The 57,671-nt window shown below is 44.1% G+C and carries 45 protein-coding genes and 1 pseudogene (2 of these 46 cut by a window edge); 24 read left to right on the top strand and 22 right to left on the bottom strand.

Annotated features, from left to right (window positions below; all coding sequences use genetic code 11):
- The 5 genes from RTJ53_RS09185 to RTJ53_RS09165 form a co-directional block, all read right to left on the bottom strand.
- Positions 1-646, bottom strand: the 5' portion of a protein-coding gene (locus RTJ53_RS09185) for a TatD family hydrolase (protein ID WP_312276697.1). The gene continues 269 nt to the left of window position 1, outside the view; only the first 646 of its 915 coding nucleotides appear in the window; it begins with the start codon at positions 644-646; its stop codon lies beyond the left edge, outside the window.
- A 1-nt stretch (position 647) separates the two neighbouring features.
- Positions 648-1,478, bottom strand: coding sequence for an RsiV family protein (locus RTJ53_RS09180; RefSeq protein WP_312276696.1), 831 nt, complete (start codon positions 1,476-1,478; stop codon positions 648-650).
- Positions 1,479-1,541: 63 nt separating this feature from the next.
- Positions 1,542-1,718, bottom strand: a complete 177-nt coding sequence (locus tag RTJ53_RS09175) for a hypothetical protein (protein WP_312276695.1) — start codon at positions 1,716-1,718, stop codon at positions 1,542-1,544.
- A 184-nt stretch (positions 1,719-1,902) separates the two neighbouring features.
- Positions 1,903-2,154, bottom strand: a complete 252-nt coding sequence (locus RTJ53_RS09170; RefSeq protein ID WP_312276694.1) for a hypothetical protein — start codon at positions 2,152-2,154, stop codon at positions 1,903-1,905.
- 241 nt (positions 2,155-2,395) lie between these two features.
- On the bottom strand, positions 2,396-3,976 hold the full coding sequence (locus tag RTJ53_RS09165) for a peptide chain release factor 3 (RefSeq protein ID WP_007115798.1): 1,581 nt from the start codon (positions 3,974-3,976) through the stop codon (positions 2,396-2,398).
- Between the two features lie 221 nt (positions 3,977-4,197).
- On the opposite strand from RTJ53_RS09165, the gene RTJ53_RS09160 reads away from it, so the two are divergent.
- From RTJ53_RS09160 to RTJ53_RS09150, 3 genes are all read left to right on the top strand, one after another.
- On the top strand, positions 4,198-5,346 hold the full coding sequence (locus RTJ53_RS09160) for an AI-2E family transporter (RefSeq protein WP_312276693.1): 1,149 nt from the start codon (positions 4,198-4,200) through the stop codon (positions 5,344-5,346).
- 350 nt (positions 5,347-5,696) lie between these two features.
- Entirely contained in the window at positions 5,697-6,185 is a 489-nt protein-coding gene (locus RTJ53_RS09155) for an FKBP-type peptidyl-prolyl cis-trans isomerase (RefSeq protein ID WP_309594248.1), read from the top strand.
- A gap of 308 nt (positions 6,186-6,493) precedes the next feature.
- Positions 6,494-6,703, top strand: a complete 210-nt coding sequence (locus RTJ53_RS09150; protein WP_036593367.1) for a CsbD family protein — start codon at positions 6,494-6,496, stop codon at positions 6,701-6,703.
- A gap of 328 nt (positions 6,704-7,031) precedes the next feature.
- Here RTJ53_RS09150 and RTJ53_RS09145 read toward each other — a convergent pair whose 3' ends face one another.
- Positions 7,032-9,215, bottom strand: a complete 2,184-nt coding sequence (locus RTJ53_RS09145) for a carboxy terminal-processing peptidase (RefSeq protein ID WP_312276692.1) — start codon at positions 9,213-9,215, stop codon at positions 7,032-7,034.
- Between the two features lie 151 nt (positions 9,216-9,366).
- Positions 9,367-11,139 carry a proline--tRNA ligase gene (locus RTJ53_RS09140; protein WP_312276691.1) on the bottom strand — a complete coding sequence of 591 codons (1,773 nt, stop codon included), beginning with the start codon at positions 11,137-11,139 and terminating at the stop codon, positions 9,367-9,369.
- Between the two features lie 313 nt (positions 11,140-11,452).
- Here RTJ53_RS09140 and RTJ53_RS09135 point away from each other — a divergent pair, with 313 nt between their 5' ends.
- From RTJ53_RS09135 to RTJ53_RS09110, 6 genes are all read left to right on the top strand, one after another.
- A complete protein-coding gene (locus tag RTJ53_RS09135; RefSeq protein WP_312276690.1) occupies positions 11,453-12,157 on the top strand; it encodes a DUF4230 domain-containing protein in 705 nt (234 codons plus the stop codon).
- A 341-nt stretch (positions 12,158-12,498) separates the two neighbouring features.
- Positions 12,499-14,133 (top strand): hypothetical protein, encoded by a 1,635-nt coding sequence (locus RTJ53_RS09130; RefSeq protein ID WP_312276689.1) that lies wholly within the window; start codon positions 12,499-12,501, stop codon positions 14,131-14,133.
- Between the two features lie 150 nt (positions 14,134-14,283).
- Positions 14,284-14,814 carry a GTP-binding protein gene (locus tag RTJ53_RS09125; RefSeq protein ID WP_312276688.1) on the top strand — a complete coding sequence of 177 codons (531 nt, stop codon included), beginning with the start codon at positions 14,284-14,286 and terminating at the stop codon, positions 14,812-14,814.
- A gap of 71 nt (positions 14,815-14,885) precedes the next feature.
- Positions 14,886-15,317: a roadblock/LC7 domain-containing protein gene (locus RTJ53_RS09120; protein ID WP_224053299.1), complete on the top strand. Its 432-nt coding sequence runs from the start codon at positions 14,886-14,888 to the stop codon at positions 15,315-15,317.
- A gap of 426 nt (positions 15,318-15,743) precedes the next feature.
- Positions 15,744-18,152: a sensor histidine kinase gene (locus RTJ53_RS09115; RefSeq protein ID WP_312276687.1), complete on the top strand. Its 2,409-nt coding sequence runs from the start codon at positions 15,744-15,746 to the stop codon at positions 18,150-18,152.
- Positions 18,153-18,246: 94 nt separating this feature from the next.
- A complete protein-coding gene (locus tag RTJ53_RS09110) occupies positions 18,247-19,176 on the top strand; it encodes a response regulator (RefSeq protein ID WP_312276686.1) in 930 nt (309 codons plus the stop codon).
- Between the two features lie 135 nt (positions 19,177-19,311).
- Here RTJ53_RS09110 and glyA read toward each other — a convergent pair whose 3' ends face one another.
- The 3 genes from glyA to RTJ53_RS09095 all read right to left on the bottom strand — a co-directional run bounded on the left by glyA (position 19,312) and on the right by RTJ53_RS09095 (position 22,743).
- Positions 19,312-20,571, bottom strand: coding sequence for a serine hydroxymethyltransferase (gene glyA, locus RTJ53_RS09105; RefSeq protein ID WP_312276685.1), 1,260 nt, complete (start codon positions 20,569-20,571; stop codon positions 19,312-19,314).
- Positions 20,572-20,929: 358 nt separating this feature from the next.
- Positions 20,930-21,505, bottom strand: coding sequence for a chorismate--pyruvate lyase family protein (locus tag RTJ53_RS09100; protein WP_312276684.1), 576 nt, complete (start codon positions 21,503-21,505; stop codon positions 20,930-20,932).
- Complete coding sequence (locus RTJ53_RS09095; protein ID WP_312276683.1) at positions 21,505-22,743, bottom strand: GNAT family N-acetyltransferase; 1,239 nt, start codon at positions 22,741-22,743, stop codon at positions 21,505-21,507. Before RTJ53_RS09095 ends, RTJ53_RS09100 begins: the two co-directional genes overlap by 1 nt.
- A 246-nt stretch (positions 22,744-22,989) precedes the next feature.
- Here RTJ53_RS09095 and RTJ53_RS09090 point away from each other — a divergent pair, with 246 nt between their 5' ends.
- The 3 genes from RTJ53_RS09090 to RTJ53_RS09080 all read left to right on the top strand — a co-directional run bounded on the left by RTJ53_RS09090 (position 22,990) and on the right by RTJ53_RS09080 (position 25,130).
- Positions 22,990-23,697: a pseudouridine synthase gene (locus RTJ53_RS09090; protein ID WP_312276682.1), complete on the top strand. Its 708-nt coding sequence runs from the start codon at positions 22,990-22,992 to the stop codon at positions 23,695-23,697.
- A 52-nt stretch (positions 23,698-23,749) separates the two neighbouring features.
- On the top strand, positions 23,750-24,457 hold the full coding sequence (locus RTJ53_RS09085; RefSeq protein ID WP_312276681.1) for a DUF1345 domain-containing protein: 708 nt from the start codon (positions 23,750-23,752) through the stop codon (positions 24,455-24,457).
- A gap of 172 nt (positions 24,458-24,629) precedes the next feature.
- Complete coding sequence (locus tag RTJ53_RS09080) at positions 24,630-25,130, top strand: YfbM family protein (RefSeq protein ID WP_312276680.1); 501 nt, start codon at positions 24,630-24,632, stop codon at positions 25,128-25,130.
- Between the two features lie 135 nt (positions 25,131-25,265).
- On the opposite strand, the gene RTJ53_RS09075 is transcribed toward RTJ53_RS09080, so the two are convergent.
- Positions 25,266-25,916, bottom strand: a complete 651-nt coding sequence (locus tag RTJ53_RS09075) for an OmpA family protein (RefSeq protein ID WP_312276679.1) — start codon at positions 25,914-25,916, stop codon at positions 25,266-25,268.
- Between the two features lie 540 nt (positions 25,917-26,456).
- Here RTJ53_RS09075 and RTJ53_RS09070 point away from each other — a divergent pair.
- The 5 genes from RTJ53_RS09070 to minE all read left to right on the top strand — a co-directional run bounded on the left by RTJ53_RS09070 (position 26,457) and on the right by minE (position 31,137).
- Positions 26,457-27,425, top strand: a complete 969-nt coding sequence (locus RTJ53_RS09070) for an acyltransferase (protein ID WP_312276678.1) — start codon at positions 26,457-26,459, stop codon at positions 27,423-27,425.
- 120 nt (positions 27,426-27,545) lie between these two features.
- Positions 27,546-28,607: a hypothetical protein gene (locus tag RTJ53_RS09065; protein ID WP_312276677.1), complete on the top strand. Its 1,062-nt coding sequence runs from the start codon at positions 27,546-27,548 to the stop codon at positions 28,605-28,607.
- A gap of 178 nt (positions 28,608-28,785) precedes the next feature.
- Positions 28,786-29,790 carry a septum site-determining protein MinC gene (gene minC, locus RTJ53_RS09060; protein ID WP_312276676.1) on the top strand — a complete coding sequence of 335 codons (1,005 nt, stop codon included), beginning with the start codon at positions 28,786-28,788 and terminating at the stop codon, positions 29,788-29,790.
- A 255-nt stretch (positions 29,791-30,045) separates the two neighbouring features.
- Positions 30,046-30,858 carry a septum site-determining protein MinD gene (gene minD, locus RTJ53_RS09055; RefSeq protein WP_062332529.1) on the top strand — a complete coding sequence of 271 codons (813 nt, stop codon included), beginning with the start codon at positions 30,046-30,048 and terminating at the stop codon, positions 30,856-30,858.
- A gap of 3 nt (positions 30,859-30,861) precedes the next feature.
- Positions 30,862-31,137, top strand: coding sequence for a cell division topological specificity factor MinE (gene minE / locus RTJ53_RS09050; protein WP_007115412.1), 276 nt, complete (start codon positions 30,862-30,864; stop codon positions 31,135-31,137).
- A 104-nt stretch (positions 31,138-31,241) separates the two neighbouring features.
- Here minE and RTJ53_RS09045 read toward each other — a convergent pair whose 3' ends face one another.
- The 9 genes and pseudogenes from RTJ53_RS09045 to pilG form a co-directional block, all read right to left on the bottom strand.
- The gene (locus RTJ53_RS09045) at positions 31,242-31,799 is read right to left on the bottom strand and encodes a cytochrome b (RefSeq protein WP_159768570.1); all 558 of its coding nucleotides are present in this window, start codon (positions 31,797-31,799) and stop codon (positions 31,242-31,244) included.
- Between the two features lie 104 nt (positions 31,800-31,903).
- On the bottom strand, positions 31,904-32,467 hold the full coding sequence (locus RTJ53_RS09040) for a hypothetical protein (protein ID WP_312276675.1): 564 nt from the start codon (positions 32,465-32,467) through the stop codon (positions 31,904-31,906).
- A gap of 57 nt (positions 32,468-32,524) precedes the next feature.
- On the bottom strand, positions 32,525-33,478 hold the full coding sequence (locus RTJ53_RS09035; RefSeq protein ID WP_312276674.1) for a chemotaxis protein CheB: 954 nt from the start codon (positions 33,476-33,478) through the stop codon (positions 32,525-32,527).
- 28 nt (positions 33,479-33,506) lie between these two features.
- Positions 33,507-40,175, bottom strand: a complete 6,669-nt coding sequence (locus RTJ53_RS09030) for an Hpt domain-containing protein (RefSeq protein ID WP_312276673.1) — start codon at positions 40,173-40,175, stop codon at positions 33,507-33,509.
- Positions 40,176-40,347: 172 nt separating this feature from the next.
- Positions 40,348-41,211, bottom strand: a complete 864-nt coding sequence (locus RTJ53_RS09025) for a CheR family methyltransferase (RefSeq protein WP_312276672.1) — start codon at positions 41,209-41,211, stop codon at positions 40,348-40,350.
- Between the two features lie 251 nt (positions 41,212-41,462).
- A pseudogene (locus RTJ53_RS09020) lies at positions 41,463-42,494 on the bottom strand (methyl-accepting chemotaxis protein); the annotation flags it as partial.
- Between the two features lie 422 nt (positions 42,495-42,916).
- Positions 42,917-43,453 (bottom strand): chemotaxis protein CheW, encoded by a 537-nt coding sequence (locus RTJ53_RS09015; protein ID WP_312276671.1) that lies wholly within the window; start codon positions 43,451-43,453, stop codon positions 42,917-42,919.
- A gap of 5 nt (positions 43,454-43,458) precedes the next feature.
- Positions 43,459-43,821 (bottom strand): response regulator, encoded by a 363-nt coding sequence (locus tag RTJ53_RS09010; RefSeq protein ID WP_036592735.1) that lies wholly within the window; start codon positions 43,819-43,821, stop codon positions 43,459-43,461.
- A gap of 234 nt (positions 43,822-44,055) precedes the next feature.
- Positions 44,056-44,442, bottom strand: coding sequence for a twitching motility response regulator PilG (gene pilG, locus RTJ53_RS09005; protein WP_312276670.1), 387 nt, complete (start codon positions 44,440-44,442; stop codon positions 44,056-44,058).
- Positions 44,443-44,932: 490 nt separating this feature from the next.
- Between pilG and RTJ53_RS09000 the strand changes: the two genes are divergently transcribed.
- From RTJ53_RS09000 to RTJ53_RS08970, 7 genes are all read left to right on the top strand, one after another.
- Positions 44,933-46,183: an efflux RND transporter periplasmic adaptor subunit gene (locus RTJ53_RS09000; protein WP_312276669.1), complete on the top strand. Its 1,251-nt coding sequence runs from the start codon at positions 44,933-44,935 to the stop codon at positions 46,181-46,183.
- A 79-nt stretch (positions 46,184-46,262) separates the two neighbouring features.
- Positions 46,263-49,445, top strand: coding sequence for an efflux RND transporter permease subunit (locus RTJ53_RS08995; protein WP_312276668.1), 3,183 nt, complete (start codon positions 46,263-46,265; stop codon positions 49,443-49,445).
- 303 nt (positions 49,446-49,748) lie between these two features.
- Entirely contained in the window at positions 49,749-50,486 is a 738-nt protein-coding gene (locus tag RTJ53_RS08990; protein ID WP_007115400.1) for a response regulator transcription factor, read from the top strand.
- Positions 50,487-50,655: 169 nt separating this feature from the next.
- Complete coding sequence (locus tag RTJ53_RS08985; protein ID WP_312276667.1) at positions 50,656-52,260, top strand: sensor histidine kinase; 1,605 nt, start codon at positions 50,656-50,658, stop codon at positions 52,258-52,260.
- 168 nt (positions 52,261-52,428) lie between these two features.
- Positions 52,429-53,166: a methionine ABC transporter ATP-binding protein gene (locus RTJ53_RS08980; protein WP_309577253.1), complete on the top strand. Its 738-nt coding sequence runs from the start codon at positions 52,429-52,431 to the stop codon at positions 53,164-53,166.
- 67 nt (positions 53,167-53,233) lie between these two features.
- Positions 53,234-53,923 carry a methionine ABC transporter permease gene (locus RTJ53_RS08975; RefSeq protein WP_007115396.1) on the top strand — a complete coding sequence of 230 codons (690 nt, stop codon included), beginning with the start codon at positions 53,234-53,236 and terminating at the stop codon, positions 53,921-53,923.
- A 162-nt stretch (positions 53,924-54,085) separates the two neighbouring features.
- Positions 54,086-55,063, top strand: coding sequence for a MetQ/NlpA family ABC transporter substrate-binding protein (locus RTJ53_RS08970; protein WP_312276666.1), 978 nt, complete (start codon positions 54,086-54,088; stop codon positions 55,061-55,063).
- A gap of 147 nt (positions 55,064-55,210) precedes the next feature.
- Here the strand turns inward: RTJ53_RS08970 and RTJ53_RS08965 are convergent, their stop codons facing one another.
- Both RTJ53_RS08965 and pheT read right to left on the bottom strand, forming a co-directional pair.
- A complete protein-coding gene (locus RTJ53_RS08965; RefSeq protein ID WP_007117206.1) occupies positions 55,211-55,528 on the bottom strand; it encodes an integration host factor subunit alpha in 318 nt (105 codons plus the stop codon).
- Between the two features lie 123 nt (positions 55,529-55,651).
- Positions 55,652-57,671, bottom strand: the 3' portion of a protein-coding gene (pheT, locus tag RTJ53_RS08960) for a phenylalanine--tRNA ligase subunit beta (protein ID WP_312276665.1). 395 nt of this gene lie beyond the right edge of the window; the window shows 2,020 of its 2,415 coding nt (coding positions 396-2,415); the start codon falls outside the window, past its right edge; the stop codon is at positions 55,652-55,654.

The following is a 57,671-nucleotide window of genomic DNA, read 5'->3' as shown; positions in this document are numbered from 1 at the left end:
GGGTATGGCGCAGTTTTTTGGCATTCGGATTGGTCACTTGCCCGGTGATGCCGATTTTAAAGCCCAGATTGACCAGCGCTTTGGCTTCTTGGATACCGCCACTAAAGCTATGGGCAATCCCGCCCTGGGTGAATTTTTGTGCTTTTAACATCTTAATCACATCGCCATGCGCGCGGCGAATATGTAGCAGCGCAGGCAGTTGGTATTGTTTTGCCAATTCAAGTTGCTGACCAAAAAAATCTTGCTGCCTTGCGTAATTCTCCGCAGTTTTCATCGGCGCAGTAAAGGTATCAAGCCCGATTTCCCCAATCGCAATGGGTGAATATTGCTGAATAAACTGCTCTAGCCGCTGCAAATCGCTGTCTTTATGCTCAGTAATATAAAAAGGATGCAATCCAAAGGCTAAATGCGCCAAAGGTGTGGCTTTGCCTTGCTGCCCATAGCCTTGCATTTGCTGTTGGCACGCCACCATTTGTGCAAAATACTTTGCTAAAAAGCCTATCAAAACCAGATGATGAACCCCGTTATCCCATGCCAATTGTGATTGGATTTCGCGGTCATGATCGAAGCTATCCACATCAAAATGGGTATGCGTATCAATTAATGGCAAATCAAACAAGCAAGCCGCATCATTTATCATAGTCATATCATTTCAAATACTGTGGTTTGACAATGCCGTTTAGCTCGCTGTAAGGCACGGTCAATTGCGGTGCACCCAGCGCATAAAAACCAATCTCATACGGCTGGTACAAAAACGTCATGCCCTGACCATTAAAACTATAATTGTCGGTCAAACTAAATGGCCAAGTGTTAAAATGCGCGTTAGGATTAATCTCATGGGTTTTGAGATATTGAATGAATTGGGCTTTGACCAAGGCTTCAAGTTTTGTTTTTTGCTGTGGTAACAGCACATCGACAAGCGACAATTGTTTTTTTTGGCGCATATCAAAGACATAATAGTTGGTCGTACTGATACCATGGGCGCCGCCCGTGAATTGATAAAATTCCGTCGCAAACAACTCCAAATCATTTTTATGACCCAAATAAATCGGCTTTGCCATTATCTGCACGGGCGCTATACTGCTGTCAAAATCTTTACCGCGTGCTGCCACCATGGTTTTATTTTCTGCAATTAATCGGCTAATCCCCGTATTAAGAAGCTGCGTGTATTGGCTATCACTGGGCGTCGCACTACGGGTAAAATCTTGCCATTTTTTTGCTTGTGTTTTATCTTGGTTATCATCAGCCATTGCGATGGCTGCGGTGACATCTTTATTGATAATGGCATCGAGCCAATCTTGTCCTGTCTGTACAAAATAATAGTCAATCTCTGGGCAAATTTGTCCACAGCTATCAAAGAGTTTTTCATTGACTTTAGGATAATGCTTTGCCATATACAAATCTTGGGCATGAGCTTGTGCTGCCATGAGCGTCATCAGGGCTGTCAGGCAAATTCCACTGAGACTTTGAGGTTTCATGAATGTCATCTATTTATCCTTTATTTGTTATCTGCCTATAATATAAAAATTTTAGCCATTGTTTTAGTTATGGTTATCCTGCTCAGTATTTTTATTGATAGGCTGCTTAAGTGTATTTTTAGCGGATAGATTTTTAGGCGACTTGGTAACTACTTTATCAGCCCGTGGACTACTACGTCTAGGTATCAACAATAAAGCTGTGGCAGCAACCCCTAGTTTAATCACCCTCGATATGCTCATACCTTTCCTTTCCTTTCCTTTCCTTTCCCTGCCTTAGTTTTTAAACCTTAGCCTTTAACAGTATTGCCATAAAAAAACCCATCAGTCGATACCCGTTTAATGGTGGACTAATGGGCTGTTTTCAAATGCCGTTATGGATATAGCTGTTATATAATAACGTAATTTGATAAGTGTTCGATAATTATTAGAATTTTTTACCCAACACTTTAGCAGCTAGCTCTTTCCCCATGGTAAATGCGGTAGTCTTGGCAGATTTCGTGCCATTTGAATTTGCCGCAGCATTGTCAGCAGGCTCATTGTCAATCGGTGCCGTATTATTTGCTTTGTTTTCAATGGTTGGCTGGGTTTTGTTACGACCTTTTAACATATAGTAAGCGGCACCAAGTACGCCAAGTTTAATAAGATTTGATTTGGTTACACCATTTGGGAATTGCATAGTATCCTCACTTTTGTTGTAGTTGTTAAAATTTTAAATTATTTAAATTAGTAGTTATCGCTAATGGGTTAATTGTAGCCAAAATTTAAGCTTTTTACTAAAGTAATTAGGTTACCAATATTTATTGTTTGCCCTCATTGGGTTATCGTTTGGTAAATTGGGTAAAATCCTTTTAAGGTTAAAAAAAGCTGACAGGGTTTGTCAGCTTATTTGCGGTTATGGTGATGACTGTATCAATTTATCAGTGCTCACGGGTGGCGCTAAAGGTAATTTCTGGATAACGTTCTTCCATCAATTTAAGATTAACCCGGCTTGGGGCAAGATAGGTCAAATAACCACCACCATCGACAGATAACTGGTCGTGGGCTTTTTTCTTAAACTTCTCAAACGCCACTTTGTCATCACAATGCACCCAGCGCACTGTCGCAATCGACACAGGCTCAAAGGTACATTGCACTTTATATTCTTCAAGCAGGCGATGCGCGACCACTTCAAATTGTAGCACCCCTACCGCGCCCAAAATCAAATCATTGTTGATTTGCGGCATAAATACTTGGGTTGCGCCTTCTTCTGATAGCTGCTGTAGACCTTTTTGCAGTTGTTTTGACTTAAGTGGGTCTTTAAGTACCACACGGCGAAACAATTCTGGCGCAAAGTGGGGAATGCCTGTGAAGTTTAAAGTTTCGCCTTCGGTAAAGCTATCGCCAATTTGGATAGTGCCGTGATTATGTAAGCCGATGATATCGCCCGAATACGCTTCTTCCAGCGCTTCGCGGTCACCTGCCAAAAACGTCAAGGCATCTGAGATACGTACTTCTTTGCCCAAGCGCACATGTTTCATTTTCATGCCTTTTTCGTACTTGCCTGAACACACCCGCATAAAGGCAATACGGTCACGGTGTTTTGGGTCCATGTTGGCTTGGATTTTAAAGACAAAGCCGGAGAATTTTTCTTCATCGGCTTTGACGGTGCGTTCAACGGTGTCATGGTCTTTAGGCGCTGGGGCGTATTGGGTCAGCACATCAAGCACCATGTTAATCCCAAAGTTACCCAACGCCGTACCAAACAGCACAGGCGTTTGTTTACCCGTCAAAAATTCATCGACATCCCAATCTTCATGTGCCATTTTTGCAAGCTCTAGGCTTTCTTCAAATTCACGGAAGGCAATTTCACCGATTCTCTCGCGGACATCTGGATAGTCATAGCCGTCACGGCTCTCAATCTCGACAATCTCAGTACCATGACCTTTTTGATAAAAGTAGGTTTTATCCTCGCTGATGTTGTACACCCCCACAAAATGCTGACCCGTACCAATCGGCCACGTCATCGGCACACATTGGATTTTTAGGACGTTTTCAATTTCATCAAGCAGTGATAGCGGGTCACGGATTTCGCGGTCAAGCTTGTTGACAAACGAGATAATCGGCGTGTCACGCATCCGACATACTTCCATCAGCTTGATAGTTCGTTCTTCCACACCTTTTGCCCCATCAATTACCATCAGTGCGCTGTCCACCGCGGTTAAGGTACGATAGGTATCTTCTGAAAAGTCGGCGTGACCTGGGGTGTCTAGCAGATTGACCATGTTGTCGGCATAGGGAAACTGCATTACCGAGGTGGTAATTGAGATACCACGCTCCTGCTCCATGCTCATCCAGTCAGATGTTGCGTGTTTGTCGGTTTTGCGTGATTTGACTTCACCTGCGCGCTGAATTGCTTGCCCCCACAGCAGTAATTTTTCGGTCATGGTGGTTTTACCGGCATCGGGGTGCGAGATAATAGCAAAAGTGCGGCGTTTGGCGATTTCAGAATGTAGTGACATAGTGTTTGACTTAAAAGTAGCGAGGCTTGGTAACCGATAAAAGAAAGAATAAAAAAGATGGCATATTGTAGCCGATTTTACGTTTGATTGCGATTTTCACCGGTGATTATTGCGCATCGCGCGGGTGATTTTGACATAATTTTGTCATAAATCTAATACTTTAATCACTAAAATTGTGTTAGTTTTATCTCATCTTTTTTTATCTTGTTAAGATGTTATTTATGACCGCTGAACCACTTGGCAACAATCCTGAACCCCCACTCAATAATAAAAACAACGCTTCGACCAGTGCTCATTTGGGCGATCCTTTTTTGACCAACGATCGACTACAGTGGTCAGATATGAAAAGTTTTTTGTTAGCGATTAGCAGTGTGATTGTTGTCTGGCTGCCTGTGCTATTGCTCCACCTGACTTTAGTGCTTTTTGCCACCTTAATTACTTATGCACTGATTCGCGGCATTGCCGGCTGGATTCATCGGCATGTCATTGCCTATATGCATAGCGCCTCGCGTCAGCAGCGTATGGGTAAAGTCGCAGAATGGTTTGCTATTGCCATTTTGGCGACTTTGATTTCACTTACTGTGTATGTATTTGGCGATTGGATTGCTGATAAAGCCAGTGTTGATGTCTTCAATAAGCTTATCCGACAGATATTGGACATATTTGACCAGCTTCATACCCTACTACCCGCAAGTATTTCTCAGCATCTACCTATTTCAGTTAGTTCATTTCAAGCTATGCTCATGAGTACTATCAAAAGTCATGCGCCACAACTACAGTTAGTGGGTATTCATACGTTGCGCGGGCTTGGTTATGTGCTAGCGGGTGTGGTGATTGGTTGTATTGTCGCGTTGCAAGTACCTGTGAATAGCGCAGCGCATAAAACCCCATTTACCCAGCATTTGCGCCAAAAATTTGATGAACTTATCATGGGGTTTAATGATGTGTTTTTTGCGCAAGTCAAAATCTCTAGTATCAATACCATCTTAACTTCGGTGTTTTTGCTAGGCATATTACCTATACTTGGCCATCCGCTACCGATGGCTTGGACCGTTGTGCTTATCACCTTTTGCGCAGGGCTGTTCCCTGTCGTTGGTAATTTGGTCTCAAACATTGTCATCGTCTTGCTTAGCCTGACTCACGGGCTTGGCATCAGCATTTTATCGCTGGTGTGGTTGGTGAGCATTCATAAACTTGAATACTTTTTAAATGCGCAAATCATTGGTCACAAAATCCGAGCGTCTGCTTGGGAGTTGTTGTTATTTATTTTGGTTCTTGAAGCCACGTTTGGGTTGGCGGGACTCATCAGTGCGCCAGTGATTTATGCCCAAATCAAACGCATTTTGGCAGATAGAGGCTGGGTTATATAAAACTTCCCTTAGTGTTAGATAGCCCATTCACAAATATTTTGCCCAATAAATTGAATTTTTAAATCTTATCGCCATTAATAACAGAACACGGCTTTATTGTTACACTGTTCTGTGGTTGAATAATTAAAAATGTGTTTTAAAGTCTATCAACTGCCAAAATTTTAATGATTGATGTTACAATTTACATTAATATTTTTTGGCGTATTTTGAGGTTTAACCAAAAATTGAAAGATTTTCACGGATATTGTAGTGAAAAATCCTAGCAATTTTTAATTTCTAAAAATTTTTAATTTATTGTTCCAAAAAAGCGATTTGCCAATCCATTTATTGATTCATAAGGAATTTTAGCGATGTCTACTATCAATAATAACAACGTTGTACATTTTCATTACACCTTAAAAGACGACGAAGGTAACGTCATTGACCAATCACCAGAAGGTCAACCTTTAGCGTATTTACATGGCTACCAAAACATTATTCCAGGTCTTGAGTCACAATTAGCGGGCAAATCAGTGGGTGATAAATTTACTGCAAGCATTGAACCTGCAGATGCTTATGGCGAATTTGATGATGCAGCAGTACAAGAAGTCCCGCGCGAAAACTTCCAGGGTGTCGAAGATATCCAACCAGGTATGCAGTTTCAATCGCAAACTGAAGACGGTCATGTGATGTTAGTCACTGTGAAAGACGTACAAGATGACAAAGTGATTGTTGATGCTAACCATCCCTTAGCAGGCAAAAAACTTCATTTTGATGTAGAAGTAGCAAACATTCGTGACGCATCAGATGAAGAGTTACAACACGGTCACGTACACGGTGCAGGCGGTCATCACCACTAAGTTATCATTAAAGCTTAGAAAGATTAAATTGAAGGCTATGATTATAGCCTTCTTTTTTTGTGTAAAATTTTACCCTATGAAATAATTTTACGGGGTGTAAGAAACGCTTGATGTTATTTACAAAATCATTGATTTAGTTACGTTTTTTGATGCTTTGCTACAGTTTATACTACACACTGTGCGCTAGATTTTGGCATAATAGTTTTATACCCAACAAACAATCCAAGCAATAATAAAGACGCATGATTGGGTATATATTTTTAGTTATTTATATAACATTAAACTAATTACAAAAAAGGATACTACTCATGAACGAGAATACAATTAAAGGTCAATGGGAACAAGTTAAAGGCGCTGTAAAAGAAACTTGGGGTGACTTAACTGATGATGAAATTACCCAATTGGAAGGTAATCGCCAAAAACTATCAGGTAAAATCCAAGAGCGTTATGGTCGCGCCGAAGATGTGGTAGAAAAAGAAATCGATGACTGGTCAACCCGTCACAACTATCGTTTCTAGAATAGATTAACCCCTCCTCCAAAGTAAAAAAGCCATATCAGATGATATGGCTTTTTTACCTGCTATCCTAGCATCACTGACCTCATCCTTAAGGTCCTTACTAACTGGTAGTGAATTTCTTGACTCATCCTAAGTCTCACTCCACGTGTTTATCAAGCATCATTCCTTAATACTACGATAAACCATTCCTTTATTGGCAATTCTGTCCCTATCTCAATCCTTGAGAACCATCCCTGTGCCGTTGAATGTATTATTACAAAATTTACCATTCGGTAACAGTCGTACAAACGTCAATGTATGTAAGCTTTTGCTTACACGCATTTTGCCATTAGGGGCGCTGGTTGTTTGCTGTCTGTGCATCAAGCATCACATTAGCCGCTTCAATCACAAATGCTTCACTTTCAGGAAGCTTTGGACGTTCGGCTTGTTTTAGACGGCTACGGACTTCTAACTCTGCATCTTGCGCAGCTTGGTAAGCTGTCCACGTGCTATAGGGGCTTTCCCCATTGGCTTGGCGTCTTGCATTTTCTGCCGCCAACATTTTTGCCTCAATATTTTTGCGGAAAGTACGGCGGTCATTGATGTCTAATTTGACAGGCTTCTTATCATCTTCCTCATTACGGATTCTGTTGAGTTGGCTGAGATAAGCAAACTGGGCATTGGCTGCTTGACGCTGCTGTGACAAGGCATTGAGCGATTGCAAGGTCTCACGGGAATAGTTGCCCGCAGGTTGGTACGGCGCGGCACGAATCGTATCCCACGCCAGTGGGTTTTTCATGCTACGTTCACCAAATTCCATGCCTTCATAAATATTGACTAAGCGCACATCGGGTACAACGCCTTTATTTTGGGTACTGCCGCCAGTGATACGGTAGAACTTGCGCTGGGTTAAGGTTGCTGACCCTAAGGCAAGGTTATCAAGCTGAATTTGTGCTGAGCCTTTACCTGTGGTCGTGCTACCGACAATCAGACCGCGACCATAATCTTGAATCGCTGCCGCAAAAATCTCGCTGGCTGACGCCGAGCCTTGGTTAATGAGTACGCTCATCGGGCCTGTATATAGCTGCTTACCTTTGTCTTCGTCTTCATACACTTGGATATTGCCGCGGTTATCACGAATTTGTACCAGCGGACCTGACTTGACGAACAAGCCAATCATTTTGGCGACTTCATCAAGTGAGCCACCGGGGTCATCACGCAGGTCTACCACTAAGCCATCGATATTTTGCTGGTTTAAGGCTTTTAACGCGTTTTCCGTGTCAATACTGACACTACGATAATCTTCTCCCGCACGGCGGGCTTTATAGTTGAGATAAAAGCTTGGGATTTCTAGCACACCGATTTTTTTGGCTTGTCCGTTTTTATCTTTGACACTAATCACCCGATGAGTGACGCCCGATTCTTCTTGCTGAATCACGTCACGTATGAGAGTGACATTACGCGCGCTACTGTCTGGGGTGTTAGGCGCTTTGACGCGCACAGTGACGGATGAACCTTTTTTACCGCGAATGAGGTTCACCACTTCACGTGTCGAATAACCCACGGTATCGACCATGCCTTTATCTTCAGTGGATACGCCGATGATTAAGTCATTGGGTTTGATTTGACCCGAACGAGCGGCAGGCCCGCCATCAACTAGGCTGATGATACGGGTGTAGTCAGGATTCTTGCGATCGGGCTGAATCGAGACGCCGATACCGACCAATTCAAGCGTCGATTGGATTTGCATCTCATTGGCTTGCACGGGGGCAAAATAATTACTGTGCGGGTCATAGGCTGCCATCGCTACATTTAACAGGGTTTCAACGATTTGGTCGCTATCGATACGCTGTAGCTGGGCATATTGGCGCTTTAAACGCTGGTCTAGCACTTGGCTTGGTGACCGCGTTTCGTTTTTGACTAAATCACTGGCGTTGTATTTATCGGCATTTTCTTGCAAAAATTTGTCTTTGTTTTTGTCTTCATCTTGGTTGATGGTCATACCAATCAGCTGGTAGGTCAGCTGTTTGCGCCAAAAATCGCGTTGCTCGGCAACGGTTTTAAAACGTGGCAATTTTTCACGGTTCATAATGACCGTTTCATTGCTCTGTAAGTTCACAGGGGATTTTAACAAGCTATCGGCAAAGCTGTAATACGCTTTTGAGCGCTCAATAAAACGCTGATAGATTTCAAAACCCGCTTTTAAATCACCGCGTTTGAGATAATCGGCAAAACTATTGCCATATTTTTGGGTAAATTCATCAATATCCGACTGCAAAAACACGCTATGATTGGGGTCAAGCGCATCAAAATAGTCGCCTAAAATTTGCCTGCCCGTTGCCGCATCCATTCTTTTATCTAGATAATGGCTACGATCCAACAACGCTGCGACTTGCCGAGTCACCTGCCGCTGCTCGTTATTGATCTGTCCGACGCTCGTCGATGCTGCAATGGCGGTTTGGTAACTTTGTCCCAGTATCGCCCCACCCATCAACAGGGCAAATACACTGGCGGTAAGTTGTTTGTATTGCATGACTTTCCTTACTCTATTTAATGAAGCGATAAACAGAAAAAACTGACAGCCCATCTTAGCACTGTCAGTTTTTCCACACCATACAAAACGTGTAAATGTTCGACTCAAATCATCTATCAAACTTCACCGTTTGTAGCAGCAAGTTGTTGTGTTAGCCAATCAATTGATTGTCTTTAAACAGTTGGTTTAATTGTGCGGCAGTGAGCAATTGTTTTTCACCGTCTTGGCGATTGACATATTCGTATTTCACCTCGCCTGTTTCACTGATATTTTTCTCTGAGATAACGATACGATGGGGAATGCCAACGAGCTCTAAATCGGCGAATTTTACCCCCGCACGCTCGTCTCGGTCATCAAGTAGCACATCAACACCTTGGGCTTTTAGCTCAGTGTAAAGCGCTTCGGCAAGCTGCATTGCTTTGTCCCCTTTCGCTGGGTCTAGAGCATCTTTCATTTTGCCTTTAATCATCGGTACAATCGCCACAGTGAATGGCGCAAGGCTCTCACCTGTGCTACTGGTTTTCCAAATGATACCATTGTCATCGTGATTTTGTTCAATTGCCGCAGCGACGATACGAGTCACGCCGATACCATAACAGCCCATCATAGTAATGACAGGTTTGCCCTGCTCGCCCATCACCGCACAGTTTAACGCTTTGGCGTATTTGTCACCCAATTGGAAGATATGACCAACTTCGATACCGCGGCGGATTTGTAAAGTACCTTGTCCATCTGGGCTTGGGTCGCCTTCTACCACGTTGCGAATATCGGCAATTTCGGTGATGGTCGCATCACGCTCCCAGTTGACGCCCGTGGTATGAAAATCTGGCTTGTTGGCACCGCTAACAAAATCTGATAACACCGCAGCAGCACGATCTACAATCACTGGCATATTCAAATCAAACACCCCGATAAACCCTTTGTGCAGCCCCGCTGCTTGCATCGCTTCTTCACTCGCCATGGTGAGTGGGGCTTTGACTTGCGCCAATTTTTCGGCTTTGATTTCATTTAGGGTGTGATCGCCCCGTAACACTAACGCGACTAAGGTGGCTTTACCTTCTTCGGTAGGTGCGCCTTCGACGATTAAAGTTTTGACCGTCTGTGACAATGGCAAGCCTAAATGCTGAGCCACTTGCTCACAGGTTGGCATATTGGGCGTACTGACATCGGCTTTGTCCTGCTTTGCGGCGGCGCGTTCGCCCACAGTGACTGCCTCAGCAAGCTCAATATTGGCCGCATAAGCTGAGCTGTCTGAAAACACAATATCGTCTTCACCACTGCCAGCTAGGACTTGAAACTCATGCGACGCAAATCCACCAATCGAGCCGGTATCGGCTTGCACCGCACGAAAATCTAACCCAAGACGGGTAAAGATATTATGATAAGCGCGGTACATATCATCATAGGTGCGCTGTAATGAGGGCTGGTCGATATGAAATGAATAAGCATCTTTCATGATAAATTCACGTGAACGCATCACCCCAAAGCGTGGGCGAATTTCGTCACGAAATTTGGTTTGTACTTGGTAGTAGCTCACAGGGAGCTGTTTATAGCTTTTTAGCAAGTTACGCGCAATATCGGTTATCACTTCTTCATGCGTTGGGCCTAACACAAAGTCACGTTGGTGACGGTCTTTAAATCGCAGCAGCTCAGGACCATAGTCTTCCCAACGACCTGATTCTTGCCAAAGCTCGGCCGATTGCACCACAGGCATTAGCAGCTCTTGGCAGTTGATGGCATCCATCTCTTCACGGATAATTTTTTTGACTTTTTGTAAGGTTTTTAGACCCATCGGTAGCCACGTGTAGAGACCCGACGCAGACTTACGAATCATCCCTGCCCGCAGCATTAATTGGCTGGAGATGATATCGGCATCACTTGGGGTTTCTTTTAACGTTGCAAAAGTAAATTGACTGGCTCGCATGGCACACCTTGTTTGTACGGCTTGAAATAAGAAAAACGAGAATGGATAGACTATTTGGTAAACCGATTATCTTATTTTATGCCACTGGGTGGTGCAATAGTTTTTTTAATTTTTGCCAAATCGATGCCGTATTTTTGGACTTAGCTTTTTTGCGCTTAGCGTTTTTGGTTTTAGCATTTTTATAAATTAGGACAATAATTATGACAATTTGGTCCTACCCATTGGCTATTTAAACTACCTACATTGAAATTATGGCAAGTCATAACCATACAAAATAGTATCCACTATTAAATAAACGATTAGGAATGGATACATGACCCAACTCCCCACTTCGTCTTCCACGCCATCACCTGAGGCAAAACCGACTACAAACTTGCCAGAACCGCCCGCATCGGGCAACAAAAAGCCGGTTTCTTTTTGGGTGAGTTTATTTTTACTGGCGGTGATTGCGGTGGCGGGTTGGCTATTTTTGCAATGGCAACAAGCAAATACGCCTAAAAAAGTTGAGGTATTAACCCGCGAAGGGGTGGTCACTAAGATTCAAAGCCTCAATCGACTACAAACCGTGGCCTATAATGTCGATACCGTTATCACCAGCCAAAAACAAGGCAATTGGTACGCCCTGTGGCAAGATCAACAAAAGGGGCTGTTTGTCGCTCATGGACGGGTGACCGCGGGCATTGACTTAAATCAACTAAAACCCACTGATGTACAAGTGACTCCAGATGGTAGCCATGTTAGTATCACCTTGCCCGCTGCGCAGATTTTGGATAGTTATTTAGATAACATTGAAGTGTATGATATTCAAACAGGGGTATTTGGCATGGTGCAAGCCGACCCGCAAATATTTAACCAAGCCCAAGTGGCTGGCAAAGACCAAGTGCTGACATCCGCTTGCCGCTCTGGCATTCTACAAACTGCCAATGATAATGCCCAAAAGCAAGTGCAATCGCTATTTGCACTGGCAAATGTACAAGTCACTGTGAAAGTTACCGTCCCTGCTAAAAATTGTCGTTAAACCGATTGTTTGCCTATCAATAAAACCAATCCAAGGATAAAAGCGTTTTTTTGTTTTATGTTATTTTTGTGCGCTGTCAGAATTGGTATGAAAGGCATAAATAATGGATATGTAACCTACCTTAATCATTAGAATGTTGCTAAAATCTCAACTTTATAACCCGCTAGATAGTCCGCTAGTTTTAGACGACATTTATTTGCTACTCTCATCAAAAATTGTAATAATAATAGCCACTTAACGTATCCATTTCACCAAGGGTTACGTTAATTGATTGCAAGGATGCTTGATGGCGTTTTAGTTGTGTAAAAGATCAATTCGCTAGCTGTTGGAGAGTTTACTGAATGAATGTCACGTCTGCCTCAGATCGTCTAAAGAAAGTGATGCGGATTGCTTTGGTTGGCATCAAGCCTAGCGACCAAGTGATGCTAAAAGGCTATCTACGCATCTTGCTTAGACTCGAAGCAGACCTTGAATGGGTATCAGCGAACAATCAGCAAATTGATTTATTTATGGTCAATCATGATTTTCGTCATGCTGAAAGCGTTCAAAAGTTAATTAGTAGCAAACCCAATACAGCCACTATTTATACCGCTCGTAGTGAAACGGAAAACGGCTATTTATCGCAGGATTTATTGGTGTTGCCGCTCAAAGATTTAGCGCCATTGAGCGAGTGGTTGTTTTCACAATTGCCGTTTTTATCTGGCGTACCTGTTAGCAATAAGGCATCTACTGCCGCTAAGCTCACCGCTGATGCCGTTGACGCTTATCAATCAGCGACTGACACTATAGCCAACCAGCGCGTAGCTTCAAATCCGCCTGCTCAAGTTGCCAATCCATCATCTGGTGTTGCACAGTCTGCGCAAGCTTCAGCTGTTACAACTAGTCATACTCACAATGCGCCTAATCAACTTGCCGAATCTAGCCAGTCGATGGCGTCATCAACCACCACTAACGGCACTGTCAATGATGAGTATTTAATCGGATTTGCCAAAATTTTTAGTCAGATTGCCCAGCGCCATAATGAAGTGCTGAGTATCAAAAGCCCTGCTGGCACCTTATTTACCTATATCAATCCAAAACAGCAACGGGTTTGGGAGGTGTCTGAGTACATCTCGTGCAATCAGCCTTGGATTATCTCACTTGCTGATGATGTGGCTGCCAATCAGCTAGATGTCAAAACTGCTAAAAACTTGGTGCAATGGCTATGGGACTTGGCTAGCACACATGGTCAAAGATTTGAAGGATTGCTAGATTCGCACATCAACTACCATATAGACAGGTGGGTAAAACCCATCCATGATGCCGACCAACATGACCATCTTAAAATCCAATGTGTACTAGAAGCCCGTTCGTTAACGATTGATGAATTGGTAGCACGCAGTCAATGTTCGCTACCCCAAGTCAAAAAAACACTGATTGGCTTATTTGTCGCAGGTGCATTGCCTGCTTCGGTCTATCAGCAAACTATCGCTCAGCTCAATAGTAAAACGATTAGCCAGCCAGTGACTTCATCCATGTCGCCAGCAGAAATATCACTGCCAAAAATGTCACCCGCTCAAATGACAGTAGCTGAAATGACACTCGCTGAAAGCACCCAGAATGAGCCGCAGCCAATTACGCCCAGTGCGCAACCTGCTTTTGTTGAACAACCTGCTGCATCTGCTACGGTACCGTCCACGGCGCCTGTGGATCAATCTGAGTCAGCCCAAACACAACATCAGCCACCCGCGCCTACCAAACCTCAATCAAAACTTGATGAAATCCTTAGCCGCCGTGCTATGGCAGAATCATCAGCCAATACCTTGCCCAGTACTTCAACTACCTACAATAGCACTTGGAATAATAGTACCACAGAGCCTGAACCTATCTCAGCGAGTGCTACATCGTCACAAGGTTCAACCCCGCCCACACAAGAAACTGGCAACAACAGCATGATGGGTTTTTTAGGGCGTCTACGTCGACGCTTGGGATTGTAAATATTTCATTGAGATGATTGATAACTTGATTATACTATCAGGGATTTATTAATTTTTTTTAGTTAACAGCGTGGTTTCGTGTATGATACTAACGCAACTTTTTTCTTAATATTGTATTTATATTAATGCAATGAGTGTAAGGCTTTCTACATGCAACGTCTCAAAATCGTTTTTAGCGGACCTATGGGTGCGGGAAAAACCCAAGCCATCGCAAGCTTATCGGACATCCCTGTGGTGTCGACTGAGGTAAAAAATACCGACCTTCATGTCAATACCAAGGCATTGACTACGGTGGGTATGGACTACGGTGAATTGGTGCTAGAAGGTGGCATCAATATCGGTCTATATGGCACACCTGGGCAGGAACGCTTTAACTTTATTTGGCCGATTTTGTCGCAAGGGGCAATGGGGGTTATTATTTTGATTGACCATGCCGCCCAAGACCCTGTGGCAGATTTGGCAAATTATTTACAGACGTTTACTAAAATTTACACGGGTCGCATCGTCGTGGGTATCAGTCAAGTTGATAAAATGCCTGAGCGCGACTTTGGCATTTATCATGACTGGTTGACTGCCAATAACAAGAATCTACCTATTTTTCCAGTCGATATGCGAAAAAGAGAAGATGTGCTGTTACTGGTTGATACCATTATTGCATCACTTGAATTGACAGCGCAGTGATTGAGCGCAGCGACTGACAAACTCGACAGCAATTTTAAAACCGTTACTCTAGTAAATATTTGGATACCAATATGAATGACCAATTGTTTCAAATGGAAAGCCGCATTAAGCCCAGTGAGCAATTTATTACCCTATCTAATGAAGTATTGCACGAACTCATTCATACCACGAGTGGCATTGAAGGGGTGTTGTTGTCATCAACCGATGGCTTTGAAGTCAATTCAATTTTTCAAAAAACCTATGATGGCGGCAAATTATCCGCGGTTGGCAGCTCAATCTTGGCATTGGTACAGGCATTGACCGCCGAAGCGCAGCTTACTGGCTGTCGCTCAGTCATCCTAGATGCCGAAAACGGTAAAATTATGATTAGCGCGGTGCCTAGTCAGTTCCAGCCGATGATTGTAATTGTGGTGACCAAACAACAAGTCTTGCTCGGTCAAATCATGCACGGTATGAATAAAGCGATTAACCGTTTGATAGAGCTCGATAAAGAGTTTCATTAATATACAGTTAATTTATATCATACCTACTGTAAAGCCCTCAATAGCATTGACGGCTTTTTTCATATCCCTCATATCCAACCTGTCAAACAATCAATTCTTGATATTTTCTACAGTTCATCCGAATTTTTATACAACTTAAGTTCAATAACTTAAAAATATGCTAGTCAAAATTTGCTATAGATTGCCTCATTACCTTCCATCGATATAATTCATCATTTTGTCATATAACGTCACTAAACTACCGCCACCGACGATGGTTCAATCGATTTTCTCAACAGGATGACGCAATTTGGGAAATTGAGATAAACCATCGTTTTTATTTTGCGTTAACGGCGGCTTTAAGAGTTTATAAGCTCTTTTACTTGCGGCTAAGCGATGCAACGGGTCATTTAATTAGCCAATCAATTTGCCAACAGATAAGTGACAATGATGAATTTTTCCAACCTTACCACACGCTTGTTATGCGTATTATTGCTGGTTTTTTTGGTGTTTTTGGCGATGGTGTATTGGATTATTGACCAGCAAGCCAAGCCTGAAGTCGCCAAACTGACCTCTCAGACTATCATTGAAACTGGCAATGAGGCGGTGAATGGCATTTTGTCGCGTGTGAGTCAAATTGATGGCATGGCAGTGACAGCGAGCCGTATGACTGGCAGTTTGCCCAAGAATGCCGATATCATCAACACCAGTGTTGGTAATTTAATGGCAAATATGGATAAAGGCATTGTCGGCGGCGGTGTGTGGTATGACCCTTTGATGTACAAACCTAACGTCGATGAAGCCGCGTTTGTTTGGCAACGGGATATGCAAGGTGTCATGCAGTCTGCCAGCCACTATCAAGCCATCAATCCTGGCTATCAAGCACCAAGCAAACTTACCGCAAATCGGTTGGATAGCCAGATAACACAACCACAGCTTGCTATGCCCTATTACCGTGATTGGTGGTATGTGCCTGCTGTGTATGCCAATCACGACCACTGTGTGTGGAGCCGTGCTTATATTCACCCGGCGACCAAACAGCCCGTCATGACCTGTGCCAAGGCGATTTTTAATGCGCAAAACAATGGCTTTGAAGGGGTGGTGAGTTTTGATGTACTGCTCGGGCGTATGCAGTCGATGGTCAAAGAATGGCAGCGCAAAACAGGCGGTTATGTGTTTTTGGTCGACATGAACAACAATTTTTTGACCTTCCCCAATGAAGCACAAGTCAAACAAGTGACTGGTACTAACCCGCAAGGCGAAATGATGGATGTCAGTAGTTTTGCCAAGCAGAACCCTGATTTTGCCCCCATTGCCAAAAGCTTAGACAACATCAATGACAACATCATCAAACAAGCACAAAAACTAGACGGCGGTAAATTTGATTTTACGTCCAATACGCTAGTGAGTAGTACCAATCTACAAAAAATCTCCGCCTCAGAAGCACGCATCATTTCAGCCATGCTAATGACCCAAAGCGGACAAAACGAAAATCTCAACGCCACCCATTTTGTCGAACAAGTCAGCTTAGACAACGATTTATTGCTCAAAACCCCTTCAACCGCGTTTATTTTTGCCATGCCAATGACCAATTGGAAAATGGTCATCGTCAAACCCAATCAAGAGCTGATGTTATTTGCCAATCAGCTAGGTAAACAGTTGCAATGGTATATGCTATTGGGTTTCTTACCGGTACTGCTATTAAGTGGTTATATTTTCCACCGTATTTTGGCGGTACCACTGCACCAAGTCGCTCGTAACGTCCGTGAAATCGGTCAGTTGATTGCACAAAAAAAATATCTATCACTGCGTGAGCACAAACTGCCACCGGCAAACATTCAAGAAATTGGCGTGATTACTGACTCGATGAACCAGCTGGTTGATCGGGTGGTCGAAAACGAAGGCGCCTTGGCACAAGTCAATGAACGCTTAGAACAGCAAGTGGCAGAGCGTACCGAAAACTTGCACCAAGCATTAAAAGATTTAAAAGCCTCTCAAGTGCAGTTAGTACAATCAGAGAAAATGGCAACCATCGGTCAAATGGTCGCAGGTGTTGCCCATGAAGTGAACACGCCATTGGGCTATGTGGGTAGTAACTTAGAGTTGATTGATGAAAATATCGTACGTTATGACGAATTGATTGACCATACCCAGCAGCTCAAACAGCTGATGCAAGCGTCGCCGGCTGATACGGCAACTATCAATCAAACGATTGAACAAACCATTGCTTGCAGTGATGAATTGGTCGCCGATGCGGTGAGTGATGATTTGCATGGATTGGTGGATGACGCCAAATTTGGGGTTAGCCAAATCTCAGAATTGGTCGTCAATTTACGTGATTTTTCTCGCATCGACCAAGCCAAAATCAAAGCCGTCGATATCAACGACTGTATCAAAAACTCTCTAGTCATTGCCCGTAACAATATCAAGCATTTAGAGGTGATAACTGAGTTAAATGCTATCGAACCGGTTAGTTGTAACCCATCCCAAATTAACCAAGTGCTGCTAAACCTATTTAATAACGCGGCACAAGCGATGGGGCAAACTCAGCATCCTACATTAAACATTACTAGCACAGAAGACGGCGCCAATATGTATATCAGCGTGGCGGACAACGGTACTGGGATGAGCGCTGAGACCCAAGCCAAGATTTTTGAACCATTCTTTACCACCAAAGCGGCAGGCGAAGGTACGGGACTGGGTCTTGCTATTTCGACCCAAATCATGGAGCAGCATAACGGCGATATTCATGTGCAATCACAACTTGGCGAAGGCACGACATTTACCATTAGATTGCCCAAAACAGCCATTAGCAACCATCAATCACCCAAGCTTTTAATCGCAGAAGAAAGTTAATGCTAATGTTAGATAACCGATGGCTGACAGGCAATCTGCTCAGCCATACAAGAGCCACACTTGATTGTAGTCAACATACCTAAGTGACATGACCATGATAACGACCGTAACCAAACCCAAAATCGCCTTTATCGATGATGAAGACCGCATTCTACGCAGCCTAAAAATGCATTTTCGCGCTACCCATGATGTGTTTACTACCACTGAGCCCGATGAGCTACTAAGCTATGTACAAAATAACGAGGTCCAAGTGGTGATTAGCGACCAACGCATGCCAAAAAAACTGGGTGTCGAAGTACTAAAAGATATCAAAGACGTATCACCCCATACTATCCGCATCTTATTGACCGGCTATGCAGACTTAACTGCGGTAATTGATTCCATCAACGAAGGGGAGATTTTTCGCTATATCACCAAACCCTGGCAGACGGATGAGCTTAAAAATATCGTCAACCAAGCTACCCAAATCGCCATGCAAACCAAAGATGTATTCAAAGAAAATCTGCAGGTCGCTCAGCCAACCATCGCCAAACGCAAAGTGTTGGTTATCGATGACAGTGAGATGGTATATTTACAGATGCAGCAAAAATTCACCCAGTTTGAAACTCACTGGGCAAATTCATTAGAAAAAGCGATTGAATTACTTGAAAATGACCGTTTTGGCGTGGCAATCACCGATGTGTCCTTGGGTGGCGAGAACATTTCACCCGTAATCTATGCATTAAAACAAAGTTTCCCTGATTTAGCGGTATTGGTACTCACCTCACTCAACGATAGCCACACCTTAATTGACTTGATTAATAAAGGGCAAGTGTATCGCTACCTGCCGCGTCCCAGTAATTTGTCGTTACTCGAAATCAGTATTCAGCGCGCTTATGATTATCACCAAACGTTAGTCAATCAACCAAAATTACAAGCGCGACACGTTGTTGATGCAGTAACCGAAGTTGAAACACGCAGTTTTGGTAATAAAGTTAAAAAATTCTTATCACGCTTTGGTATTCGCACACCGCGATTTGCCTAGCTTAAAATCTAGTGTCTAATATATGAGGGTCAAAGCGTCGCATTTGAGCCGTCTAATTCAATGAATGTTAGCCATAAAAAACCGCCCAAAGTCACGACTTAGGCGGTTTTTTGAGCGGTTTTTAATAGCCGATGATTAAGCTGTTTGCTCGTACACTGGGTGTTTGGCGCAAATTGCTTGGACTTTTTCACGCACTTCGCCGATAACTTTTTCATCACCGCGGCTGTCGAGCACATCACAAATCCAGCCAGCCAATTCTTTTACTTCCGCTTCACCAAATCCACGGGTAGTGACTGCGGGCGTACCAATACGCACCCCTGACGTTACAAACGGTGATTTAGGGTCATTTGGTACCGCGTTTTTGTTGACGGTGATATGCGCATCGCCCAACCATTTATCCGCTTCTTTACCGGTGATTTCTTGTTTGATTAAGCTGATCAGCATTAAGTGATTTTCTGTGCCGCCCGAGACGATGTCATAACCACGTGACATGATGACGTCTGCCATGGCTTTGGCATTTTTAACCACTTGTTGTTGGTAAGTTTTGAAATCTTCGCTTAACGCTTCTTTAAAACACACAGCTTTACCTGCAATCGCGTGCATCAATGGACCGCCTTGGTTGCCAGGGAACACCGCAGAGTTGAGTTTTTTCTCAATCTCTGGGTTGGCTTTTGCCAAGATTAAGCCTGAACGCGGACCGCGTAGGGTTTTGTGGGTAGTGGTAGTAGTAACGTCAGCGATTTGCACAGGGCTTGGATAAACACCTGCGGCAACCAATCCGGCTACGTGTGCCATATCGACCATCAAGTATGCGCCAACGCTGTCTGCGATGTCACGGAATTTTTGCCAATCAACCACTTGGCTATAAGCAGAAAAACCCGCGATAATCATTTTGGGTTGGTGCTCTTTGGCTAGGCGTTCTACTTCATCATAGTCGATGATGCCCGTTTCTTTGTTTAAGCCATATTGTACGGCTTTATAGTTGATACCAGAAAAGTTTACATGCGCGCCATGCGTCAAGTGACCGCCATCAGCAAGGCTCATGCCAAGTACCGTGTCACCTGCTTTTAATAAGGCTAAAAATACCGCGCTGTTGGCTTGGCTACCCGCGTGTGGCTGTACGTTGGCATAGTCTGCGCCAAACAATTCTTTGGCACGGTCAATCGCTAATTGCTCAACCACGTCAACATATTCACAGCCACCGTAATAACGTTTGCCTGGATAACCTTCCGCGTATTTATTGGTCAATTGGCTACCTTGCGCTTCCATTACCGCTGGTGAACAGTAGTTTTCTGAAGCAATCAGTTCAATATGGTCTTCTTGACGTTTGGCTTCATTGTCCATCGCTTGGGCAAGTTCAGCGTCAAACTGGTGAATAGTCACATTTTTAAACATGGCAATTTCCTTTTAAGTGAGTCAAAAAATGGGCGGATAAAACCGAAAATATGGCTTAGTTTAGCATGGTTTGATTGTTTGGGTTAGCATAATCCACAGGTTTGGCTGAATTTGTCTCATTATTCACTTACTATTTTTGACGTTATTTATCAAGCGTTGGGCTAGCCAAAGGCGCTCAAAAAATCACTCGATACTGCGATTAACACGATATTAAAAAACTACCCTAAAAAAAGACAGCCATTGCGACTGTCGATTTTTGCTTGGCTGTATTTATTCGACTATGCTTTTTAGCGATGTTTATTTGGTTATGTTTTTTGGTTGGGTAAAGTTAGCGCACAGCAACCAGTGGTTTTTGTACTTATCCTTCCCGTTTGTCAGTGCTGACATGAATCATACCGTTTTCTTCTTCCCTCATAAGGCTATTTTCAAATGCCGGTAAAAAAGTCTCACTAATCAAAAAATGCCTGCCCTGCCACTGGTAAAGGGTGGTGCGTCGCCAACCTTGGGCTGTCACATCAATCCAGCGGTTTGTCATCGTGGCGCCATGCCGACGAAACAGTATATAGCCAATCGGTGTTGTGCCCAGATTTGCCAGTTTCCGCGCATTACCAATGAGGCTAGCAAACGGAAATACTGACCGCGCCACCACCCACGCATCTTGATTAGGCTTGCCAAATAATAAGGCTTCGCGCACCCATGCCGATTGGCTCACCCCAAGCGGTAACTGCAGTTGGCGCTTTTCGCTCAGGGACAAGGTTTGCCGCCCTTCAAACGTCGGCTGTACGATGAGTTTATGCTGAGATAAGGCTTCAAATTTGGCGGTGAGCGACCCTGTTGACGTCAGCCAAGGGATGAGTTTCGGCGGTATCTGCTGTTTGTGTGCCGCGCTCAAATGCGCGCCATCCAGGTTTAGGTTTAGACCAACATTTATCATTATTTTTTCAAAAACTCATTATCGGGTATTGTGCCTTGCGCGGCAACGTCACCAAAAAATTGGCTTTTATAGGTGTCATTAAAAGGTAGCGCGGTCATCGCATCGGCTTGGTAAGCCAATATAGCGTGCTGTTCGTCTTGGCAAAACTGGGCAATCGCAGGGGCAAACACCTTGTCGTAGACACGGTGTAGCGAATGGGTTAACACCGGATAAAAGCCGCGAATCAACTTGTGCTCCCCTTGGGTACCAGGATCAAAGTAGCGCAAGCCTTGCTTGATAGCAAACTCAATGCCTTGGTAATAACACAGCTCAAAATGTAAGCAATCATATTCTTCTAGGCAGCCCCAATAGCGACCATATAACGTGCTGATAGCGGCATCGTCATCGAAAAAAAACAAACTACAAGCCACGATATCACCGTGCGCGTTATGCGCTTGAGCGAGCATCAGCTTGTCTGCCATAGTCTGCCCAAGCTGCTTAAAAAATGCTAAATTCAAATACGGCTGCCGCCCTCTGACCAGATAGGTCATGGCATAGCATTGATAAAAAACTGCCCAATCCGCCTCGGTGATATCGTCACCGAGCTTAACTTGACAACTTAGATTTTGTTTAAGCACCTTTTGGCGTTCCACTTTAATTGATTTGCGTTTTTTGGCAGTTAATGTTGCCAAAAACTCATCAAAATTGGCGAATTTTTTATCCTGTAGATTGCGATTTTGCCATAAAAACTGACAGCTTAGCCGCTCACAAAGATTGGGCATAGCTTGCAACGCTTGGACATCTTTTGGGGAGAAAAACAGTCCGTGCCAAGTGGATGCTTGATAGCGACTTGCCAATTCATCCATCGCTTGTAGTAAGGTCTGATACAGTGGCGCGGTTAATGACTTGCCTTGTGTCACCCAAATCCGCTCGCCCGTGACGGGGGTAAAGGGCACGCTTGTCACCAATCTTGGATAATAATTTCTACCATAGCGCTCAAAGGCTTCTGCCCAGCTAAAATCAAACACATATTCGCCTTGGTGATGCTTTTTGATAAACACAGGCATCACGGCAATCAGTTGAGCACTGTCATCGACAATCTGCACATACTGCACCCACCAATCGCTGCGCCCGCCAATCAGCTTTGCATCTATGAGCGCTTGCCAAAAATCAAAGTGCATAAAGGGCGTATCAGGCGTCTGCCACTGCGTCTGTGAGCGCCAATCAAACTCGCTAGTAAATTGATAGTGATAGGACATAGGTCAGTATTATTGTAGTTTTATGAACGGATTATTATACCTTGTTTTTACCCAAAAATACGGGCTTATCCTTTTGCACAATTTGGCACAATTTTGCAAAATATGTATGGCGTTGGGCGGAGTGGTTTATAACGGTGACTTTGTTGCAATAACCAAATTGCAATAGCCAAAATTAGCGTTTACACTGAGTCACTTATCTGCTAGATGCGCTTTAAGCTTTTTTTCACTCACTTGTCATCCTCTACCATGCCGACACTGATTTTATTTAACAAACCTTATGGCGTACTTAGCCAATTTCGCAGCGACGATAATAACAACTTTGCGACGCTCAGCGATTATTTTAGCGATAAAAGCCTACGCGTGGCGGGGCGATTAGATGCCACTTCCGAAGGATTGCTACTGTTAACCGCTGATGGACAAGTCAATAAAGCCTTGACCCATCCACCCAAAGCCAATGCAGGCAAACAACAAGGTAAAACCTACTGGATACAGGTGGAAGGTGATGCAAGCGATGCCCAGTTACAACAACTACAAACAGGGGTGCCACTCAAAGACGGTATCACCTTACCTGCCGAAGTCGTACGGCTAAGCGAAGCACAAATTGCTGAGCATATTTGGCAAGCGCCTGACAAGATTGCCAAACGCAAAGTCACCACGTGGCTCGCCATCACTATTTTTGAAGGTAAAAATCGTCAAGTACGTCGCATGGCTGCCCATGTGGGACTGCCCTGTTTGCGGCTGATTCGCATGGCATCGAGTGGCTTTAGCTTGGGAAATTTAGAGGTTGGCGCATCCACACAAATACCGCTATCACCTGCCGATTTAAAGCGACTGGGTGTCCAACCTTTATCCGCGGCAACGACAACGCCACAATTGCGCAAAAAACCTCGCGTTTTAATGCCTAAATCGCCACAATCAAAGCACCTAACAAGCCGACGACGCAGGCAGCCATGATTAGACAGCCGGGAGTAGACAGCTATAAGGAAACCGCTATGAGAAAACAGCCATGATTGGTTACATCTATCGTTTTTTTAAAAGCCGCCCTCGTCTACTGTTAGGGTTTGCCACGATGGTGGTGGTGTATTTTGGGTTATCGGCACTGGTTGGTTTATTGCCCAAAGATTGGACGTTTGCGGTAGTCTACGATAAATTGAAGTTTGTGACGCAATTTTTGCTGGCTTGGAATATCGGACTTTGGGTATATTTACTGGCTATTTTTCGGATGATGTATAAAGCCGATCAAAATGCAATTTTGGATAAAGCCCATGCTGAAGACGAAGGCACGGTGTTAATGCTGATTTTGGTTTTTGTCACAGCCATTGTCAGTATGCTGGCGATTGTCGTAGAGTTGGGCGCAAGCAAGGACGCCAAAGGCGCTTTGATGCTGTTTAATATCGCGCTCACCGCCATGACGATTTTGACGGCTTGGCTGTTTATTCATACCATGTTTGCTATTCATTACACCCATGAGTATTTCTTGCTTAAAGAAGAAAAAAACACAGAAATGCTAGATTTTCCTAATGATGACGACCCCGCTTACTGGGATTTTTTATATTTTTCCTACATCATTGGCACATCAGGTCAAACAGCGGATGTCACCTTCAACACCCAGCAAAGTCGGATCATCGGTACCATTCATTGTGTGTTATCATTTTTCTTTAATACCGCAATTTTAGCCTCGTTAATCAATATGTCAGCGGGTCTAATCGGTTAAAGTTAAATAAGTCAGCTAAATAAGTCGGTTCAATTCAAGTGAATACATCGTCAAAATCGCTTGCTGTATGAGGTATACTATATTCGCTTGTCGTCCTCGTCTTAACATAAAGTGATAGGACTGTCATATCCCACTACTTTAATATCCCGCTACTTTATAACTAGGAAATTGTATGATCGCACAATATTTGATGGTCGATAACGCCCTGCTCGATCAATTGCAAAATGCCACTGATACAGCGCGAACCGCGTTACTTGAAAGCATGAGTGAGCAGCCTCAAGCGCAATTGGTAGATTTGGGCAAACTGTGGGACATTATCCATTTTGTGTTAACCAAACATAGCGCCACCCAACCTGTACCTGATGAGCCTGTTAGTGAGTTTGTGGTGGGTGTAGAAACTTTTAGTGACAGTGAAGAGGCCGATTTCATTGCTTTTACCCCGTGGGCACATATTGTCGAAATCGTTGATGCCTTAGAAAAAATTAACTTTAAAAAACGCTTAGAAAAAGTCTCGATGAAGTCACTACGTGAGCAAGCTATTTTTCCACCCAATATTTGGCAAGACAAAAAGGAAAACTTGGATAAAGAATTGCTGGCTTCATATAATGAGTTATTGGCGTTTTATAATGAAGCCTTAGACCATGGCAATAATATTGTGGTGAGTATTTTATAACGTCGATATGGTCCTTTTTTCATTTTTTGAACCAAAAAGCCCCTTAAACAAAAAGCACCTTATAAAAGGTGCTTTTTTTTATCAATGCACGGATGAAAACATCATCTAGCTTGACTTGATTAGTTAACCGACTGATTAGTTAACTGACTGGGGTGCAAGGATAGTCATCTCTACACGGCGGTTTGGTTCATAGCTTGAGCCAAATTGTGTTGTTTCACCGCGACCAATAGCGCTGATACGGTTACCAGAGATACCACGATTGACTAAGTAATTAGCAACTGCTGATGCACGGCGCTGTGATAATTGTTGGTTTCTATTTGCATCACCTTCCACTGAGGCGTAACCATTTACTTGAATATTAGTTTGGTTATAGTCACGTAATGTGGTAGCAACTTTGTCTAATGTCGTATAGAAGTTAGGTAAAATGGTAGAATCACCGACACGGAAAGTTACCGCTTCAGGGATAGACAAGTTAATGTTATTAGTCACTGGGTCACGTGTTACCGTTACGCCAGAACCTGCGGTTTGCGCACGAAGTTTAGCTTCTTGTTGCTGCATGTAGTAACCCACGCCTGCACCTAGTACACCACCGATTGCCGCATCACGACCGGTTCTTTCACCACCTGTTGCTTTTGAAACACCCGCGCCTGCGGCTGCCCCTAATAAACCACCAATAAGCGCTTTATTGTTCGTAATGCCGGTTGTTGTCGTACCAGTTGGCGTTGTCGCACAACCTGTTAAGATAACACCTGATGCTAAAGTAGCTGCTAGTAATTTAGTACGCATGAGTAATCTCCTTTGAATTCCTCTAGTTATAATGGCTTAGTTATAATTGCCACGCACCAACTTGTTGTTTTTATCTCATTTGCCAGATAAACCTGACAACACTCAGTTGCTTTGTGATTGAGCCCATTATGCAATAAACTTTTTCTTTATATGTAATAATTTGTCTTAAGGATGTTGTAGGATAGCATAATTTGTTACAAAATATTTTCAAGTATTCATTATCTATATTATTTATTTTTATATATTAACTATCTTATTATTTTGTTGAAAATCGTGCTAGATAATCAACCTATCACTGATAGCGCAGTCAATAACTTATTAATTTTAAAAAAAATTTTTTGAAAATTAACTTTACTGGGATGTATAGCTTAGCACCAATAAGCTCGCAAGATTTGTGCTTGCCAGTGTGGAAAAATTTATTAGTGAACATTTTTGACGTTTGCTAAACTAACACTTATTTTTACAATTAACGAAGCCAAGTATTCTTTCTTATGTCTCATTCAAATAAGCTTTTTTGACTAAGCTTTGTGGGAGCCAAATATGACAAATAACAATAAACCATCATTGCTCAAAAACACGTTAAATAAACTGCGTAAAACATCATTACCTTTGGCGCAAAACGCTAGCTTAGCGATGGCGGCAGGCACCATTACCGGCAACTCAGTGCTGTTTAGTCTACCGCTTTGGGCGATGGGCGCAGTAAAAACATTAACGGGTCATACATTGGCAGATAAATCCGTGTTAAAAATAGCCAATCACTGGATCAATACCAACAATCGTTTGATTGAAAATATCCTGCCGGATATTGATTTTCGCGTCAACCTGCCTGATGACTTGTCGGTCAATGGCAAATATATTTTGCTGAGCAATCACCAATCGTGGGTCGATACCACTGTCATTCAATATATCAGTGAAAACCGACTACCATTAACGCGGTTTTTTGCCAAATACGAGCTATTGTATATCCCAATTGTCGGGCAAGCCTTTTATTTTTTAGACTTTCCTATGATGAAACGCTACTCAAAAACAGCAATTGCTAAAAATCCAGCGCTAGAAGACCGCGATATCATCGAAGCCAAACGCGCTTGTCAAAACTTACTCGACAAGCCTTTTACCTTACTTAACTTTATCGAAGGCACGCGGTTTACCCAAAAAAAACGTGACTTGCAACAATCGCCGTATCAACATTTGCTAAAACCCAAAGCGGGCGGCATTGCACTTGCATTGGGTGCGTTGGGTGACGATTTAGACGCGGTGCTTGATATGACGATTGTATATCCTGACGGTATTCCTACCTATCAGGATTTGTGGCAAGGTAATATCAAACGCATCGGAGTGGATATTCAAAAAATTGCATTGCCAGATGACTTGCTACAGCGGCTCATGGATGGCAAATACCAACAGGATGAACAAACCAAAATAGATATGTACCGTTGGCTTGATGACTTGTGGCAGCAAAAGGACCAACGTATCCAAGCCATGCTCGATGATTTTACCCGTCATCACTAGTGACATATCATTAGTTACACTACTAGTTAAAATCTCAGGTGAGTCATGCAAGGTATGACTTACCTGCCTTGTCCTCACTCACATTTTTTGCGGTATTGACCCCATTTTGAGCACTTTTTTATGCCAACTGCTAATTTAGACCCAAAATCCAGCCCAACGCCAAGCTCGAATATTAGCCAACCTCTCGCTGCTCACCCTGCCAAACCCAGTCGTTGGCAGTTAGCCTACGATACCATCATGATGGTTGCCATTGTGTTGGACTTGCTGCTTATGGGGTTTGACGCTTTGATGCTAAGTAGCTTTATGGCAAAAATAGCAAGTTGGCTGGGGTTTTTTGACAGTATTGTCAGTTATCAGCAAGGATGGCACGAGCCGCTCAAGGTAGCAGGGGGTCTGTTTACCATCTTTTTGGTAGCAGAGCTTGTGGTTCGCTGGTTGATTGCCATCGCCCAAAAACGCTATTACCGCTGGTTTTTCTTTCCATTCGTGCATTGGTATGAAGTGTTGGGCTGTGCACCGCAGCTGCGCGCCTTACGACTGCTGCGCGTTGGCGTGATTGCTTATCGTCTGCATGAACTGGGCTACAAAGTTTTGCCCGCCAGTTGGCTTGCCACGATCAAATTTTATTACCAAATGATTATGGAAGAGATTTCTGATCGGGTGATTTTAACTGCGATTGACAATATCCGCACCGAAATAAGCAACACCGATGGGCATTTGGTCAAAAACATCATCGACAAGCACCGAGATGACATACAAAAGGTCATTGTCGAAGCGCTGCAGCAAGAAGCCACACCGTTATTACAATCCACGCCCGCCCATCCTGCCATCTTTGCCAAACCTTTGGCAGAACAAGTGGGCATCGCCATTCAGCAAGCGTTAACCGATACGCCCGAGCTGCATCGCATATTACGATTGATACCGATTGCAGGTAGTCTGATAGAAAACCAAATGCACAGCATCGGGCAACACATTGGGGAAAATCTGACATTAAGCTTGACCACCAACCTTACCAAACCGCAAACGCTTACGCTGATGTATGAAGAAATCGCCAAAAGCTTGGTGCAAATTGACGTCACTAGCCCTGCGCTAGAAAAATTAGTTAGCGATATTATTGATGATAGTTTGACGTCACTTGCCAACCAAGTTCGCATTCAACAATGGAAGCACCAAATACGCTGATTGAATCCACCCATCTGGCGCCGATAGCCGCTATTCAGCGCTTTTTTTATCGCTCTATAACGGCTTTGGTTGCCAAACAACAAATAGCGCGGTGAATGGTTGTTGTTTTAAATAATACTTGCTAATATGCGTTATGAATCGATTTTGATGTATAAAAGTTATTATAAAAAGGTTTTTCATGACACAGCCCGCTGCCCTTGACTTGACCCAAGATAGTTCATCACAAAACTTACAAAGTCTACCTAACCTATCAGAGCAGGGTTCACCGCAAAGTCAGCAGCCAGCCAACCCATTACTCACCGACCATGTAGTCACTAGCGTGAAACTTACGGGCAGACTACTGAACTTTACCCGCCTAAATATTGAAGGCAATGATATCAAAGTAATTTTGACAAAGATTGCACAAAAGCTAGGTCGTCAACGCCAGTCCAACTTACCGGTGATTGTCAGTTGTCAACAGCCATTAAATTTAGCCCAGCTTTGGGGCGGCTTATGGGTGCTAGGGTTACAGCCGATTGGGTTAGTCACAGGCGCCAATGACACCCAAGCCAATGAGCTTCGCATTGCCATTTTTCCAGCGGATGGGCAGCGCATTGATGGCAAATCACCAAAAAATGTGGCGACGGGTAGTGAGCAAAAATCAAACAGCACAGCCAATACGCCATCCTCTCAAAACGTTGCGCAGTCCCCTATTCAATCACCCGCATCCGACAGTCAAGCGACCAAACGACAAAATCAAACCGCCAGTGATATGGTAACCAATAATACCGCAAGCAATGAGACCACAAATAATGATACTGGAGCTGCACCTGAAAAATTTGTCGCCTCACCGCATCACCAATCGCAGCTTGAAGGCGATTTGGTGCATAGTCAAATTTTGCGCTCAGGTCAAAGTATCAACCATGTTGGGGGTGACGTGATTTTGACCAAAGGCATCAATGCCGGTGCGGAAGCGATTACCGATTATAGCCTACACGTGTATGGCAAAGCCGAAGGGCGATTGGTCGCAGGGGCGACGGGCGACACCAATGCCAAAATATTCTGTTTGCGTTTTAACCCGTCACTGGTGTCAGTTGCAGGGACTTATTGCCTAAAAGAAAATATTCCTACTGAGTATTTGGATAAAGCGGTACAAGTCAGCTACTTGGATGGACAAGGCTTGGTGTTTGAGTTGATGGAATAACAATCACTTAAACAACCACTTATACCACAATCCATGCAAAAATCGTCAATCTCTCGATTAACTTCGAAAAGTTTTTTATGCTAAACTAGTCCAATTAACCAAATTTAGGCTAACTAAAATTTAAGTCTTAATTTTTAACGATTTACGTTAATTTATATCCATATTTTTCAAACCAGTTTAGCGTGAATGTGTGTATGGCTTGAATGATTCAATACTGCCTCACTGACACCGTGCTATGAATAGGAGTATGCCAAAGTGGCAAAAATCGTTGTTGTAACTTCAGGAAAAGGCGGGGTAGGTAAAACCACCACCAGCGCCTCTTTCGCTACGGGTCTCGCCGTCCGCGGCTTTAAAACTGTAGTGATTGACTTTGACGTGGGTCTTAGAAACCTTGACCTCATTATGGGCTGTGAAAACCGCATCGTGTATGACTTTGTTGATGTTATCTCAGGGAACGCGCGCCTGTCACAAGCGTTGGTAAAAGACAAACAACTCAATAATTTGTTTATCTTACCTGCCAGCCAAACGCGCGACAAAGACGCCTTGACAGATGAAGGAGTCGCGGAAGTCATTAATGAGTTAGCCAAACAATTTGACTACATCGTGTGTGACTCGCCCGCCGGTATCGAGCGCGGTGCCCAGCTTGCTATGTACCATGCTGATGAAGCCATCATCGTGACCAACCCAGAAATCTCATCGGTGCGTGACTCAGACCGTATCATCGGTATTTTGCAAAGCCGTACCAAAAAAGTTGAAGAAGGTACAGGCGTGGTACGTGAGCACTTGGTCATCAACCGCTACAACGCTGAGCGTGCGGAGCGCGGTGAGATGATGGATATTAATAGCATCTCTAATGACATCCTAAAAGTGCCACTACTTGGCGTGATTCCTGAAAGCAATAGCGTACTTGAGGCATCAAACCAAGGTGTGCCTGTGGTGCTAGATCAAAATTCAAAAGCCGGTCAAACTTATGACGACATGGTCGCTCGTTTCTTGGGGGAAGAACGTCCCTATCGCCATATCGAAGTGAAGAAGAAAAGTTTCCTACAACGCTGGTTTGGAGGTTAGGCTATGGGATTTTGGAGTAATTTATTTGGCGGCGAGCAAAAGTCAAACAGTGCCAATACTGCCGCAGAGCGTCTAAAGGTCATCGTTGCCAGCGAAAACCGCTTGCACAATCGGTTAACCCCAGAGCGTATCGAAAAAATGAAACGTGAGATTTTGGCAGTGGTCAATACCTACGTGTCAGGTGTTAACATTGATGACGTCAATATTCAACATCACAATGAAGCGAACATGGAAGTGTTGGAGATGAATATCAGCTTGCCTGATAGTACACGCCAATAATTCATATTGCGCTTAATCTAGATTGTTTTTAATCTAGGTTGCATTTAAAAAATTGTGACTAAAAAGCCCATGATGACATGGGCTTTTTAGTACTATGGGCTGACTTAGCGCATACGGCGAATCAAATGGTCTTTTTGGATAAATTGGTGATACAGCGCGCCGATGACATGCAAGGCCGTGAACACCAGCAGCAACGTCCACAACAGATTCTTATGAATTTTTTCTAACGTGCCTGACCAATCACTGTTTTCACTGACAAAGGCTGGGATATCAAATAGCCCAAACATACTCACCCCTTCCCCATCGAACATGACAGAAAACCAGCCCGCTAAAGGCATGGCAAGTAAAATCAAGTACAGTGCCAAATGGGTTAAATGCGATAGTTTATTTTGCCATTTTGGCATCGGTACATCGGCGGGGGCTTTGGTGACAAAACGGTTGATAATACGACCTACTGTCCAAAATAACACACTGAGTCCAAACGCTTTATGCAAATCAAAATAGGTAAAGTCAGTCGCATCTTCATTAAGCTCAATCATTGCCCAAGTCGCAATCAACAATACCACGCTAATCCAATGGAAAATACGTGACGATAGCGACCATTTGTTGATACCGTGTGGGGCAATCGGCTGTGGCGCTTCATTTGCAGGAAATAATGCCATAATGGATTTTACCTTATCATGATTTGTTTTGGGTTATTCTAGCAATCTTTGGGCAAAATAAAAGTAACAGACTGTTGGCAAAATAGCACAAAGGCGGACAGCGTCTAACTATCTAAATCCACCAAGAAATGCGAGAGCTTGTCCAAATCTGGTACCACACATAGCTCACCTGCCAACATGACTGGCTGAAAAATATAGGCGTGCTGTAAGCTGTAATCTGCCAAATTCGGTGCACGTGAACTCTCGACGAGCTCATCATTTGGCGCGTTTAAGGCGGTTAATAACTCAGGGTAGTTAGTCGCTAATTCAGCTTGGTAAGTGGCGTCATCAGCGTCTTTGAGATCAGCAATACGCACAGAATGGAAAGTCACTTCCCCGTGAATTTGTAAGGCAATACGATGGATATCGGTGACGCTTTCTAACACCACTAAGTGGGTGGGCTTATCATCTTTTGGCAACAAGTGATACACTGACACTTCTTGACCGCGCCAAATATAATTCCAAATGCGCTCATCATAGTTATCAATGCTCAAAATCAAGGCTTGCGGCACAATCCAGTCAGGCGAACTGCTAGAAGGAATTCGGGCAATGGTTAATTGACCTGTGGTGATACTTAGGACGCCTACATCTTCATCTTGCTTAAAGTAACGGTTTAACTCGTTTGCCATGGCTTACTCATTTTAGTGATTAATAAGAAATTTAGCGGTCGCTGCCAGCCTATAGCATTAGCCACACAAGGCGATTAGCTGCTCAGCTAACTGCTTAGGGGTGCCAACGAAAGTAACTTGATTGCTTTCAATCATGCTTTGTGGCTGGCTGGCGCAAGTGCTGCTATCAGGGGTTTGTGCCCAAATAATACTGCCATTTTTTTTGACCGTCGCTGCCGCATCACTGCCATCATTGCCCATACCAGAGAACACGATAGTGATTAAATTGTTGCCAAACGCTTCGCTGCAATTACGCATGACCTCACTGATTGGGGGTTTGTAACTGCCTTGCCAAGGTTTGCGCTGCAAAATTACCCGTCCATTGGAATCACACACCACGCTGTGGTCAATCGGTAAAATCAAACAACGCCCTGACAATAATTTTTGGGTATTGGTCACTATGTCACAGCGCCACTCGTTGTGACGATTTAAAATTCTTGGCAACGTGTTTAGCATATTTTGGTTGAAGTGCTGCGCTAGTAACAGTGATACTGGCAAATCTTCGGGCAAATTATCTAAAAATTCCTTAATGGCGAGCGGTCCGCCCATCGATGCTGCGAGCAATACCACATATTTCCACGGTTTGATTTCACTCTTGGCAGCCTCATAGTGCTCTAGCAAATCGCTACGTTCTAGCATTATGGCGATTTTTCGCTTGAGTTGGCGTTGCCATTTGGCATATAACAGACTTTCATTGATATAAGGTGCCGTGACAAAGCCCAGTAACACGATCTTAGTCAAATTGACATTCAGTTGTTTTTCAACATTTTGAATGACTGCGTAATCGTCTTGGGTATCGACTAGCCACACATCCACTTTTTGCTGAAAATGTTTTTCGGTCAGCTGTGACGCTGCCAAGCATTCCACGATTTCAAATCCCCATGAACGAATAGTATCGCTAAAGGCGAGCCGTTGCTGATTTTCCTCAGCAACGATAAAAAATCGCAGCGGCGGTGAGTGCTTTGACAGCATGAATGATTGTATCCTTTACATAGTCGGCTTAGTCAGTTTTTGCTTGTTGGGTAAAGCGCGCTAAGGTGTCTAACAGCATTTGTTCTTGGAATGGTTTACCCATGTACTCGTTTACCCCGATACCAAACGCCCGTTCACGGTGTTTTTCACCAGTACGCGATGTAATCATAACGATAGGGATATGCTGGAGTCGTGTGTTATGGCGAATATGGTTGGCGACTTCAAAGCCGTCCATTCGTGGCATCTCAATATCCAATACAATAACTTCCGGTAGCATTTCTTGCAGTTTTTCTAGCGCATCAATACCATCCGTTGCCACTTGGGCCTCATAGCCGTTACGCTCCAGTAGGCGCGAGGTGACTTTACGCACGGTTACTGAGTCATCTACAATCAGTACCACGGGTTTGTGCGCTTGTTTGACCGACTTATTGGCTTTTTGCTGCTCGACTTTGGCGATATTGCTGACATTACGCATCAATGCCACCAAGTCAAGAATAAGCATGACTGAACCATCCCCCATGATGGTAGCAGCCGAAATTCCATCGATATGTGAGAGCTGACGACCGAGCGGTTTGACAACCACTTCAATACGAGAGCCTGCAATCATATCCACTTGCAGCGCCATGCGCTGACCTAAATCAGTACGAATAATAATCACTGGTACACTGCTTGACTGGTGCGCTAGTGCATCCACCGGGTCACTGCCGTACAAAATCTGATTGAGATAGCGCAGACGATAGGCTTGTCCATCAATATTGATAGTATCGGCATTCGTGGTATAAAAATTAGCAATCGCATCGATATTGACCCGCATCACACGTTCAATTTGCACCAATGGTACAGCAAAGTATTTATCCCCTGCCCTAACCATTAAGGCATCAGAGACCGCAACCGTCAATGGTAAACGCATGGTAAAGCGTGATCCTCTGCCACTTTCAGAGTCGACGGTGACTACACCACCGAGCTGTTTGACCTCACTTTGTACCACATCCATACCGACACCACGGCCTGAGATTTGTGATACGGATTTGGCAGTGGACAGACCTGCGTTAAAGATATATTGCATGATATCAAGTGTTTTTAGACTGGTATCTTTGGCAGAAATCAAGCCTTGCTCAATCGCTTTTTGGCGTACCGCGTTCACATTAATACCGCGCCCATCATCGATTAAGTTGATAACGATTTCACCACCTTCACGCAGCACTTCAAGCGTGATTAAGCCTGTTCTTGATTTACCACTTTCAATACGTTCTTGCGATTTTTCGATACCATGGTCAACGGCGTTACGTAGCATATGCTCAAGCGGTGAGGTAATACGCTCAAGGATATTACGGTCAATTTCACCTTCATCGTTTAGGATTCGCAGTTCAACAGATTTGCCCAGCTCAGTGGCTGTTTGGCGGACGACCCGCTGCAGACGTGGCGTGATACGCGAGAATGGCACAGTACGTGAGTCCATCAACCCTTCTTGCAAATCGGACTGGGTACGTGATAATTGCAGTAGCAAGTTTTCGGTTTCACGGGTTTTATCGAGCATGGTCGTTTTGATGTCTAACAAGTCCGATGCCGATTCCGAGAGCGATTTTGACAGTTGGTTAAGCGCTGAATATTGGTCCATCTCTAACGGGTCAAAGTCATTTTCTAACGCATGTTCATCACCAATTTGTGACAAAATTTGAATCTCAAGCTCAGTTTCCATACGGCGTAGCTGATCTGCTAGACGCTGTACGGTTGCGCCCATCTCTTCGATATTGTTAGATAGACTCGATATACCCATCTCGATTCGTGAGCGGTTGATCGCGGACTCACCTGATAGGTTAATCATGCGCTCCATGGTACTTGCAGAAATCCTAAGCGTCTCAGCATTAAGGCTGGATTGATCTTGCTCAGATTCAAAGTTACTGGTCATCAGCGGCATGACGCTTAGGTCGCGCTGTTTGACTTCTAACGTGTCTTGTCCCAGACTACTGCGATAGATATCAATTTGTTCAATTTGGCTAGCTAAGTTAGCATTGGGGATTTCTTTTAAGCTATCAGGTTTTCGCGAGAATTGTTGCAGTGCTGCAACCAACGCCACCGGCGTTTGTGGGTTAAATTTATTTTCTAATACATAAATCGCACTTGCTAACCAGTCATGACACACCGCCAATAAGTTACCAATCATCCGAGTCGCAGGTTTGCGGCGGCTGCCTAGCTCTTCGTAGATGGTTTCCATTTCGTGCGCTAATGTAGCAATCCCTTCTGCACCGACCATTCTTGCGCCACCTTTGATGGTGTGCAATTCACGTTGCAAGGCTTGTAAAGCTGCAAGATCACTGTTATTACTACGGAACTCTTGTAAATGCTGGCTGCTGCTATCGATCAGCTCTTTGGCTTCTTCAAGATACACTTTTAAGATATCTTCGTCAGGCTCTTGACCTTTCCAAGTCTCTAAACGACGCTCTTCAAAGTTGTTAATAATTTCTTCGATGTAGAGTGGATCATTTTTCGCAAGCGCGCTATCACCCTCTTTGGCAGATTGTTTTTGCTCTATCAATTCTTCAGGATTGGCTTCAACAATCAGTGGCACCGCAAATACCAAGTCTCGACTTTGTACTGTGCCGGCGATGACCTCATCGATTTGGTGAGCAAAATCTGTGGCTTCAAAAGAGCGACTAAATTGTCGAACTTGCTTGAGCTGTGAGGCAATTGTTTCATGCAGCTTTTGCAGCAATGAAGCAGTATCGGTATCACTAGGTAAAATACCTTTGTCAATGGCATCATAGACTTGCTCACCACGTAGCGCCATCTCGACGATACTCGATATCCCGATTAGCTCTGCACCCCCTTTTAAGATGTGCATATAATTACCTAGTTCTTTGACTACTTCTAAATTGCTAAGGTTATTGAGCCATTGGTTGTAGTAATTTTGCATATCGGGCTGAATGGTTTGCACTTCATCCAAGAAAATCTGCAACAGTTCATCGTCGGTAGCAACTGTTTGGTACTGGATAGCATCCATCTCAGCTTGGTACTGACTTTTTGCCAATAATTTTCTTAAGTTTTCAATCGCCTCTTCATTGATATTGACGCGCAGTCCTGCTGCAATGGCGTCAAACATATTGATGAGCTGATTGTGTAAGCTCATTAAGCCATCATAAATGTCTGCGTTTTCGGCAAATTGCGGATAATCAGCGAGTTTTTTATAGGCAAACTGTAAGGTGCTTGGAATGATAAAATAGCTCAAACCCTCAGTCGCTTGCGCAAGCCTTGACGCTTGTTGTTCAAGCTGCTCGGCATAAGCAATAACTTGTTCACTCTCACTAGCAAACCTAGCCTGTGCTTGCTGATCGGCATCGAGTAAGTCATCAATATCAAGCGCTATCAAATCTTTGACCGTCAGTTTTGTGCTTTCATACGATTCGGTATTGGCATCTGTTAGACGCTCAATCAAGTCGGCAACAATGTCAGCGTTATCTTCTACCACCGTCACATCATGATGGATTTTATGCTCATCAATGTAGGTCTGTAGCAGATCTTTAGCCTCTTGCAAGGTCAATAACTGGCTAGCCGTGAGCGGCATTTCATTATGTAATAAGTCGCCCAGTGCTTCTTCTACCGCGGCGCTCAAGCGATAGACATTGTTGAGTTCAATCAGCGCTGCGCCACCACGCAAGGTATGGAATGCACGTAATATGGCATCAGGCACATGCGTTGCAGGCTCACCCAAATGGTGAGTGATAAAGTTATCAATATCGATCAATAACTCGTCTGCTTCTTCAATAAATACGTCATCAGCGACATCCATTTCACTGATGTCACTGACATTCTCTAGCACTTGAGTTTGGGCGTTGGCGTGACCAGACGAAAGCGCCGCATCTGTGCGTGGTGCACTTGGCGAAGCTGCTGCCTGCCCCGCAAAAGCGGATAAAGCTTGATGGTAGCTAAAGTTGTCGCCATGTTTTTTGGCATAGCTATTAGCAACGGCTTGCCATAATTGAATCATTGCGGGATAATCTTTACGATTTTCTGCAAAAATCGTGATGAGCCCACCAAATGCTTCAATGACATCACCAACCAGGTGTAAAACCCCCTCGTCTACTGTTATAGTATGATCGAGTACGCGATTGAGCATGTTTTCAATCGACCAAGCAAGCTCCCCTAGCTGATTGGCACCAACCATGCGACCTGAGCCTTTTAAGGTATGAAACCCTCGGCGGATTTCTTTTAAGGTATCAAAATCATCGGGCTTGGCTTGCCAAGCTTGGTTAAGCGGTGCAATTGTCTCAATAACTTCATTGGCTTCTTCGATATAAATTTCTTGAATATCGGGATCGCTGAACGCATCTGTGACCGTCGTTAGCTGCTCATATTCGCGAGCGACCACTTCAGGTAAGGCATGAATATCCCCTGTGGTTGATGGCGCAGTGTCGCTCGCAACTTCATTGCCTTGAGCCATGTTATCACTGTCTTCAGCCACACTAGCACTGACTGATACAAAGTTATCCAAGCCATTCGTTTCTGGCAGACCTGTGTTAATCGGCTGCTGCTTTAATAGATTAGTCGCTTGCAATACCGTAACCGCAGGGTCAATACTTGGCGCCCGCTGCCGCTGAAAATCTTCAACCAGTGTCGGCAGTTTACGATGAGTATCTTTGATAAAGCCCACTAACGCATCACTAACCGCTAAAGTGCCATCTAGCACACGGTTGAGCATGTTTTCTACCGCCCAACACATCTCACCAATTTGGTGAGCACCCACCATACGACCTGAGCCTTTTAAAGTATGAAAACCTCGGCGGATATCTTTGAGCGCGACTAATTCATGGGTATCCACTTCCCATACGGGAATTTGCTCACCCAACTCAGCAAGGACTTCTTGCGCCTCTTCAATGAAAATATCTCGGATATCTTCATCCATACTATAGTCATCATCTTTGAGGGCTTGCCTTGCAGCCGCCAGCGCTTGCGATTCTTGTACGCCAATCGTTTGCATCATAGGCGTTTGCGTGACAGCCTTTTGCGTGTTAGGCGCTTCTGCAGCATTAGCTAGCGGTTGCGTTGGTGATTCAATATCACTGGCAATACGTTCGCCTTCATCATCGTAAATCACCGTATCTTTGCTAAAGTGCTTGGTGGGTGCTACCACTTCAGCGGCGGTTAATGGTGTTTCGATTAAGCGATTAAGCAGTAAATTGGCACGGTTAAGCTGAGTTTGGGTTTGATCCAAAAATTCTTCGTTGACAGACTGATTGGATAAATAATCCAAAAATAGCTCAAAGCGGGCAATCATGTCGGCGATGGCATCACTGGCTTCCCAGCTTAAGACGTGTACCGAATTTTTATGGATACGACTAAATAATAAGCGAATTTGTTCGACCAATTCTTTGGGACGTGTTAAGCCTAATGCCCCAAGAACTTGAATGCTGGCAATCAATTCATCGTTGACTGTTAACTTATTCAAATCACGGGTTTGGATATATTGATTAAACGACCGCTTGATATTTTCAACATGCACGCGCGTCTGGCGCACCGCTTCATTTTGCGGATTGCTAGCATAGGCAAAATGCTGTAAGCCAATTTGGCTATCAAGGGTTTCAACCGTTGACAACAACTGGCTATAAAAATCTTGCAGCTGACGTTCTACCTGCCAACTCAGAGATGACGCCATAAAGGTATCTTGGGTCATCAAGCGCACGTCATCGATAATTTGCGCCATTTGGTTTTCATAAAACACCCAACCGCGATTTGCCAAACTATTTTTGACCGATTCAAGCAGCGGCAAAATGGTGAGGGGCTCATGCACTTGATAAATAATTTTTTCAAGTTTTTCCAATGCTTGACTAAATAAATTATCAAGCGTGTCACTACTATTGATATCCAAGCTTGATAACAGGGCTTTAGCGTCATGCGATTTGTGGGTTAACGCATTGAGCGATAATAATACATCAACCCCCAAACGAGACACGGTAATATCAGGGGTGAGAGTCAAATCATGCGTCAGCACCAAAGACAGACTGTTTAATAGCGAAGCATAAGCGGTTGGCGCAGGCTGCTCATTGATGGTTAGGTTATTGCACCACACTGCGACCAACTGCCAAAATTGACGCCAAGCAGGATTGATAGAAGCCTGGGATAAATAGCCAGCAACATTGGTCAGCGCATCTAAATGTTTGCTGTCGTTGGTCGCGTTTTGTAGTAGTTGCAAACTGTTATAACGCCAGACTTTGAGTAATTCATCGGCTTGGGCACTGTCCCATGAATGTTTGATGTCTGGCGTGGCTAATTGGCTTAAAAATAATAAAGTATTGTCTGTGGCAGGTTGGATGGGCTCATAAGATGACGTTATGCCAAGCAATTGCTCAAAATAAGCGATTCGGTCATTGACCCAGTCAGTATGAATCTGCTGTTTAGCTTGTACTTGTTCAATGTCAAATTGCAGCAACCTCACCGCATGGCTGATTTGACTAAAATACTGCGGAGATAAAGTTTCTTGCTGAATGGCGATAGTGGTTTTATCAAGCGTTTTTGCCAGTTTTGATAAGGCTGGCTGGTTGGCAAGCGCGAGTGCACCGGTGATTTGGTGCAAATGTTGACCGATTAACTGCCACGCTGGCTGCGCGTCATGTCGTTGTAGCAACTGGTTAAGTTCACCAAATACGTCTTTTAAAACAGGCATCAACCAGTCTAAGGCGATCAAATTACGTTGTTTACTCATACCATAATTCCTAGGACAACGACTGTCAAAAAAGATGACGATTTTTCTCGATTTTAAGTTAGTTGTAACGCAGTCGTTTATTAATTTCTTATATCACTTAAAATAACTTACCAGCTGTCTGGCGTCAACTCAGGTTGATAGCTTTTATACCCTTCAATATTGACTTCACTGATTAGCGCTCAATATTTGCCACTGCTTTGAGCCAATCTGGGGCAACCGTTTTGCAATAGCCATTGATTGTCGGTACGGCAATTTGCTGTAAATCTGGATCACTAAACCCCAGATTTTCACCTGAGCCTAACAACAAAACACCGTCATCCGCCAAATAACGGGCTAAATAACGCACGATGTCACGCTGCTCAAATTGCCGAAAATAAATTAGCACATTATTGCAGACAATCAGTTGGCATTGCCCTGCCTCTAGAGGAATCGATTGCTCAGCATCGACTAAATTTTTGCTAAAAAACTGCAATTGCGATTTTATTGTAGGGATTAGCGCAAATTTATCCCTGCCAACGTCTTTAAGGTAGTGATGATACAGAGCAGGAATAAACGGTTTTTGCGCGTTGTCATAGTTGCCAAGGGTTGCATCAATCAATGATTGCTGGTGAAAATCTGAGCCAAACACCTGATAAAATTGCATCCCATCCAAGGCATTTTCTAGACATAGTGCAATCGTGACTGCCTCCTGCCCTGTCGAACACCCCACACTCCACGCTGTAAAACTATGTTGTTGGTTTTGTGGCTGCACATGCCATGCTTTGGCAACTGTTTCAGCAAATGAAAAAGTAGGTAAATGCCGAAAAAACTGGGTTCTAGGAATTAATATATCATCGATTAGCTGATGATAGATAGTAGCATTCTGCACAATTGTCTGTAATAGCGCCGTACTGTCAAGCGCATTGCGCCGCATATGCCGCTCAATGATACCTTTTATCCAGTTGTTCTGAGATTTTGGTAGGATAAAACCCACTTGGTGTTCAACATAGTTGAGCCACAGTGACAATGCTTGCTCGGATAGATGGTACTGTTGCATAAACGTTATTTAGTCTTACCTCTACCCTAGTTGTTATCGGTGAATAACTTATTATCCGTGCATGACTTGGCATTAAAAAACCTTAATCAATAATTAAAACAACCCCTTTCAATCTCTCATCTAACACTTATACCCTTGTCTGCTACTTATAACTTTATCTAACAGTCATAAAAAGAAAGGTGGTTAAAACCACCCTTTACTTTTACCCAACTGTTAATTACTAAATCTAATTGGCCATTAAGCATTAGCCATTAAGCGCTTGCTAAAGCATCATCTGGCAATTTAAAGCCTGATACTGATTCTTGAAGCGCCGCCGCCATTTCATTAAGCTGACCGATTGAACGAGCGGCTGCCATGGTACCTGAAGTGGTTTGCGAGGTAATGTCTTGAATGACGTTCATCGTATTTGAAATATGACCCGCTGAGGCTGCCTGCTGACGCGCTGCATTCGAAATACTCTGAATCAATGATGCCAAGTTGTTAGATACAGTTTGTACTTCTTCAAGCGCCTCACCCGCGTCTTTTGCAAGTTTTGCACCGCGTACAACTTCTGCGGTGGTTAATTCCATCGACATCACGGCTTCGTTCGTATCTGCCTGAATGGTTTTAACCAGTGTTTCAATCTGTTTGGTCGCTGTGGCTGAACGTTCTGCTAGGCGCTGAACCTCGTCAGCGACCACCGCAAAACCACGCCCTGCTTCACCCGCCATCGATGCCTGAATCGCCGCATTCAACGCAAGGATGTTGGTTTGGTCAGCAATATCATTAATCAGTCCAACGATATCGCCAATCTCTTGCGATGATTCACCGAGGCGCTTAATACGTTTTGAGGTTTCTTGAATCTGGTCACGAATGGTATTCATACCATCAATAGTACGTTGTACCACTTCTGCCCCGTTATAGGCAATCGCAACCGAACGGTCCGCAACCGCAGCAGATTCAGCGGCATTTGACGATACTTGGTCAATCGACACCGCCATCTCATTAATCGCTGCAGAAGCTCCTGCAATCTCTTGCGCTTGGCTTTCAGAGGCTTCAGCCAGTTCAACTGCCGTTGCCTGTGTTTGGTCAGATGCGCGCGCGACCCGCTCTGCAGTGACGTTAATCGCAGAAACCAGTTGACGCAATTGGTCAATTGCAAAGTTGACCGAGTCTGCAATCGCCCCTGTAAAGTCTTCTGATACTGTCGCGTTCACGGTTAAGTCACCTTCCGCTAAATCGCCTAACTCATCAAGCAAACGCAAAATCGCCATTTGGTTACGTTCGTTTTCTTCTTGGATTTTGCGAGCACGCTCAGATTCAACTTCCATCTCATGACGTTGACGCAGCGTTTCACGCTCACCTTCTGCCTTCTCTCGATAGGTTTTAGCATTAATCTGGCGAGTCAAAAAGTAAATCGCCCCAATGACGCCTAATACAATCAAAATAGAGGGCAACCAAATCGTCAAAAAACTATTGGCAACACTATTATCTTGACGTACCAAAATTAGCAATTGGTAAAGTCGATAAATAAACGCCAAGGCAGCCACGCCACCACAGATACTTGCCCAAAAAATCCAGTTGGTTGAGCGCCCCCTATCCATACGATAATTACTGTTGCCAGGCCCGACCGCGACGGGGGAATTGGTATTGGTACTTAGGGTCGAAGTTTTAGTATCCATGATACGGTAATCCCTCAATTATTTTAATGAGTTAGAAAATTAGGTTATAACGCTGCTTCTAAATAACGCGTGTCTTGCGCCAATAAGCTTGGCATAAACACATACCAAATCTGCTCATTTTGTTTAAACCGACCATGCGTATACTGAGCGAGCGGTGAATCATTCGGCATTTCGATAGGCTGATATTGCCCTTGACTAAAGGTTTGGATACCCAATATCTCATCGACTTGTAAGCCACTAAAGAGCTTGGGTTGATCAATCACCAAAATCTTTTGATTGGCTGATTGGTAGTTTGAGCTTGATGGAGGTAAACCTAAAAAGTTCGACAAATTGGTAATCGGTAGTAACCGTCCCCGCACATTGGCAATCCCTAATAGCCAAGGTTTTGACAAAGGCACTGAGGTATAAGCAGGCAAAGATAGCACCTCAGCCACATCGCCGAGTGGGGCTACCAAGTGGTAACCACCGAGCGAAAACGCAACCCCTAACCACTGGGTTTTTTGGTCAAAGTGAGCACCTTTTTGTCGTTTGATACCGCGGTCAGCGAGTCGTAAAAGCTCAATAAAGCCATTTGAGGACACGAAACCTACTCCATCACGGAACGGATTACAGTGATTAACGCTTCTTCTGTAATCGGCTTACTTAGATAATCTCGTGCGCCTTGACGCTTGCCCCATACACGGTCAGTTTCTTGATTTTTAGTACTGATGATGACAACAGGGATATGACTGGTTTTTGGGTCACGGGTAAGTTTGCGGGTTGCTTGAAAGCCGTTCATCTCGGGCATGACCACATCCATCAAAATCACGTCTGGGAAAAACTCATTGGCTTTTTGAATCCCATCATCGCCTGTATGCGCTTCAATGACTTCATACTGATGACGGGTCAAAATATCCCGAAATTTTGCCATTTCTGATGGTGAATCATCAACTACTAAGATTTTGGCCATAGACTTACCCTTTTACCTGCTGATTGATTATATTAATCGCTTTATATTTTGCTGTTTTGTGTGTCTGTACTCATGACAGCACAACTTTAAACACGTATCCCAAATCTATGCCCGTTTAGGTTGCAATCTGCGCTTTTATGTTAGTTATCTCTAGTCTGATCGTAGCTAGTGATTGTAAACTTTAAGTATTAACAACAGTGGTACTGGCATGTTGTTAATCTCGAGCACAGCGTATTAAGACGCAGGACGATGACGTTCAATGGCGTCAAATAGCTCTTCTTTACTAAATGGTTTGGTCAAGTACTCATCTGAGCCGACAATACGACCGCGCGCTTTATCAAACAAGCCATCTTTTGATGACAGCATAATTACGGGCTTGGCAGCAAAATCTGCGTTGTTTTTGATCAGTGAACAAGTTTGATAACCATCAAGGCGTGGCATCATAATATCGACAAAAATCAAATCTGGGTTAGTATCAGCAATTTTTGCCAATGCATCAAAGCCATCAACAGCAGTAATCACCTCACAGCCTGCTTTGGCAAGTAACGTCTCTGCGGTACGACGAATGGTTTTTGAATCGTCAATAATCATGACTTTTAGGCCTTCAAAATTTGCATCCATAATATTTTCCTAATGGTTGTTTCGCTATGATTTTGCTATCCACTGTCCTATAGCGATTGCTCAAAACTTTAAGTCATAGGCGTTAGGGCAGTTATCACATGATCCCATCAACGCTCAAAAGTCACTAGTACAATTTTTGACAATAAAACTAAGCTATTGTAAATAATTTTTATAAGATATAACAAATATTTCAGACGGATAGTTAAAAACCAACTGTATGGTGATTATTGCTAAAATACTACCATACTTTTTTGCTGTAAAGTATGCTTAAATCGATGCACTTATCGTTCATTTTTAACATCCTGATGACCATTCGAGTTTGATCTGGTGACTGCTTGGGTAGATTGCCCATAGAGCCATGGTAATATACAGGTATTACCTGATGATAAAAACATGTTGAAATAAGCTTAGAAAAACGCATTGTACTGGTTATTTCTACATCATTTTATATTTTTTTAAGTTGATTGTTTGTGCTGAGGACGTCTCGTTCATGATAACACCAAAGTTTATCACCAAAGTTGTACCATTAAGCCTAGCTGTGGCTAGCACTGTTATGGGTTTGAGTGGCTGCCAAAAACAGCAAAACGACAGCAAAAGCCCGCTGTCAACCCAAAAGACTCAAGTCACCACCGCTTCAGCCACCCCGCAAATCGCCAATAACGAGATTCAGCTATTAGCTGCTGATGTCATCACCGCCAAAGCAGACCGTTTTGAACCGAGTGTCACTGTGACAGGGGCACTGCAGCCTTCAGACCACACAGTGGTGCAATCAACCGTGAATGCGCAAGTGCAACAAGTGCTGGCTGATGTAGGTAAAACAGTGGCAAAAGGTGAACCATTGGTGCGACTTGATATCAGTGATAGTAAAAACCAACTCGCTCAAGCGCAAGCCGATGTTGCCGCCGCCCAAGCACAAGCCATCGTCGCCAATAAACTTGCTGAGCGCAACAAAATTTTGCTCGAGCAAGGTTTTGTCTCACAAATAGAGTATGAGCGTAGTGTGGCAGACAGCATTGCGCAGCGTGAATCCATCAAAGCCAAACAAGCCCAATTAAGTAGTGCACAAAAAATGTTTGGCGACACCACGATTTATGCGCCTACCACGGGGATTGTCAGCAGTCGCAGCGTCAATGTCGGACAGGTAGTCACGCAAAACCAAGCCTTGATGGAAATCATTGACCCCAATAAACTTGAGTTTGCCGCCAATGTCCCTAGCGAAGCACAAACACAGCTACAACTCGGTCAACAAGTGCCTTTTACTATTAGTAATCAAACCAATCAGTACATTGGACAAATTAGCCGCATTTCGCCCCAAGTCGATGCCACCACTCGCCAGCTGACGATTTATATCGCGGTTAAACCTTCTCAGCGTAATCGCGGACTTCGCCCAGGCATGTATGCCACAGGCAAGCTTAATTATGGGGTTGCACAAGTTGGGGTATTGGTGCCGATGTCAGCGGTAATGCTGGAGTCTAAAGCGCTCGAATCTACAGCCCTCGAATCTGGAGCAAAAGGTGCAGCCAATAAATCCAGCGACCAATCCGCCACAAGTCCAACCTTAGAAGCTGGCACGATTTTGGTAGTCAGTAAAGACAATGTGATTACCAAACAGCCTATTAAAGTACTCAAACACCTTGACGATACCAGTCAGTATTTAATTGCTGGCATCGAGGCTAACACTACGGTGATTGTGGCAAATCTCAATGCCAATGATGTGGGTAAAAAAGTCGTGCTCAAATAGCTTACTGATAGTGTTTCATTCAATCATTCTATATTGTTAAAAATTTTATTGTCAAAAATTTTGGTATTAGGAATTTGCTATGTGGCTTACCCGCGTCAGTATCAACAATCCTGTGTTTGCCGCCATGATCATGCTCGCGCTGATGGTCATTGGATTGCTGGCAACATTTCGCATGAAAGTTGAGGAATTTCCTAATATTGAATTCCCTTTTGTGGTGGTCAATACCGTTTATAGTGGTGCTTCACCTGAAGTCATCGAGACCGACATTACCAAAAAAATTGAAGACCAAGTCAATACCATCGCCGGTGTCAAAGAAGTGACCTCCGTCACCCAACAAGGCTTGTCACAAGTCATCGTGCAGTTTGATTTAAATATTCCTTCCGATGTTGCCGCGCAAAGCGTGCGTGATAAATTGGCACTGGTGACCCCCACCTTTCGTGATGAAGTCACCACGCCTATCGTTGCGCAGTATAATCCTGCCGATGCGCCTGTGGTGTCTGTCACATTTCGCTCTGACAAAATGTCGCTTCGGGAATTATCCACTTATTTAGACAACACGGTCAAAAAACAACTGCAAACAGTCACAGGGGTGGGTCGTGTCGATATATTGGGGGGTCGGCAGCGTCAAATCCGTGTGCTGCTCAATCCTACCCAAATGAATGCCTATAAAGTCTCAGTCAATCAAATTAGCAATGCGCTACGCTCAGAAAACGTCGAATTACCTGTGGGTACTATCAATAATCAAAATCAAGAGATGGTGATTCAAGTTAACGGGTTGGTCAAAACACCCAATGAGTTTAATCAAATCATTGTCGCCCAAAATCGTTCAAGCACGGGTGCTACCGTGCCTGTGTATTTATCGCAAGTTGCCCAAGTCGTTGATGGACAAGCCGAGGCTGAGTCAGCGTCGCTACAAAATGGTCAACCTGCGGTGGCAATGGATATTATCAAAATGTCGGATGCCAATTTGATTGATGTGGTTGATAAAACCCAACAGCGTCTGGCAGAAATCCAAGCGACCCTACCCCCAGGTGTTACCATGACGGTGGTCGCTGATAGCTCAAAAAGTATTCGTGGCTCGTTAAATAATGTGGTGCGCACCTTGATTGAAGGGGCGATATTGGCGGTGTTTATTGTTTGGTTGTTCTTAGGGTCGTGGCGCTCGACCATTATCACAGGATTGACGCTGCCCATTTCGCTACTTGGTACTTTAGCGGCGATTTGGACGTTTGGTTTTTCCATCAACATGATGACCCTACTGGCGCTGGCATTATGTATCGGACTGCTGATTGATGATGCGATTGTGGTGCGGGAAAATATTGTGCGCCATGTGGGTATGGGCAAACATCACCGCCAAGCGGCGCTTGATGGCACCCAAGAAATCGGGCTTGCCGTGCTAGCGACGACGCTGGTGATTGTGGCGGTATTTTTACCCGTGGCTTTTATGGGCGGGATTATCGGACGCTTTTTTTATCAGTTTGGTGTGACCGTTTCCACCGCTGTGTTGCTGTCGTTATTTGTTAGCTTCACGCTTGACCCGATGTTGTCTTCGATTTGGCCAGACCCAGATGCCGCGCACCAACATGACCGACTCAATGGGTCTGTATCGTTTCGCAAGCGACCGATTGCTTGGCTATTAGCGGGCTTTCAGGGCCTGTTAGATCGGTTGACCAATCTATACAGCCATATTCTTGCGTGGAGTTTACGCCATCGTTTGATAACTGTGCTTATTGCAATTGGCTCACTGGTTGCCGCGTTTTTTGCCGTGGGGTTGGTGGGTAAAGAGTTTGTCCCGCAAGCGGATATGAATGAAATCAAAGTCAAATTTGAAACGCCTGTCAATGCCAATCTTGACTACACCCAACAAAAAGCAGCACAAGTCAACGCGGTATTACAAAGTTTTCCTGAAGTTACCAATACTTATGCCACGGTTAATGCCATGTCATATAGCGGTAACAATCGGGTACAAGTGAATGTGTCGTTAGTACCTAAAGATGAGCGCACGCGCGGATTAGATGCCTTAAACCGTGCCATGCGTGAGCAATTGCAGCAGGTAGGCGGTATTAAAGTCACCTCAGTGGCAGCCGCTGCCATGGCAGTCAGCGGTGGTCTTAAGCCGATTATGATATCCATCAAAGGCAATGATTTGAATGAACTGCAACGCTTATCCAATGAGTTTATGCAAAAACTCTCAAACGTCAATGGCTTGGTAGATTTGGAAAGCACCCTTAAACAGCCCAAATCAATGGTCAATGTCACCATTAACCGGGAAGCAGCAAATGATGCCGGTCTTTCGATTGGGCAAATCGGACAAGCATTACGACCGCTGCTTGCCGGTGACAATGTGAGCACTTTTAAAGATGACAACGGCAACAATATCGATGTCAACGTGCGCTTAAATGACGACAACCGCCAGACTATCTCGCAACTACAATCTATGTACTTGTCATCAAGCCGTATGGATCAAAATGGTCAGCCGATACTAGTGCCGCTATCGCAAGTGGCGAATTTTAGTGAAACATTAGGTGCACCGCAAATCAACCGCCGTTCGCTGTTTCGTGAGGTGGTAGTCCAAGCCAACACCGACGGCAGACCGGCAGGTGATATCGGCGCGGATATCACCAAAATCCAAAACGAAATGAAACTGCCACCCGGTTACAGCTTTGCGGTACAAGGCTCTAACAAGGACATGGCAGAATCCATCGGTTACGCGACAACCGCACTTGGACTGGCAATCGTGTTTATTTATATGTTGTTAGGGTCACAGTTTAATAGCTTTTTATACCCTGTGGCGATTATGGCATCGCTGCCGTTATCGCTAATTGGGGTGTTCTTTGCGTTATTTTTATTCGGTTCTAGTCTTAATATGTTTTCTATCATCGGCATTATCATGCTAATGGGATTGGTGTGTAAAAATGCGATTTTGCTCATTGATTTTATTAAAGAATCCTTATCAAACGGTTTGAGCCGTACTGAATCTATTATGCTGGCCGGGCAAACGCGCCTGCGCCCTATTTTGATGACTACCGCTGCCATGGTGATGGGGATGATACCGCTGGCGCTAGGCATCGGTGAAGGGTCGGAGCAGCAAGCACCGATGGCACACGCCATTATTGGCGGGGTGATTACTTCAACGTTATTGACCTTGATTGTGGTGCCTGTGATTTATACCTACTTAGATGATGGCAAACAGCGGTTTTTTCGGTTATTTGCTAAAAAGAAAGCAGCAACCCCTGCGATAGAGCGCCACGACTCACTTTAAGCAATAATTCATTACAATTTTATACAGTGTAAAGAAACTTAAGAATGAGTAGCCCAGTACAATTTTAAATTGGGCTATGCATTAATTGGATTAATTAGGCTGCGTGATTGATAGCTGTATGATTGGCAGCTAAGAAGTTTTATAAATCTGTGTAAGACACTATCATATTGATAGTGTCTTGCTTTATGATAATAATCTCTTGCTTTATGATAATAGGCTCTTGATTGATGATAGAAGTCTAGCTTTGATAAGCAAAAGCAATAATAACAACTGATTTATTTTAGAAATTTTTTGGAGTTGGTGATGGAAGATAATAATAGTGGTACTAAAACCGTACTATTGATTGAGGATGATCCAGATTTAGCCGAGTTGATTAGCGAATATTTGGGCATGAACTATTATGAGGTTCAGCATGCGCCTACCGCTACAGAAGGGCTAGAGACGCTATTTAATCCTGCAAAATCCATTGATTTGGTGATTTTAGATTTGATGTTGCCGGATATGGATGGTATGCAAGTGTGTCAACGTATTCGACAGCACAAAGATAGCCGTCTGGCGCAAACGGCGATTATTATGCTCACTGCCAAAGGTGACACCACTGACCGTGTGCTGGGTCTTGAGATGGGCGCGGATGATTATGTCTCAAAACCATTTGAACCGCGTGAACTATTGGCGCGTATCCGTGCAGTCATGCGCCGTCACGACCTGCCGCTCCACCAACAAAAAGAAGATAACTTAGTATTTGGTCGTTTAAAGGTTTATCCAGACAGCCATGAAGTGACAATTGATGATGAGCCGGTGCGTTTGACCACCCACCAGTTTCAATTATTACATTACTTTGCTACCCACTCAGGTAAAGTACTGAGCCGTGAACAGCTGTGGCATGCGATGCCAAACGATGACAGCAGTGATAACATCGACCGTGCCATTGATGTACATATTTCGCGTCTGCGCGCGCTGATCGAAGACAATCCTCGTCAGCCAAAACGCATTATCACGGTGCGCGGTGTCGGCTATCAGTTTGCCACTGACCAAGTGTAAGAGTGTAAGATTGCTTGACAAATTTAACACGCAAAAGGTCATCATCCTTGGTTATTTATTATACCAAAGCTATTATAATAACCTGTGATGACCCACGATTTTTGGATTCTGTGTGCGATTGAACGGCATAAAATTTAACAGTGTATTTAGCAAGTTATTTGCCAGCGTTATGCTGGCATTGGTCATTTTTGCTGGGGCAATGGTAGTTTTAAGCCACTTGGTACACGATACTTCTGCCAATACCCGCCACCAAGTCATTGCCAGCCAAGTCACCCAACAGCTAGACCCGTTACTAGTTGAGCTGCGCACTGCTCAAGACCAACAAAAAAATCTCGAAACCCGCTATCTACTTGCCCTAGTACGGCGTAGTTTTAATATCTATAGCGATTCACTCAACGCCAAATTTGGTCTATACGATGGCAAAAGTGGCGAGGCAATTATGATCATGCGTGGGCTGCCTGCCACCTTACCGCCAAACCCGCCATTTTTTTCCTCTCTATTTCCTAGAGATGATCCAAAACATCCGACCGAAATTCAAGTCAATAGCCAATCGGGTTATGTGCTGTTATACCAATCAAAACTTAGTAACCGCCGTGCGATTTCGCCCGCGATTAATTTATTGACAGGCACCTTGCTACTGCTGCTCATTATGTCGGGCATGTTATGGATGATTGCGCGTACCATGACATGGCGTATCAATCAGCTGAGTCGGCAAATCACCCAACTGGGTGATGGCGATTTCTCTGCCCGTGTCACGCCTGTGGGCAACGATGAAATTACCATTTTGGCACGCGGTTTTAACCAAACCGCCGAGCGTATCGAAACCTTGATGAATGCCAATAAACTGCTGTTAGCCCATGCTTCACATGAGATTCGCACACCGATTACCCGTATTCGTCTACAAGTTGAAATGATGACGATGCTGGCAAGCCAGTTTGACAAAACAATACAAGATAAAGTGCAAAAGCGTGCCGATGCCATCAACCGTGATTTGACGGGTCTTAATGATTTGGTGGAAAGTATTTTGCTGGTCAGTCGTATGGATGCCGGTCATGCGATAGAAAAAGTAGAAGACGTCGATTTATATGAGTTAATTAAAAACGAGATTCAGCACTACCCACAAGCTACCTTTGCAGGTGGTCATATTATCATCCAAGGACAAGCCAAACTTCTTACCCACCTCGTGCGTAATTTGCTCGACAATGCCCATCTTCATGGCGTCCCACCTGTGAGCGTACAGCTGTATGCCATTGATGATGCGGGTAATCAACTGGCAAGTGATGCCCCAACAGCGATGCAAGAGAGTACAAAAGATACCGATACTCAAAAAGATAAAGTGGCTTTGCCCGCCCCTATAAAAAATACCACCAGTGACCCCACAAACGGCGATGACATCACTGTTGACCCTGAAATGTCATCGACAAATAGTCCCGCCGCAACGGACACAGCAGATAGCGAGGCAACTTCGAGCAAACTGGCTAACAAACCAAAAAATAAATCGTCTATTTTTTCCCGTAAAAAATCTGACATTGTGCATCTGCCAGAATTTCATCAGGTGTGTATTGCGGTTATCGACCAAGGTACAGGCATTCCTGAAGACAAACGCACCGATATCTTCAGTCCATTTGTACGGTTACAACAAGAGAAAAAAGGCTCAGGGCTCGGGCTATCTTTGGTCGCGCAGATTGTCAAAGCCCATGGCGGTAGTATTATCACCGACACAGTGCACGGTCATACCCGCTTTTTGGTCACATTACCTATCACCCAATCGTAACCGCTTTTATATCTGCCTATAGTTTTGTCACAATTTTTTCGGTTTTCTCCTCTATTATTTAATTAAACCCACCATTCGGCATTTATTTATTCGTTAAAGCGACTAAACGCTGACGACGAGCTGTGCTAAAATTACCCTCTTTTAGCCACTGCAAAATTTTTTATTATCATGATTACCATTGATAACGTTACCAAACGCTTCCAAACCCAAGATGGCAACTGGTTTACTGCGGTAGAACCGACATCGCTCACAATCCAACAAGGCGAGATTTTTGGCTTGATGGGTTATTCGGGTGCAGGCAAATCCACCTTGCTACGCTTGATTAATTTACTTGAACGCCCAGATAGCGGCACGGTCACCATTGATGGCAAGGAGTTGACCTCGCTATCCACCCACGATTTGCGCCATGCCCGCCAAAATATCGGGATGATTTTTCAGCAGTTTAATCTGATGGCAAATCGCACGGTGGCACAAAATATTGCCTTTGCCCTAGAAATTGCCGGTTGGGAAAAAGCGACCATCATGCCTCGGGTGATGGAATGTCTTGAAATTGTCGATTTGGTCAATCGCGCCAACCACTATCCTGCCCAGCTCTCTGGTGGTCAAAAACAGCGGGCAGGTATCGCACGGGCGTTAGCACCCAAACCGCATGTAATGCTTGCCGATGAGCCTACCTCTGCGCTCGACCCTGCAACGACCAAATCGGTGTTAGCCTGTCTCAAGGATATTAATGACAAGTTTAACGTCACTATCGTGATTGTGACCCATGAAATGTCCGTGATTCGCAAGCTGTGTAACCGCGTTGCCCTGCTTGATAAGGGAAAATTGCTTGAGGTCGCTGACGTACATTCGGGGCAAATTCATGCCACCACACCGATTGGGCAACTGCTGATTAGTGATGATTAACGGCGCACAAACATCGTTAATGACTGGATAATCTTTTAAGTTTTAAATTGAATCGTTGGGTAATTTCATGGCAAACACATTAACTTGGCAAAGCGCGGTTGATAATCTTTTGGGGATGAAGGCAGAAATTTGGCAAGCGTTTTGGGAAACACTGATTATGGTGGGTATCTCAACGGTTGCGTCAGTCATCTTTGGTACATTGCTCGGCGTTGCGCTATTTTTGACCAGTAAAAATCAGCTCGCCGACAACAAATCGCTGTATGCAGGACTTGGCAACTTTACCAATATTATGCGTGCTTTTCCGTTTGTGATTTTGATGATTGTGATTATTCCTGTCACTCGCCTCATTGTCGGTACCACCATTGGTCCAATCGCGGCATCGCTTGCCTTGAGTGTCGCCGGTATCTTCTACTTTGCTAGGCTCGTTGAGCAAAATCTGCGTGATGTGCCAAAAGGTATCATCGAAGCGGCGTTATCAATGGGTGCAAGTACAGGGACGATTATTCGTAACGTGTTATTGGTCGAGTCACGCTCAAGTTTGATTTTAAGTATTACTACCTTGATGATTAGTTTACTCTCTTACAGTGCGGCAGCGGGTATGATTGGGGGTGGCGGTCTCGGTGATTTGGCGATTCGCTATGGTTATAACCGCTACCAAAATGACGTGATGATTTTTATGGTGATTTTATTGGTGGTGATGGTGATTATCATCCAATCAGTCGGTAATATTTTGGCCCACCGTCTGGATAAACGTTAATTTTAGCTGATGGCTGTTTAAAAAATTGTTATTGATGGTTTTTCTAGGAATTATGAAAAAATTTCATATCCATAGGTTAACTCTCAATAACATTTTTTTTATGAGTATGTTAAGGTAAGCTGATTGTTTTATCCGTTTATTTTTTCATTTTTGGAGGAAGGTATGAAATTAACGCATTTATCAAGCCACATCGCGCAGCTGCTAGCAACTGTAGGGGTTGCAGGGATTGCCCTAGTCGGTTGTAGCAAACCTGAAAGCAAAACCGAAACCACAGCACAAGCCAGCACTACCACAACTACAACCACGACTACCGCAAGCTCAACGACTACCACAACAGCGGCAAGCACAGGTATCGACCCGAACAAATCTGAAATTGTGATTGGTACTACCGTGGGCGACTTTGGTGACATGGTCAAAAACTCTGTCAAACCGCAGTTAGAAAAACAAGGTTATAAAGTCAGATTGGTTGAATTCTCTGACTATGTGCGCCCAAATAAAGCCTTAGCCGATGGCGATATTGATATCAACGTGTTCCAACACAAACCTTATCTCGACACCTTCAAAAAAGACAACAACCTAGATATCGTTGAAGCCTTCCAAGTGCCTACTGCACCGCTTGGCATCTACCCAGGGAAATTAAATGACCTAAAACAAGTCAAAGACGGTACCACCGTGGCTGCACCAAACGACCCAAGCAACTTTGCACGCGCGCTGGTGATGCTTAACGAACTGGGCTGGGTAAAACTTAAAGCCAATATCAACCCACTGACCGCATCAAAAAATGATATCGCAGAAAACCCAAAAAATATCAAATTGGTAGAGCTAGAAGCCGCACAATTACCACGTGCGCGTTCAGATGTTGACTTTGCAGTCATCAACGGTAACTATGCGACCAGCTCAGGTATCAAATTGACTGAAGCGCTGTTTCAAGAACCCAGCTATGCGTATGTCAACTGGTCAGCGATTCGCACCAAAGACAAAGACACACAATGGGTAAAAGACGTGACCAATGCGTATAATTCAGAAGAATTTAAACAATACGCCCACAAAACTTTCCCAGGTTATAAATACCCTGCTATCTGGGGTGAAAACCCTGCGACACCGGCAGCTGCCAGTGCAACCGCCTCTGCTGCCAAATAATGGGTAATTACTAGCATAAAAAAAGAAGCATTAAGCTTCTTTTTTTATGGTCAAATTTTATCAACAGAATGTTTTATGGTCAAAATGCGTTAATTGACTTTAAAACGCCTAAATTAACTAGAAATAATCTAAAAATAATAAAGCGCGTTATTCTGTGAATAGTTTATCTTCAATACTGCGACGCATTTTTTGCCCTGCTTTAAAGGTAACAACGCGGCGCGCTGTGACATGAACCATCTCGCCAGTCTTTGGGTTGCGACCTGGACGTTGGCTTTTATCTTTGATTTCAAAGTTACCAAAACCCGATAGCTTGACTTGGTGACCTTTGGTCAACGTCTCTGACAACTCTGAAAAAAAATTCTCCACAAATGCGCGGCTGTCTTGGCGCGTCATGCCCAAATTTTCCATCAAATGATTGATCATTTCTAATTTGGTTAAGGTTTTGCCTTCAACTTGCATATTCATTATCATACCCACCCTACTAAATGTTCCTATTCTAGCGATTCTAGCAAATACAGTCGATAGTTATTTTTACTTTAAAATCAAAGAAAAACATTGTATCGACTGTCATAATTTGCTAGTACAAGATTACACCCGTAGCGTTGCGTGATACTGCTCATGTAGCGCAGCGATAACAGCTTCCATTTGCGCATTGATACGCTCGTCAGAAAGCGTGGCTTCGATGTCTTGCCACACCAGTGCAAAAGCAAGCGATTGTTGGTTTTCAGGCAAGTTACTGCCGGCATATACATCAAACAACCACACCTCTTTTAATAGCTCGCCCCCGACTTGTTTGATAGTGTCTCGCATTGATTGCACCGCAATCGACTTGTCTACCACCACGGCGATATCACGGCGTACTTGAGGGAATTTACTTGGCGTCATGATGGTCAATGCCTGCTGGTGCATGTCAATCACTGCCTGTAAATTCAGCTGCGCCACCCAAGTGGTCGGCAAATCCAAGGCTTTGGCAATCTGTGGGTGCAACTGACCCAACCAGCCAATCACCTTGCCTTGATAGTGTACATCGGCACTCTGACCGGGGTGTAAAAACGGCTGCTTGCTACGTTGATAACTGATAGCAGACTGGGCAAACCGTGGAAAAACCGATTCGACGTCATTTTTTAGGTCGTAAAAATCCATCACACGGCTGTCATGATGCTGCTCTGGATGAGTGCTGCCAACTGCCACCATCGCCAAGGTCTCAACTTGGTTTAAGCTTGCGATATCACTGCCATCAAAACGCAGACCCGTCTCAAACAGACGCACGCGGTTTTGTTGACGGTTTAAGTTATATTGCACACAAGGCAACAGACTAGACAGCAGGGTACGACGCATGACCGCTAAGTCACTTGAGATTGGATTGGCAAGGGCGAGTGGTGCAGCAAAATGCGCCCCATCAAACAAAGCTTCGACTTTGGCATCACTAAAACTAAAACTCACCGCTTCAAAATAACCTTGATTGACCAAGCTCATTTTTAAGTTATGCAGATCATTTTGGCGTTTATTGTCAAACAAGTTACTGGTAAACGCAGGCAGTTTGTTGGCAATATTGTTATAGCCATAAATGCGGGCGATTTCTTCAATCAAATCTTCGGGTAAGGCGATATCAAAACGATGGCTCGGCGGCGTGGCAACCAGATTTTCGCCCTGTAACTCGGTGCTGATTTGTAGACTCTCTAAAATCTCAATGGCTTTGTCGGTGGCGATATCCGCGCCTAACAATTTATTGATACTGACAATCGGTAGCGTCACTGGCATACGTTTTGGCAGTTCAGCGGTGTTTTCAGCTAGCGTGATTTGACCGACCCTAACCTCACTTGAGCCATTGCCAAATGTCGCTAATAGATTGACCGCGCGGTCGAGTGCCAATTTTGGCAATTCAAAATCGACACCCCGCTCAAAACGCTGTGACGCATCGGTATGCAAGCCAAAACGGCGTGCTTTACCTGCAATCGCCAATTGTTTAAAAAATGCACTTTCGATTACCACTCGGGTCGTGCTATCGGTCACTGCGGTGCGAAGTCCACCCATAATCCCTGCTAAAGCAATGACACCTTGTTCATCGGCAATCACCAGTTCATCACCTTGTAAGGTAATGGTTTGCTCATTTAATAGCTCAAGGGTTTCGCCTTGTTGCGCATGGCGCACAATGATTGCGCCCACCAACTTATCGGCATCAAACGCATGCAGCGGCTGACCGAGCTCAAGTAAGACGTAATTGGTGACATCCACCAGTAAATTACGTGGCTTGACGCCTGAGGCATTCAGGGCTTGTTTCATCCAATCAGGTGATGGCGTGGTGCCTGTCAGTCCACTGACCACTTGCGCGTAATAACGCGGGCAGTCTGTGGTCTCTACGCTAACCGCTTGGCTGTCGTTGTCGGTCACAGCTGCGGTGATATTATCAAAGGGTAGTTGAAATGTTAAATCATTGAGCACGGCAAGCTCACGCGCGATACCGCGCACACTAAAACAATCCCCCCGATTTGGGGTAATTGAAATATCTAGCACATGATTGTCTAAGCCAAGATACGCTCGGATATCCATGCCAATAGGTGCATCATTTGGCAAAATTAACAAGCCATCAACACCATCGTCACAGTCA

The organism is Moraxella sp. CTOTU46711 (assembly GCF_031975715.1).
Classification (GTDB): domain Bacteria; phylum Pseudomonadota; class Gammaproteobacteria; order Pseudomonadales; family Moraxellaceae; genus Faucicola.
This window is presented reverse-complemented; position numbering and strand designations above follow the sequence as displayed.

What these genes read in the sequence shown, in the direction of transcription:
- RTJ53_RS09180 (WP_312276696.1), bottom strand. Translation starts at nt 1,478, where the DNA reads ATGAAACCTCAAAGTCTCAGTGGAATTTGCCTGACAGCCCTGATGACG.
- RTJ53_RS09175 (WP_312276695.1), bottom strand. Translation starts at nt 1,718, where the DNA reads ATGAGCATATCGAGGGTGATTAAACTAGGGGTTGCTGCCACAGCTTTA.
- RTJ53_RS09170 (WP_312276694.1), bottom strand. Translation starts at nt 2,154, where the DNA reads ATGCAATTCCCAAATGGTGTAACCAAATCAAATCTTATTAAACTTGGC.
- RTJ53_RS09165 (WP_007115798.1), bottom strand. Translation starts at nt 3,976, where the DNA reads ATGTCACTACATTCTGAAATCGCCAAACGCCGCACTTTTGCTATTATC.
- RTJ53_RS09160 (WP_312276693.1), top strand. Translation starts at nt 4,198, where the DNA reads ATGACCGCTGAACCACTTGGCAACAATCCTGAACCCCCACTCAATAAT.
- RTJ53_RS09155 (WP_309594248.1), top strand. Translation starts at nt 5,697, where the DNA reads ATGTCTACTATCAATAATAACAACGTTGTACATTTTCATTACACCTTA.
- RTJ53_RS09150 (WP_036593367.1), top strand. Translation starts at nt 6,494, where the DNA reads ATGAACGAGAATACAATTAAAGGTCAATGGGAACAAGTTAAAGGCGCT.
- RTJ53_RS09145 (WP_312276692.1), bottom strand. Translation starts at nt 9,215, where the DNA reads ATGCAATACAAACAACTTACCGCCAGTGTATTTGCCCTGTTGATGGGT.
- RTJ53_RS09140 (WP_312276691.1), bottom strand. Translation starts at nt 11,139, where the DNA reads ATGCGAGCCAGTCAATTTACTTTTGCAACGTTAAAAGAAACCCCAAGT.
- RTJ53_RS09135 (WP_312276690.1), top strand. Translation starts at nt 11,453, where the DNA reads ATGACCCAACTCCCCACTTCGTCTTCCACGCCATCACCTGAGGCAAAA.
- RTJ53_RS09130 (WP_312276689.1), top strand. Translation starts at nt 12,499, where the DNA reads ATGAATGTCACGTCTGCCTCAGATCGTCTAAAGAAAGTGATGCGGATT.
- RTJ53_RS09125 (WP_312276688.1), top strand. Translation starts at nt 14,284, where the DNA reads ATGCAACGTCTCAAAATCGTTTTTAGCGGACCTATGGGTGCGGGAAAA.
- RTJ53_RS09120 (WP_224053299.1), top strand. Translation starts at nt 14,886, where the DNA reads ATGAATGACCAATTGTTTCAAATGGAAAGCCGCATTAAGCCCAGTGAG.
- RTJ53_RS09115 (WP_312276687.1), top strand. Translation starts at nt 15,744, where the DNA reads ATGATGAATTTTTCCAACCTTACCACACGCTTGTTATGCGTATTATTG.
- RTJ53_RS09110 (WP_312276686.1), top strand. Translation starts at nt 18,247, where the DNA reads ATGATAACGACCGTAACCAAACCCAAAATCGCCTTTATCGATGATGAA.
- glyA (WP_312276685.1), bottom strand. Translation starts at nt 20,571, where the DNA reads ATGTTTAAAAATGTGACTATTCACCAGTTTGACGCTGAACTTGCCCAA.
- RTJ53_RS09100 (WP_312276684.1), bottom strand. Translation starts at nt 21,505, where the DNA reads ATGATAAATGTTGGTCTAAACCTAAACCTGGATGGCGCGCATTTGAGC.
- RTJ53_RS09095 (WP_312276683.1), bottom strand. Translation starts at nt 22,743, where the DNA reads ATGTCCTATCACTATCAATTTACTAGCGAGTTTGATTGGCGCTCACAG.
- RTJ53_RS09090 (WP_312276682.1), top strand. Translation starts at nt 22,990, where the DNA reads ATGCCGACACTGATTTTATTTAACAAACCTTATGGCGTACTTAGCCAA.
- RTJ53_RS09085 (WP_312276681.1), top strand. Translation starts at nt 23,750, where the DNA reads ATGATTGGTTACATCTATCGTTTTTTTAAAAGCCGCCCTCGTCTACTG.
- RTJ53_RS09080 (WP_312276680.1), top strand. Translation starts at nt 24,630, where the DNA reads ATGATCGCACAATATTTGATGGTCGATAACGCCCTGCTCGATCAATTG.
- RTJ53_RS09075 (WP_312276679.1), bottom strand. Translation starts at nt 25,916, where the DNA reads ATGCGTACTAAATTACTAGCAGCTACTTTAGCATCAGGTGTTATCTTA.
- RTJ53_RS09070 (WP_312276678.1), top strand. Translation starts at nt 26,457, where the DNA reads ATGACAAATAACAATAAACCATCATTGCTCAAAAACACGTTAAATAAA.
- RTJ53_RS09065 (WP_312276677.1), top strand. Translation starts at nt 27,546, where the DNA reads ATGCCAACTGCTAATTTAGACCCAAAATCCAGCCCAACGCCAAGCTCG.
- minC (WP_312276676.1), top strand. Translation starts at nt 28,786, where the DNA reads ATGACACAGCCCGCTGCCCTTGACTTGACCCAAGATAGTTCATCACAA.
- minE (WP_007115412.1), top strand. Translation starts at nt 30,862, where the DNA reads ATGGGATTTTGGAGTAATTTATTTGGCGGCGAGCAAAAGTCAAACAGT.
- RTJ53_RS09045 (WP_159768570.1), bottom strand. Translation starts at nt 31,799, where the DNA reads ATGGCATTATTTCCTGCAAATGAAGCGCCACAGCCGATTGCCCCACAC.
- RTJ53_RS09040 (WP_312276675.1), bottom strand. Translation starts at nt 32,467, where the DNA reads ATGGCAAACGAGTTAAACCGTTACTTTAAGCAAGATGAAGATGTAGGC.
- RTJ53_RS09035 (WP_312276674.1), bottom strand. Translation starts at nt 33,478, where the DNA reads ATGCTGTCAAAGCACTCACCGCCGCTGCGATTTTTTATCGTTGCTGAG.
- RTJ53_RS09030 (WP_312276673.1), bottom strand. Translation starts at nt 40,175, where the DNA reads ATGAGTAAACAACGTAATTTGATCGCCTTAGACTGGTTGATGCCTGTT.
- RTJ53_RS09025 (WP_312276672.1), bottom strand. Translation starts at nt 41,211, where the DNA reads ATGCAACAGTACCATCTATCCGAGCAAGCATTGTCACTGTGGCTCAAC.
- RTJ53_RS09010 (WP_036592735.1), bottom strand. Translation starts at nt 43,821, where the DNA reads ATGGCCAAAATCTTAGTAGTTGATGATTCACCATCAGAAATGGCAAAA.
- pilG (WP_312276670.1), bottom strand. Translation starts at nt 44,442, where the DNA reads ATGGATGCAAATTTTGAAGGCCTAAAAGTCATGATTATTGACGATTCA.
- RTJ53_RS09000 (WP_312276669.1), top strand. Translation starts at nt 44,933, where the DNA reads ATGATAACACCAAAGTTTATCACCAAAGTTGTACCATTAAGCCTAGCT.
- RTJ53_RS08995 (WP_312276668.1), top strand. Translation starts at nt 46,263, where the DNA reads ATGTGGCTTACCCGCGTCAGTATCAACAATCCTGTGTTTGCCGCCATG.
- RTJ53_RS08990 (WP_007115400.1), top strand. Translation starts at nt 49,749, where the DNA reads ATGGAAGATAATAATAGTGGTACTAAAACCGTACTATTGATTGAGGAT.
- RTJ53_RS08985 (WP_312276667.1), top strand. Translation starts at nt 50,656, where the DNA reads ATGCTGGCATTGGTCATTTTTGCTGGGGCAATGGTAGTTTTAAGCCAC.
- RTJ53_RS08980 (WP_309577253.1), top strand. Translation starts at nt 52,429, where the DNA reads ATGATTACCATTGATAACGTTACCAAACGCTTCCAAACCCAAGATGGC.
- RTJ53_RS08975 (WP_007115396.1), top strand. Translation starts at nt 53,234, where the DNA reads ATGGCAAACACATTAACTTGGCAAAGCGCGGTTGATAATCTTTTGGGG.
- RTJ53_RS08970 (WP_312276666.1), top strand. Translation starts at nt 54,086, where the DNA reads ATGAAATTAACGCATTTATCAAGCCACATCGCGCAGCTGCTAGCAACT.
- RTJ53_RS08965 (WP_007117206.1), bottom strand. Translation starts at nt 55,528, where the DNA reads ATGAATATGCAAGTTGAAGGCAAAACCTTAACCAAATTAGAAATGATC.